The sequence below is a fragment of the Methanosarcina sp. KYL-1 genome (assembly GCF_024372725.1).
In the GTDB taxonomy this organism is placed as follows: domain Archaea; phylum Halobacteriota; class Methanosarcinia; order Methanosarcinales; family Methanosarcinaceae; genus Methanosarcina.
The window spans coordinates 1-57671 of the sequence record NZ_VOUA01000003.1 but is presented as its reverse complement, the minus strand read 5'-3'; the positions used below and the strand labels follow the sequence as shown (position 1 = coordinate 57671).

The 57671-nt window shown below is 45.9% G+C and carries 47 protein-coding genes and 1 pseudogene (1 of these 48 running past the window's edge); 26 read left to right on the top strand and 22 right to left on the bottom strand.

Features of this window, described 5'->3' with window-relative positions:
- Both FTO70_RS03785 and FTO70_RS03780 read right to left on the bottom strand, forming a co-directional pair.
- Positions 1 to 1977, bottom strand: the 5' portion of a protein-coding gene (locus FTO70_RS03785) for an ATP-dependent endonuclease (protein WP_255334374.1). The gene continues 117 nt to the left of window position 1, outside the view; only the first 1977 of its 2094 coding nucleotides appear in the window; the start codon lies at positions 1975 to 1977; its stop codon lies off the left edge, out of view.
- A gap of 537 nt (positions 1978 to 2514) precedes the next feature.
- Positions 2515 to 4260, bottom strand: a complete 1746-nt coding sequence (locus FTO70_RS03780) for a HEAT repeat domain-containing protein (RefSeq protein ID WP_255334373.1) — start codon at positions 4258 to 4260, stop codon at positions 2515 to 2517.
- 211 nt (positions 4261 to 4471) lie between these two features.
- Between FTO70_RS03780 and FTO70_RS03775 the strand changes: the two genes are divergently transcribed.
- Positions 4472 to 4636 carry a hypothetical protein gene (locus tag FTO70_RS03775; protein WP_255334372.1) on the top strand — a complete coding sequence of 55 codons (165 nt, stop codon included), beginning with the start codon at positions 4472 to 4474 and terminating at the stop codon, positions 4634 to 4636.
- A 120-nt stretch (positions 4637 to 4756) separates the two neighbouring features.
- Here FTO70_RS03775 and FTO70_RS03770 read toward each other — a convergent pair whose 3' ends face one another.
- On the bottom strand, positions 4757 to 7057 hold the full coding sequence (locus tag FTO70_RS03770) for a PAS domain S-box protein (protein ID WP_255334371.1): 2301 nt from the start codon (positions 7055 to 7057) through the stop codon (positions 4757 to 4759).
- Between the two features lie 12 nt (positions 7058 to 7069).
- Positions 7070 to 7393, bottom strand: a pseudogene (locus FTO70_RS18005) (PAS domain-containing protein); the annotation flags it as partial.
- 1187 nt (positions 7394 to 8580) lie between these two features.
- On the opposite strand from FTO70_RS18005, the gene FTO70_RS03765 reads away from it, so the two are divergent.
- Positions 8581 to 8763, top strand: coding sequence for a hypothetical protein (locus tag FTO70_RS03765; protein WP_255334370.1), 183 nt, complete (start codon positions 8581 to 8583; stop codon positions 8761 to 8763).
- Between the two features lie 933 nt (positions 8764 to 9696).
- The gene (locus tag FTO70_RS03760) at positions 9697 to 10257 is read left to right on the top strand and encodes a hypothetical protein (RefSeq protein ID WP_255334369.1); all 561 of its coding nucleotides are present in this window, start codon (positions 9697 to 9699) and stop codon (positions 10255 to 10257) included.
- Between the two features lie 483 nt (positions 10258 to 10740).
- Here the strand turns inward: FTO70_RS03760 and FTO70_RS03755 are convergent, their stop codons facing one another.
- Positions 10741 to 12786 (bottom strand): MASE3 domain-containing protein, encoded by a 2046-nt coding sequence (locus FTO70_RS03755; protein WP_369694326.1) that lies wholly within the window; start codon positions 12784 to 12786, stop codon positions 10741 to 10743.
- 757 nt (positions 12787 to 13543) lie between these two features.
- Here FTO70_RS03755 and FTO70_RS03750 point away from each other — a divergent pair.
- From FTO70_RS03750 to FTO70_RS03715, 8 genes are all read left to right on the top strand, one after another.
- Complete coding sequence (locus tag FTO70_RS03750) at positions 13544 to 14767, top strand: peptidase U32 family protein (protein ID WP_255334368.1); 1224 nt, start codon at positions 13544 to 13546, stop codon at positions 14765 to 14767.
- Between the two features lie 380 nt (positions 14768 to 15147).
- Positions 15148 to 16113 (top strand): methenyltetrahydromethanopterin cyclohydrolase, encoded by a 966-nt coding sequence (gene mch / locus FTO70_RS03745; RefSeq protein ID WP_255334367.1) that lies wholly within the window; start codon positions 15148 to 15150, stop codon positions 16111 to 16113.
- Between the two features lie 534 nt (positions 16114 to 16647).
- Positions 16648 to 17115, top strand: coding sequence for a DUF2124 domain-containing protein (locus tag FTO70_RS03740; RefSeq protein WP_255334366.1), 468 nt, complete (start codon positions 16648 to 16650; stop codon positions 17113 to 17115).
- 182 nt (positions 17116 to 17297) lie between these two features.
- Positions 17298 to 17657, top strand: a complete 360-nt coding sequence (locus FTO70_RS03735) for a carboxymuconolactone decarboxylase family protein (protein WP_255334365.1) — start codon at positions 17298 to 17300, stop codon at positions 17655 to 17657.
- A gap of 335 nt (positions 17658 to 17992) precedes the next feature.
- Complete coding sequence (locus FTO70_RS03730) at positions 17993 to 18406, top strand: DUF6141 family protein (RefSeq protein WP_255334565.1); 414 nt, start codon at positions 17993 to 17995, stop codon at positions 18404 to 18406.
- 216 nt (positions 18407 to 18622) lie between these two features.
- Positions 18623 to 19132, top strand: coding sequence for a DUF6141 family protein (locus FTO70_RS03725; protein WP_255334364.1), 510 nt, complete (start codon positions 18623 to 18625; stop codon positions 19130 to 19132).
- Between the two features lie 228 nt (positions 19133 to 19360).
- On the top strand, positions 19361 to 19996 hold the full coding sequence (locus FTO70_RS03720) for a hypothetical protein (RefSeq protein WP_255334363.1): 636 nt from the start codon (positions 19361 to 19363) through the stop codon (positions 19994 to 19996).
- Between the two features lie 169 nt (positions 19997 to 20165).
- Positions 20166 to 20822 carry a hypothetical protein gene (locus FTO70_RS03715; RefSeq protein ID WP_255334362.1) on the top strand — a complete coding sequence of 219 codons (657 nt, stop codon included), beginning with the start codon at positions 20166 to 20168 and terminating at the stop codon, positions 20820 to 20822.
- 99 nt (positions 20823 to 20921) lie between these two features.
- Here the strand turns inward: FTO70_RS03715 and FTO70_RS03710 are convergent, their stop codons facing one another.
- Positions 20922 to 21953: a class I SAM-dependent methyltransferase family protein gene (locus tag FTO70_RS03710; protein WP_255334361.1), complete on the bottom strand. Its 1032-nt coding sequence runs from the start codon at positions 21951 to 21953 to the stop codon at positions 20922 to 20924.
- Positions 21954 to 22359: 406 nt separating this feature from the next.
- Between FTO70_RS03710 and FTO70_RS03705 the strand changes: the two genes are divergently transcribed.
- The 5 genes from FTO70_RS03705 to FTO70_RS03685 all read left to right on the top strand — a co-directional run bounded on the left by FTO70_RS03705 (position 22360) and on the right by FTO70_RS03685 (position 30928).
- Positions 22360 to 24540, top strand: coding sequence for a C25 family cysteine peptidase (locus FTO70_RS03705; RefSeq protein WP_255334360.1), 2181 nt, complete (start codon positions 22360 to 22362; stop codon positions 24538 to 24540).
- 90 nt (positions 24541 to 24630) lie between these two features.
- Complete coding sequence (locus FTO70_RS03700; RefSeq protein ID WP_255334359.1) at positions 24631 to 25626, top strand: endonuclease/exonuclease/phosphatase family protein; 996 nt, start codon at positions 24631 to 24633, stop codon at positions 25624 to 25626.
- 286 nt (positions 25627 to 25912) lie between these two features.
- Positions 25913 to 27862, top strand: a complete 1950-nt coding sequence (locus FTO70_RS03695; protein WP_255334358.1) for a S8 family serine peptidase — start codon at positions 25913 to 25915, stop codon at positions 27860 to 27862.
- A gap of 342 nt (positions 27863 to 28204) precedes the next feature.
- Positions 28205 to 28540, top strand: coding sequence for a hypothetical protein (locus tag FTO70_RS03690; protein WP_255334357.1), 336 nt, complete (start codon positions 28205 to 28207; stop codon positions 28538 to 28540).
- Between the two features lie 117 nt (positions 28541 to 28657).
- Complete coding sequence (locus tag FTO70_RS03685; protein WP_255334356.1) at positions 28658 to 30928, top strand: M4 family metallopeptidase; 2271 nt, start codon at positions 28658 to 28660, stop codon at positions 30926 to 30928.
- A gap of 164 nt (positions 30929 to 31092) precedes the next feature.
- On the opposite strand, the gene FTO70_RS03680 is transcribed toward FTO70_RS03685, so the two are convergent.
- The 3 genes from FTO70_RS03680 to FTO70_RS03670 form a co-directional block, all read right to left on the bottom strand.
- Positions 31093 to 32055: a mechanosensitive ion channel family protein gene (locus tag FTO70_RS03680; protein WP_255334355.1), complete on the bottom strand. Its 963-nt coding sequence runs from the start codon at positions 32053 to 32055 to the stop codon at positions 31093 to 31095.
- Positions 32033 to 32206: a hypothetical protein gene (locus tag FTO70_RS03675; RefSeq protein WP_255334354.1), complete on the bottom strand. Its 174-nt coding sequence runs from the start codon at positions 32204 to 32206 to the stop codon at positions 32033 to 32035. Before FTO70_RS03675 ends, FTO70_RS03680 begins: the two co-directional genes overlap by 23 nt.
- Before the next feature lie 75 nt (positions 32207 to 32281).
- A complete protein-coding gene (locus FTO70_RS03670; RefSeq protein ID WP_255334353.1) occupies positions 32282 to 33337 on the bottom strand; it encodes a cupin domain-containing protein in 1056 nt (351 codons plus the stop codon).
- 336 nt (positions 33338 to 33673) lie between these two features.
- On the opposite strand from FTO70_RS03670, the gene FTO70_RS03665 reads away from it, so the two are divergent.
- Complete coding sequence (locus tag FTO70_RS03665) at positions 33674 to 34456, top strand: exodeoxyribonuclease III (protein ID WP_255334352.1); 783 nt, start codon at positions 33674 to 33676, stop codon at positions 34454 to 34456.
- Positions 34457 to 34522: 66 nt separating this feature from the next.
- On the opposite strand, the gene FTO70_RS03660 is transcribed toward FTO70_RS03665, so the two are convergent.
- Positions 34523 to 35056, bottom strand: a complete 534-nt coding sequence (locus FTO70_RS03660; RefSeq protein ID WP_255334351.1) for a flavodoxin domain-containing protein — start codon at positions 35054 to 35056, stop codon at positions 34523 to 34525.
- A gap of 313 nt (positions 35057 to 35369) precedes the next feature.
- Between FTO70_RS03660 and FTO70_RS03655 the strand changes: the two genes are divergently transcribed.
- The gene (locus FTO70_RS03655) at positions 35370 to 35594 is read left to right on the top strand and encodes a hypothetical protein (RefSeq protein ID WP_255334350.1); all 225 of its coding nucleotides are present in this window, start codon (positions 35370 to 35372) and stop codon (positions 35592 to 35594) included.
- A 564-nt stretch (positions 35595 to 36158) separates the two neighbouring features.
- Positions 36159 to 37106, top strand: coding sequence for a hypothetical protein (locus tag FTO70_RS03650; RefSeq protein WP_255334349.1), 948 nt, complete (start codon positions 36159 to 36161; stop codon positions 37104 to 37106).
- Positions 37107 to 37337: 231 nt separating this feature from the next.
- On the opposite strand, the gene FTO70_RS03645 is transcribed toward FTO70_RS03650, so the two are convergent.
- From FTO70_RS03645 to FTO70_RS03635, 3 genes are all read right to left on the bottom strand, one after another.
- Entirely contained in the window at positions 37338 to 37964 is a 627-nt protein-coding gene (locus tag FTO70_RS03645; RefSeq protein ID WP_255334564.1) for a LysE family translocator, read from the bottom strand.
- A 123-nt stretch (positions 37965 to 38087) separates the two neighbouring features.
- Positions 38088 to 38840: an ABC transporter permease gene (locus tag FTO70_RS03640; RefSeq protein WP_255334348.1), complete on the bottom strand. Its 753-nt coding sequence runs from the start codon at positions 38838 to 38840 to the stop codon at positions 38088 to 38090.
- Positions 38837 to 39640 (bottom strand): ABC transporter ATP-binding protein, encoded by an 804-nt coding sequence (locus FTO70_RS03635; protein ID WP_255334347.1) that lies wholly within the window; start codon positions 39638 to 39640, stop codon positions 38837 to 38839. Before FTO70_RS03635 ends, FTO70_RS03640 begins: the two co-directional genes overlap by 4 nt.
- A gap of 947 nt (positions 39641 to 40587) precedes the next feature.
- Between FTO70_RS03635 and htpX the strand changes: the two genes are divergently transcribed.
- Both htpX and FTO70_RS03625 read left to right on the top strand, forming a co-directional pair.
- Positions 40588 to 41472, top strand: a complete 885-nt coding sequence (gene htpX / locus FTO70_RS03630) for a zinc metalloprotease HtpX (protein WP_255334346.1) — start codon at positions 40588 to 40590, stop codon at positions 41470 to 41472.
- A 69-nt stretch (positions 41473 to 41541) separates the two neighbouring features.
- Entirely contained in the window at positions 41542 to 42159 is a 618-nt protein-coding gene (locus FTO70_RS03625) for a hypothetical protein (protein ID WP_255334345.1), read from the top strand.
- Positions 42160 to 42184: 25 nt separating this feature from the next.
- Here FTO70_RS03625 and FTO70_RS03620 read toward each other — a convergent pair whose 3' ends face one another.
- The 4 genes from FTO70_RS03620 to FTO70_RS03605 all read right to left on the bottom strand — a co-directional run bounded on the left by FTO70_RS03620 (position 42185) and on the right by FTO70_RS03605 (position 47125).
- Positions 42185 to 42901: a GDYXXLXY domain-containing protein gene (locus FTO70_RS03620; protein WP_255334344.1), complete on the bottom strand. Its 717-nt coding sequence runs from the start codon at positions 42899 to 42901 to the stop codon at positions 42185 to 42187.
- A gap of 100 nt (positions 42902 to 43001) precedes the next feature.
- A complete protein-coding gene (locus FTO70_RS03615; protein WP_255334343.1) occupies positions 43002 to 44150 on the bottom strand; it encodes a DUF2157 domain-containing protein in 1149 nt (382 codons plus the stop codon).
- 67 nt (positions 44151 to 44217) lie between these two features.
- Positions 44218 to 45141 (bottom strand): carbohydrate kinase, encoded by a 924-nt coding sequence (locus FTO70_RS03610; protein WP_255334342.1) that lies wholly within the window; start codon positions 45139 to 45141, stop codon positions 44218 to 44220.
- Between the two features lie 157 nt (positions 45142 to 45298).
- Complete coding sequence (locus tag FTO70_RS03605) at positions 45299 to 47125, bottom strand: hypothetical protein (RefSeq protein ID WP_255334341.1); 1827 nt, start codon at positions 47123 to 47125, stop codon at positions 45299 to 45301.
- A gap of 557 nt (positions 47126 to 47682) precedes the next feature.
- Between FTO70_RS03605 and FTO70_RS03600 the strand changes: the two genes are divergently transcribed.
- From FTO70_RS03600 to FTO70_RS03590, 3 genes are all read left to right on the top strand, one after another.
- Positions 47683 to 49080: an MATE family efflux transporter gene (locus tag FTO70_RS03600; protein ID WP_369694332.1), complete on the top strand. Its 1398-nt coding sequence runs from the start codon at positions 47683 to 47685 to the stop codon at positions 49078 to 49080.
- A 562-nt stretch (positions 49081 to 49642) separates the two neighbouring features.
- The gene (locus FTO70_RS03595) at positions 49643 to 49948 is read left to right on the top strand and encodes a DUF3303 domain-containing protein (protein ID WP_255334562.1); all 306 of its coding nucleotides are present in this window, start codon (positions 49643 to 49645) and stop codon (positions 49946 to 49948) included.
- Positions 49949 to 50480: 532 nt separating this feature from the next.
- Entirely contained in the window at positions 50481 to 51104 is a 624-nt protein-coding gene (locus tag FTO70_RS03590; RefSeq protein ID WP_255334340.1) for a superoxide dismutase, read from the top strand.
- A 257-nt stretch (positions 51105 to 51361) separates the two neighbouring features.
- On the opposite strand, the gene FTO70_RS03585 is transcribed toward FTO70_RS03590, so the two are convergent.
- A complete protein-coding gene (locus FTO70_RS03585) occupies positions 51362 to 51946 on the bottom strand; it encodes a hypothetical protein (protein ID WP_255334339.1) in 585 nt (194 codons plus the stop codon).
- Positions 51947 to 52142: 196 nt separating this feature from the next.
- The gene (locus FTO70_RS03580) at positions 52143 to 52949 is read right to left on the bottom strand and encodes an alpha/beta fold hydrolase (RefSeq protein WP_255334338.1); all 807 of its coding nucleotides are present in this window, start codon (positions 52947 to 52949) and stop codon (positions 52143 to 52145) included.
- 512 nt (positions 52950 to 53461) lie between these two features.
- Here FTO70_RS03580 and FTO70_RS03575 point away from each other — a divergent pair.
- Positions 53462 to 54664, top strand: coding sequence for a multidrug effflux MFS transporter (locus FTO70_RS03575; RefSeq protein ID WP_255334337.1), 1203 nt, complete (start codon positions 53462 to 53464; stop codon positions 54662 to 54664).
- 179 nt (positions 54665 to 54843) lie between these two features.
- Here FTO70_RS03575 and FTO70_RS03570 read toward each other — a convergent pair whose 3' ends face one another.
- From FTO70_RS03570 to FTO70_RS03560, 3 genes are all read right to left on the bottom strand, one after another.
- Positions 54844 to 55125, bottom strand: a complete 282-nt coding sequence (locus FTO70_RS03570) for a hypothetical protein (protein WP_255334336.1) — start codon at positions 55123 to 55125, stop codon at positions 54844 to 54846.
- A 63-nt stretch (positions 55126 to 55188) separates the two neighbouring features.
- A complete protein-coding gene (locus FTO70_RS03565; RefSeq protein ID WP_255334335.1) occupies positions 55189 to 55497 on the bottom strand; it encodes a hypothetical protein in 309 nt (102 codons plus the stop codon).
- Between the two features lie 121 nt (positions 55498 to 55618).
- Entirely contained in the window at positions 55619 to 56326 is a 708-nt protein-coding gene (locus tag FTO70_RS03560; protein ID WP_255334334.1) for an MBL fold metallo-hydrolase, read from the bottom strand.
- 523 nt (positions 56327 to 56849) lie between these two features.
- On the opposite strand from FTO70_RS03560, the gene FTO70_RS03555 reads away from it, so the two are divergent.
- Positions 56850 to 57491, top strand: a complete 642-nt coding sequence (locus FTO70_RS03555) for a MarC family protein (protein WP_255334333.1) — start codon at positions 56850 to 56852, stop codon at positions 57489 to 57491.
- Positions 57492 to 57671: the final 180 nt, after the last annotated feature.

Sequence of the window (57671 nt, the reverse complement as noted above, 5' to 3'; positions counted from 1 at the left end):
TATCCCTTTAGTACTTTTAACGGATCGATAGTAAACAGAAGCTATCAAAGCTTTCTTCTTATTATCTTCATCCCAATTCGAATTGTTTATCATTCCTTTAATTTCAGCATTTTTACATGACGATAAAAGATCATCAATCGAACTCCCAGTATCATATTTTTCAAACATAGCTTTAAGGCTTTGGCGGCCATTCTTACCAGTATCCGTCATTTCATCTGTTAGTAAAAGTTTAGAACATGGATTGAATAGAGCCAAGTCATACTCTAAAGTCTTACCTTTGCCTTCTTCAGGATGATAAACTTTGATGTTATTGTAATCTTTTGTTTGATCTATTAATTGTTTGACATGATCTGATAAACTCTTATATTCAAAAAGATCCTCGTTACTTCCCAGTTCAATAGGTAAGCAAGCCTTCCATTTACTTTCTCCTTTCTCTTTCTCTTTCTCTTTCTCTTTCTTAACCGGATCTGCATCAGTGATACATGCCACTTTTTTGTAAATAGCATTCTTATTTTCTTCGGAATGCAGAAATAGTTTCGCAAAATGAGTGAAAGTACGACTATCCACACTGACTATGGCTACATGCTTAGAAATAAGGTCTTCTTCTTTGTTAAGGTAGGCTGATAAGCAAGGAACTAAAAGCTGCTCTGCTAAACCTTCAACGAAGAGTATACGGTCAGCAAAAAGCATGTTTGATTTTGTAGCATCAAGGAATCTTTGTACGTACATTTTAGATTCAGTATCTTCTCCAAATGCTTTCCCAGGATATCCTATGTTTATTTTACCTTTGATGTCTTCATAGAGACAAATTAAATTATCCAAATCAATAGCTGAAGTAATATGAGTTGAATGAGTTGTAATGAAAATTTGTCGAACATGTTGTTTTTTATTAATATTATCTTGCAAAAATTTCAAAAAACTGAATTGCATTGATGGATGAAGATGTGCTTCAGGTTCTTCTATTGCTAAAATTGGGAAAACTTTCGCATTTTCACCCATATAACTTGAACATTCCATCTGTATTTTGGATAAAATTAGCGCTATGAAAAGAAGATTATTATACCCTAATCCATTATTGCTAATTGGTATCTTATATCCATTTCTTTCTACAATTAGACGTAAAGCAAAAAGTAAATCTTCTTCAGATATATCTGAGTCAAAATCAGGTTCTCCACCTTTTCTAGCTCCCGTATCTTTTGAATACTCTATGATTTCACCTTTTTTTATTCGATCAATCAAAGAATTTAGTAAATTTGTTCCTGATGAATGAAAATTATTTTCCCTATCTTTCACTTTTCTTAAGGTCTCTTCGGACAAATTTGCTCTTTTCTTTCCGTTTGTTAAATCATAATCTAAAAAATAACTCAGTATATTTTTCAAAATTGTGTTATTACCATAAAACATTTGTTTTTCAGCATCCCTAATTGCATCTAGAAACTGAAAATCAAATTTATCAAGCCATTCTGAGTCAACCCTTTCTTTTTTTTCTGGATTCCCTCCATAAATCCGAGATACATATTTTGGAAGATAATATTTTGAGATTAATTTCCAGCATTTATCACGATCATAGGTGCCATCATCATTTTTATATTCTTCAATATCTTTTTGGTAAGAACAGTAATCGTCGCCTTCAGGTAAAAAATAGTTAAAAGTAAGCTTTGCTTCATAAGGTGAATCATGTTTTACAAGCCAGTCGTAAACAACATTTTTTTCATCTTCTGAATCATTATGTTCAGTGAGTGTGACAGAAATAATAATCTCCGGTGGGGTAGAAAAATCAGCATACTCTTTGTTAAAATCATCAATAGGTAATCTTGCTCGATTATTTTTATGGTCAAAAATTAACTGTAAAGCATTTATAAGATTAGTCTTACCTGCGTTATTATGCCCAATTATGACATTTATTTTGGGCGTAAATTCAATTACACCAGTTTGAAAATTCCGGAAGTTACTAATTTCCAACTTTGATACATACATGCTACTTTCCCCAAAGTGAGATTATTCTCGGATTAAGTGGATATATTCTCCAGCCTTTTCTCTGTTGATTAACTGTCTATACTTTGTACTACATATTCAATATATATTTTTTGATTTCACTTATTTTTACCATATGTGTCCAACATTATGTGAGAAATTTAAGCTAAAATATCCCTTCTATTTTTCTTTTCATAAAATTGTCTTTACCATGGTAAAGTATACTTATTTTTATTTAGACTCCATTCCAAATAGTACCATTTATCCTGATATCTATATGCTTAACAGTAAATCAGAACACTTTCTTCTATAAATACAATTCAAACTTACCCACGTTATGGTGAGGAGCTACAAAGGCCTAGTCGTGTCCAGAGCTTCGGGCAAGTTAGGTCGAAGGGTTCAGGGGGTTAGAGGGCGGGTTCGGGAAAAGAAAAGGTAGAGAGGGAGAGGAGCAAGGGGGATTTTCAAAAAAAGGCAGATTTGTTATTGAAAACAGCAGGAGAAAGAATAGGTATCTACTTTTAACTGCCTGTACTGCTATTACAGAAGCGCAAGCGAAATTATAAGGCCAATTATTGAAGCAATCCCTGAGGACCCTTGTAGGAACTTATTTAAGTCTGATTGTTTCAATTCGCTCACTAAATTAGTAATTTCAGTGTCTATCTCATTAGGAAGTTTAGTTACTATAACTTTGATTTCCTCCAGGCGTTCTATCAGATCATTCTTTAACTCGTTTAATTTTTCAGCTTGGCTGGTGTTCAATTTATCTATAGAGAATGTGTTAAGATTCACTACTTCATTTAGTTTTTCCAATTCCTTTTTTATTTCAGGAAGGTTTGAGGTTACATTATACGAATTCAGTTTGAGTTTGGATACACCAAAACTTATATTGTCCAGTTTTTGACACATTATGTCTAACTCAACTTTAATGTTTGTGGTGTCTTCTTTGATATCTTTGATGCCCTTATTGAGATTTTCGAATCCTTCCTTAACATGGTCTGCTGGTACCACTTCGACGTTACGGATCAGAGGAATTATTTGAGCTAGAATTTCGTACTGGTTTACAAGGTTTCTTTCGCTTTTCATTTGCTCTATTTTACTAAGAATAAATTGGTTTTTAGGTTGAACGGATATTTTTTCTTCAAGGACATATGCAAGGTTCTCAATCATTTGTGTCATTTCTTCCTGGCTGCCGATTTCCCATTTTTGAACTTCTCTACTGACAGCGCATGCAATTTTTTCTGTAGCAGTTCCTTCAGCTTCCTTGCATACGATCTTTGCTTTATTTTGAATCTCTTCGAGAAGCTCTTTTAATTTTCTGTCAAAAATAGGCAACCCTTTTCTTAGAACTTCTGTAGCATGAGGCGCCGCCTTCTCAGAATCTATCATTAGCTCAGCTGCACGATCACAGTATTGCCTAAAATAATTAAGCTCGCCTTTTTTTGCCTCTAAGTCCAGATTTTCCAGATTCTGGACTTCTTTTAATGCATTTGCAAGGTTTTCAACAGCTTTTAAAAGTGTTCCTTTACTCTTTGAGCCTTTCACTACTCTTTTTGCTTCTGCTAGATATTTATCTACTTCTTCCTTCGTTTCCTGTTTCTTGAAAACTATTGTATAATAAGAACGGTAAAAAGGAAGGCAAAATTGGGATGGGTTACTCAATACATAAAGAGACTCATGTGACGCTTTTTCAAAAAACTCAATTGCTGTTTCCAATTCCTTTTTATAATCATCGTCTTTTTTTGCTTGGGATGCCTTGAGTATGGAAACTTTTCCAAGGGAGTGATTTGCATTTACTCTCACAATCCTGTCTTTATCACTGGTCAGCTTATGTAAGTCATTCCATGCCTGTTCTTTATCAGGCACATGAGCAAATGCAGAGCCAAGGGCAGAGGCGGCCCCAGACCTCACAGAACTGTATTCATCACTGGTCAGCTTATGTAAGTCATTCCATGCCTGTTCTTTATCAGGGACATGAGGAAACGCAGAGCCAAGGGCAGAAGCGGCCCCATACCTCACAAAACTGTATTCATCACTGGTCAGCTGAATTAAATCCTTCCATGCCTGTTCTTTATCAGGGACATGAGGAAACGCAGAGCCAAGGGCAGAGGCGGTCCCAGACCTCACAGAACTGTATTCATCACTGGTCAGCTGAATTAAATCCTTCCATGCCTGTTCTTTATCAGGCACGTGAGAAAAGGCAGAGCCAAGGGCAGAGGTGGCCCCATACCTAACTTGTGGGTCATCGCTAAGACATTGTTGGTGAATCTTCTCCTGGTCTATCAACTGCCCAACACCAGAAATTTATATAAAGACTAATGCTTAAAACAGTTTCGTATTTAGCTTTCTGGATTCTTTGAGGGGGTCAGCCCGGAGACCTTGAGCTTCTTCAGTACCTTCCCTGCCTGGCCTTTCAGCACCCATCTTAAAAAACAGCCTTCAGATTTGCCCTACATTCGCTTTTTTTGAATAGGTGCGTGTGTTTCTTCCTGCTCCCTTGACTAAGCTCTCAGGGGCTTTCGAGAGGAGGACAGCAGCCAGATCGGAGGGGCTGAGCTTCTCCGGTAGCTACAAAGGCCTGGTCCCGGAACTTCGAGCGATCCTTGCAGCTGCGGATCGGTTTACAAAGCGGCTTGTGAAGTCGAAAGGTTCAGGGGCTTAGAGGACTTCGGGAAAGGGAAAGAGGGAGGAGGAGAAGAGCAAGGGGGACAAAAAGAAGAAGGGAGGATAGGGGCCGGAAGTTCGAAATTAAGAAAGAAACTGATATTAAAAAATGCTCCATTCAGTGTTGTTCTTCCCTTTCTTTTTCCTGGTTTTTAGGCAAAGTGAACGTAAAAGCACTCCCTTTTCCAACTTCGGAATCTACCCATATTTCCCCGCCGTGCATCTCTACAAAGCGTTTGACAAGGGCAAGGCCAAGACCGGCCCCCGCCTGTTCCCTCGATTCAAATTTTTCCAGCTGGACGAAAGGTTGAAAGATTCTTTGATATTCTGCTTGCAAAATTCCTTTTCCCTGGTCTGCAACACTGATCTGGAATTTATCCTCCGACGCCTGGATGGAGATCGTAATCATGCTTCCATCAGGTGTAAACTTTAAGGCGTTGCCCACCAGGTTATATAAGATCTGGTTAAACCTGGTCTTATCAGCTACTACGTTAGTTTTTCCTGAGCTGATTAGAGTCACAATTCTGATGTTTTTCTGGGATGAGCGGGGCATAAGCATAGTCCTCACTTCATCGATTGCATTTACCAGGGAAAATTCCTCTAAGTTAAGTTCCGTCATCCCGGATTCAACCTTTGAGAGATCAAGGATGTCATTTATTAATTTCAAGAGATGCTTTCCGCTCTTCAGGATATTGCCTGTGTACCTCAACTGTTTTTCATTTAATTGGCCGAAGTTCTGGCTTAGAAGAATGTCTGAAAAGCCTATAACAGCATTTAACGGTGTCCTCAGTTCGTGGCTCATTGTGGCTAAAAACTCACTCTTGGCACGGTTGGAAGCTTCAGCATTCAACTTTGCTTCAAGCAAAGCAGCTTGTGCTTTTCTCTTTTGGGTCACATCAATAAAAGACCCCATCATCCCTATTTTATGGCCATTTTCATTAAATAGCAGGTTTGCCGAAATGTGGACATCGAATAAAGCGTTATTTTTTTTCCTGGCAACCAGGTTCCCTTCCCAGGCCCCTTCGGAATACAGCCTCCAGAAACCTGCTGAAGCTTTCCTGTGATTTTCCCAGAGGAATTTACAGCTGTTTCCCAGCAGCTCTTGCTTGTCCTCATACCCCCACAACATCAGGAAAGAAGGGTTAACATAAGTCAACCTTCCTTTAAGGTCAGCCATGGCGATGGCATTTATGGAGGACTCTACCGCAGTATTTTTAGTCTTGAGGTCTTTTTCTACCTTTTTGCGCTCGGTTATATCCAGCATCACCCCAATAATTCCCTGTACCTCGCCTGAGACTGTCCCGTATGTTGTCTTACTGAAAGAAAAGTCCCGTATTTTTTTACCCACACACAGGATCTTGCCCTCATACAACTGTGTCCCTCCCGCTTCAAACAGTTCCAGGTCCTTTTTTTTATAAAGAGCAGCCATTCTTTTTGGAATTGAGCACGAAAGTTCGTCAACTGTGTGGCCAACGATATACTCTTCCGGGAGGCCTATGATTTCACTGGCAAAGCGTTCATTACAGCCCTGGTACTTTCCTTCCCTGTTCTTGTAATAAACAGGGGCAGGGATAGCATTGAGCAGAGTTTTCAAGAACTGGACCTGGTTCTGAAGGTCTCTTTCAGCTTGCTTGCGCTCGGTAACATCCAGGATCAGGGTAAGTACGGCTTCTTTCCCGCCATAATCGATAAAACGCATTTTTACTTCAGTGGGGATGAGTTTTCCATCTTTGCCAGTAATAATACTCTCAAAAGTGGCATGATTCTTTTGCCTTAATTCTCTGGTAGCTGTGGAAAACTGCTCTGCGGATTGAGGGGAAATAAGATTTTCAGACTTCATTTGAAGCAGTTCATCTGGAGTATAACCCAGAATATCACACACTTTCGCATTTACTTCTAAAAAACAGCCTCCGGGCTCACTAATAATGATTCCTTCATCGGCATTTTCGAATATAGTTTTCAACTTTTCCCGGGATTCTTTCAGAGCAAGTACTGATTTTTTTTGCTCGTCTATATCTACAATCTGGGAAATAAAATATAGGGGCCTGTACTCATGGTCTCTGAAAAGAAAGGTTGAAACCCTGGCCCAGATAGGGACTCCGTCCTTTCTTATGTAGCGTTTTTCTGTCTGATACACTCCCTGTGGGTTATTTAATATTTCATTGAAAATCCGGAGATTTGGGTTAAGGTCATCAGGGTGGGTGAGGGACTGGAAATCCAGTTCAAGAAGTTCGGCATTGGAATATCCCAGAATCCTGCATAATGCAGAATTTACCTTCAGCCATTTGCCGTCTGTCCCGACGATGGCCATGCCTATCTGGAACTGTTTGAAGACCGGGCAGTTACATAGCTCATCTATTGTTAAGTTCCCGTTTTCACTTTTTTGCAGGCCATGTTCTCTTGCAAAAACTTCTCTCACAAAAACACAATATTTTATCTCTTCACCAAACTTAAATTTTATACAGGTGAAATGAATCCTCTTTTTTGTTTTTTGCCCGGTTAAAAGGCTTGCCTCAAAGCCTTTTCCTAAATCTTGTTTGATCTGAAAAAACAGGTTTGTCTCAGCCTTTTCCCCGTCTAATACCGGCAGTTCATCAAACTGTTTACCGACAAAGCTTTCCCTGTCCCTTTTGATAATATTTAAAAATGGATCATTAACCTCTTCAATCTTCCCGGTAGCGTTAATTATTAAAAGCCCCTCAAGAGAAGTTTCAAGAAGGGTTGTACAAAATTCGTATGTATTTGTAATGTACATCAGTCCGTTTTTTGATGAATTCTCGGCTTTATTTTCAATTACATATAATATATACTTATTTATAATATTTAATAATTGATAATTGTTGTATCCTTAAATGATTTTGCAGATTCAAATCCATAAAGATATTCAATGCCTGACAGAATCGCAGGCGGCGTAAAAGAATAAACATTGAGAATTACAATTATTTTACAGTATTACAAAATGTTTCTTCATGCTCCCTCAGTCCAGGCTCTCAGGGGCTTTCGGGAGGAAGGCAGCAGGCAGATCGGAGGGGCCGAGGGTCTTTAGGGGGGCTGGAGGGGCTGGCCTGGCTGGGGACTGCATAACTTTATCTAGTAGTAAAACCAGTTTATATAGTAACCAGTTTTACAAATATTATTTTTATCCATCCCTTACATAATTAAACGAGTCAACTTTTTTATTTACGTGCATTACATTTAGCAAGACTTGTACTATTTCAAGTCATACCGTTTTCGTTTCAAAAAAGTTCCAGAAAGGTATTATGGAAAAGAGAAGGATTGAGAGGATAAGGGGTTTCCTCTCAATCGGGGAGGGGTGGATCACACTTGTCTATTGTTTTTCTGTTTCTCCAAGTTTTTCCAAACTTGCATTTCTTCATATGGTTACACAATATAAAAGTTTTTTCAGTATTCATAAAATATACCACACTGTCATGAATTGGACATCATTTAAAATGTCGGCGTATGTTACATATGCCAGTTTTAGAATTTTATCACAGGCCTTTACAAGAAAAAGATCATAGAAAAGAGTATGATTGAGAGGATTAAGGGTTTCCTCTCAATCGCCGGGGTTTGATTGTTTTGGGGTTCCGTTTTTTAGTTTTCCCATGTTTATGTAAGAGTTTTTGAATTGGGGTTTCCTCTCAATCGCATGGGTTGGATCATTTTGGTGGCCTTATTTTTCCGTTTTTCTAAGTTCGTAAGAACTTGGGATTGATGAAACAGTTCTAAAATATAAATATGTATGGTTTCTTTAAAAAATGTAAATTTCTATTCGATATATTTCTAAATTTTTAGATTGATTTCGGATTTTAGTCAGATACAACACTCAAAAAATGAAACGGGTTCGCCCACACCCTTAATTTTTATTACTTTCATATCGCTTCACTATTTTTTATATATGTCAGAATGTTTTATCTCCGGTAAATAATGGGGATTTCAAAAATGTTCATTAAAGCACACTGTCCTGTATGCGGTACTGACCTGTATCAAAACATAAGGCTGCACGCCCTGGAGCATCTGCACTTTGAAGGGGAAAAGCAGGCCTACAGGTATGCGATAGAAAACAGTCTGGTCTGGCTGGATACTGAGGCTTCAGGTTTACATTGTCCATGTCAGATGAAATGAACTCTATTTATGAAAATCGGAGAGTCTGTAAATAACTATTTTGATTTATGAAGCTCTAAAAAAAGAAAAGTCTGCGTTCCCATCCAGGAAAACCTGGAATTCTTGAAAAGCATGCAAGAGAGTTTTTCTGGGAATATATACAAAATATTGAATTCAATGTGTGGTTGCTTCTGTCGCTTTTTACGAGTATCTCCCTAATTCCCGGTTTTCATTGTTTCGTGTGGGGAAGTGTTCGCTATGGGGATAAAGGGATGAGAACGCAATGTATACTACGACTTTCCACTATTTAATATTTTTGAACATATATGTAACACATAATGTTACTCGCCGATTCTAATATTGGCACATCTCTCTAACTTTTCATCATTAGTCTAACATGATTCAACCTTTATTATATTGTTATATAGTAATCTCTTCGAATAGTACAACACCTTGTGTGCTTAATATATTGCTCCCCCAAAATTCCGGTGATCTCCACCAATAAGTTGATGTTCCTAACTCTCCGGAAACTGCCCTGCCTGATACGGCTGGATATTGCACAACCGTATTCAGTAGAAAAGTCTAATTATATATATACCAGTTTCATACAGGTTATTCTTTAATATCACCCAAATAACGAAACAGGTTATTTTTATATCTTTAATAAATTACATTTAGCAAAACTCGCAATATTTTATGACACAAAGTGTTTATTTTCAGGAAAAAGCTTCAGAAAGGTCATAGAAAGGAGGAGGATTGAGAGGATAAGGGTTTCCTCTCAATCGGGAGGGGAGTGGATCACGTTGGACTATTGTTTTGCTGTTTTTCAGGTTTTCCCAAACCTGTACTTCTTCATGGAGTTGCATGGAATAAAAGTTTTTTGCAACGTTTCACATTGAAAATCTTTTTAAATATTGTCGACTATTCTCATGAGCCAATTTTAGAATCTTTATGATGCCCTGGAAATACGCTGAGAAATTAGGTTTCAGTTGCCAGGAAGCACAAATACCCGGGTGTCGCAAAGACAAGAAACTAAGAAAAAGTGACATACACTCAATAGACCGTATTGAAAAAGAACCAGTAGAAGTATCAGGATTAGAAGTATCAGGATTAGAAGTATCAGGATTAGAAGTATCAGGGATTAATAAGAACTTTCGTTCAAATCCAGAGTTTGGATCATCTGAAGGTTCCGTTTTTCTGTTTTTCCGTTTTTCTGTTTTTCCGTTTTTCTGTTTTTCCGTTTTTCTGTTTTTCCGTTTTTCTGTTTTTCTGTTTTTCCGTTTTTCTGTTTTTCTGTTTTTCCGTTTTTCTGTTTTTCCGTTTTTCCGTTTTTCCGTTTTTCCGTTTTTAATTGAAAACAGCAAGGAACGAGCAGTGAAGGTTTCCTCTCAATCTCATGGGTTGGATCATTTGAGATTTCCTTTATTCTGTTTTCCCGTTTTTCAAGGTTTCTTTACGAAACTTGCTAATCCCCAAGTGCTTCATAAAATAAAAAGTTTATGGCGAATTCTCTAAATTTCGAAAATGTGGTATATAAAAATATGGGATGTTTTTTTCGGACTACAGACACTACCATATATAAGTTTCGAAATCTGACGCCCTCACAGAGGAAGAACCTTCAGGGATACTTTGCATATCTGCATGAAAATAGGTGGTCCGACATTACATTAAGATTATTTTGAGGACGGAAAGGACGGCTGGCTCGAAATCCCGTATCAGGGCCTACAGGCGGAACTCTTCATCGCTAACAAAACAGAATCAAATATTTCATGAAAATTTTTTAAATAGATGGATATTTTTGTTTGGGAGGCGCAACCAGGCAAGCCGGCGGAGTCCGCTACCCGCCATCATCCGGGTTGTAAACCGGTTTTTGGGAGGCAGGGACGAATCAGGGAAAGTACCCGGACCTTGTGGGGTGAGCCTTGTGGGCGGGCCTCGTGGGGCATTTCTCTGCAGGACTCGGGTTCCCGCCTTATTTAGCAGGCCAGTAAGGAGAATTCACTTTGAGATGTCGCTGAAACTGATCAGGAATTCCGTTCCTGTATTCCTTTTCAGTTCGATGCACCCATCTATCTGTTCCACAAGGATATTTACAAGCTGGAGCCCGAGTGACTCCGTGCTCGTAATATCGATTTCTTCCGGGATGCCTTTCCCGTTATCCGCAACGACCAGTGTGTACTGCAAACCATTTTCGTGCCCTGGGTCCCGGCATGTCCCTGAAGTTCCGGGAGCCGGAGCGGAATTTTCCGCCCTGGAAAGGCTTATGCGGATTTCCCCTGCCTGTACGGCTGCAAAGGCATGTTTCAGGGCATTTGAGACCAGCTCGTTTACAATAATTCCGAGGGGAATTGCGGTGTCCATTCCCAGATAAACCTGCTCGAGATCCAGCTTCAGGCTGATATCCTTATTTTCTACCGTGTACGAACTTATAAGGCCTGCAGTCAGTTTCCGGAGGTAGGCCGCAAAATCGAGGGTATCGATTTCGCCTCCTTTGTAGAGTTCCTCGTGGATGAGGGCCATGGATATAACGCGGTTCTGGCTTTCCCGGAAGGCTTCGAGCACGTCTTCGGCCCCGAAAGTTTCCGCCTGGAGGCTGAGCAGGGAAGAGATTACCTGCAGGTTGTTCTTTATGCGGTGGTGGATCTCTTTTGTACGGACCTGATCTATTTTCTCCAGGGCTTCTTCGGCCCTTTTACGTTCCGTGATATCGTAAATCGAACCCTGGAACCTCCTGGGAGCTTCGGGGCTTTCCGCAAGGTACTGGAGGATTTCCCTGACCCACCTTATTTCCCCGTCTTTCCTGCGGATCCTGTACTCAAGCTCTGTGGATAGTTCGGGAGAGGATTTTGACTTTTCCCTTTTTGCAAGGATCAAAGGCAGGTCTTCCTCTGCTACAAGCCCGTCCCATTTCACGTTTCCGGAGAGGAAGTCATTCTTACTGTAACCCGTTATTTCTTCCACGGCCCCGTGCATGAACACCGGGGCAAAGTTCCTGTCAAACTGAAAGCCGATCCCCTGGAAGTTTTGCATGAACGAACGGTAGCCGTCATCATTTTTCGGAAGGTCTTCAGCTTCAGGCCCGTACTCTGCGTCCATGTCCTGCTTTACCCCGAGCATCCTGTAAATCCGGCCCTGGGAATCCCTCAGGAAAATTGCCTCCTGCCTGAAGGCTTCTTCACTCTGTTTCAGTTCCCTGAAAAGGAGGTTGCAGGGCTCTTCAAAGCCTGTTTCTATTATTGCTTTGTAGATCAGGTAAAACGACAGCAACTTAAGGCAGTGCCCGATGAAGTTGAAAAACCCGTCCGTATTTGTGTAATAGATAAGAGCCAGTTCCGCCAGGATTGTCACGCCTATGGATGCTGCAAGGACCCTGAAAACATGGTTTTCGAACCTGTACCTTTTCCTGTACAGGAGAAACAGCGAACAAAAAAACACAAAGGATATGAGGTATTCGCTTACGATTTTAAAAGGGGTGGGCCCTGAGCCTTCGATATAGCAATCCGGGAAATTCCTTAAAAAGAAAATTGATAGCAGGCAGGCTCCTGAAACCCCGGCGTACACAAAAAGCACTTTTCTGGCCAGCCGGGCATTTTCCACGGGTTCGGATTTTCTCTGTGCGAAGTTTTCCTTGAAGTCCCTTTCGAAAGGATATACTAAAAGCAGCGGGGCCACAAAAAGGGAAATGCTTTCCAGGTACCTTGCGGCGATCCAGAGCTGGGCGGGAAGGTTTCCATCAAATTCGGGAAATACCCCCATCCCTTCATAGGAAAGGGTGCGCAAGAAATCCAGAATTCCTATAAAAAGGTAAGCTATCCCTATGAATAACAGGTATCGGTTTTCCACAAAGCCCTTTGATTTCCACACAATCAGGAAGACCACGTAAGCTATCAGGACGCTGAACAGCTCTACAAGGCAGTGGAAGAGAAGATAGTTGTTGAGGCTGATTATGTAGAGCACTCCCACTACAACTACCCACAATGTTGCCTGACCCGGTGTTATCACGGTTTTTTTGATTCCAGAGTCCAGGATATGCATACCCCTCATTTTAAAGAAGTCCGGACAGAATGAGTAAATTTACACATATGTGAACATATTTTAAGAAGTTGATATATATTAAATCCAAATAACTATATTAACACATTGGTGGAAGATTGAAAATTGGTCACTGTTCCCATATAAAAGAAGGAATGTAAATTCAGGGATAAAATCGGCCAACTGGAAAAGAAAGCTTATTGAAACTGGCATCCAGGTCCTATTTAGCTTCAGCTGCACCTTCAGTAACTTAGACAATTCATGCATCCGGATGGCCTTAACATCAAAGCCTGTGCTCCATAATCAGGTTACGAGAACCAATTAAGAATCAGGTTACGAGAATCGATTAAGAATCGGTTTTTAGAATTAAAATCCGGAAATCCATGGATTACCCGAAAAAAATAAAAAAAATAAAAAAATGTGGTCATTATCAGGATATTGAAAAATTGGATTAAAATTTTCCCCTTTTCTTCAATCTTCTCCCATTTCTCTCCTGAAAGCCAGGTAGTCCACCTCAACTTCTTCAAGTTCGTATTCCATTTATAAATCCCCCTATTGAATTTTTTTTAATCCCCTTATGATTCAATTCATACCCTTAATTATTCAAGGACCGTTTTCTTCATTACATACACGGTTACCTTCATTGTAAAAAAATGTGGTTATAATATAAAAAGCTTTCCGTCAACCAGAGAAGATAACTCGCCGAAAGAAAAAGTTAACATATGAAGATATTATTCACGATGGAGTACCGCAGCAAAGATATTTTTAAATGAAAGTTGCTGCATTTTCCTTTTCCATGCGCAAAAGTTCAAAGCCGGAGCTTATCCTGGGGATCAGGAACCTGGCAGGGCTTGAGGCCTGTTACAGGTATGCAGATGCTGTGTATTTTTCCACCGACCTGCTGAGCCTGCGGGCCCGGGCAAAGGAAATTACCCTTGAAAACCTGGAGGAGTTCGTAAAGGAAGTCCGGGCAAGAGGGCTCAGGGCATACCTGGCAGTAAACTCGACAGTAAAAGAAGAAAGGCTGGGAGAAGCTTCCCGTGTGGTGGAGGCAGCTGCAAAAGCCGGAGTAGACGCGCTTATCGCCTGGGACCCGGCCGTAATCCTCAGGGCCCGGAAGGCAGGGGTGAGGGTCCACATCTCCACCCAGGCAAACGTCACAAATCACGAGACAGCGGAATTCTACCGGGGCCTGGGAGCAGAAAGAATCGTGCTTTCCCGGGAGCTTTCCCTCAAAGAGGTAAAGGAGATCAAAGAGCACACCGAGGTGGAAATCGAAGCCTTTGTCCACGGGGCCATGTGTATGGCAGTTTCCGGCAGGTGCCACCTCTCGGCCTATGTCCTGGGGAGGTCCGGGAACTGCGGAGAATGCACCCAGCCCTGCCGCTGGGAATGGGAACTGCACGGGGAAAACGGGATTGTTGCGGAAAGCCGGGGAAAGTACCTGCTCAGCGCAAAAGACCTTTGTATGGTCGAACATGTCCCGGAACTTATAGAGGCAGGCATTTCCGCCTTCAAGGTGGAAGGAAGGCTGCGGGACCCGGGCTACCTTGAAGTGGTCTCCCGCTGCTACAGGGAAGCAATCGATGCTTATGCAGAGGGGAACTATACTCCCGAAAGAGCCGGGGCCTGGAAAGAAGAACTTGCCTCGGTCTACAACAGGGGTTTTTCCACGGGCTTCTACTTCGGGGTCCCTGGCCTGGAAGGCTTTTCCCCGGAGAGGGACATGAACGCCTCGGAAAAGAAGCGCCGGGCTGCAGGAGTTGTTGAGAACTACTACCCAAGGCAGCAAGCTGCCGCGATCAGGCTCCTTGAGGAAGGAATTGCCGTCGGAGACGAAATTTTGATTGAAGGTAGCACCACCTACCTCAAGCAGCAGGTCAGGTCCCTCAGGAAAGGGGGCTTCGAGCTGGAAAGAGCTGAAATGGGAGATGAAGTGGGGCTTGCCGTGGACGGGGCGGTCCGGAAGAATGACCGGGTATTTATAATTTAATTAAAATTGAGCAAATATATAATTCGATTAAAATAATATAACAGTATCTATATATTGGAGTCTACCTTATCACGGGTAACAAAATTCAGGGAAAATTTTGAAATATCGAAATCAGGGTAATTATTCCCGGAGAAGGGAAGTAAACTCTGCCCTGCTAAATCATCCCTGATTAAAAGCATAAGTCTCTGACCGGAAGGATAAAACTCTGCCTGATTCTCGGAAAGGTCCGCCAAAATTCGGGTCAGTAAGATTTGGGTCAGTAAGATTCGGGTCAGTAAGATTCGGGTCAGTAAGATTCGGGTTTAGTAAGATTCAGGTTTACATTCACCATTAATTTGATGAGATTATAAAGGTGACACAGAGTTAGTAAAGGTGATAATTTGATAAGCGTCAACGAAATGGGATCAGACGTCATAGAAGAAATGCTTGACTGGGCCGAAGACATAAAGACAGAAGTTATAAAGCTCGACAACGGGGCTACCATTATTGACTGTGGAGTCAATGCCGAAGGCGGATACGAGGCAGGAATGTACCTTGCAAGGCTCTGCCTTGCCGACATGGCTGACCTGAGATACAGCACCTTCGACCTTAACGGCCTCAAATGGCCTGCCATCCAGGTGGCAACGGATAACCCCGTAATTGCCTGCATGGCCTCCCAGTACGCCGGCTGGAGGATTTCAGTCGGGGGCTATTTCGGTATGGGATCCGGGCCTGCCCGGGCACTTGGCCTGAAGCCCAAAGAGCTCTATGAAGAGATCGGCTACGAGGACGACTTCGAAGCTGCCGTCCTGGTCCTGGAATCCGACAAGATCCCTGACGAGAAAGTGGTGGAATACATTGCAAAACACTGCAGCGTTGACCCGGAAAACGTGATGATCGCCGTTGCCCCCACAGCCTCGATTGCCGGCTCGGTCCAGATCTCTGCCCGTGTTGTGGAAACCGGGATCCATAAGCTCGAATCCATCGGTTTTGACATCAACTGCATAAAGAGCGGGTACGGAATTGCCCCGATTGCCCCGATCGTTGGCAATGACGTCCAGTGCATGGGCTCTACCAACGACTGTGTGATCTACTGTGGTGAGACAAACTACACCGTCGATTTCGAAGGCGAACTGGCCGAACTTGAGGAATTCGTAAAGAAAACACCCTCAACAACCTCCCGCGACTTTGGAAAGCCCTTCTACAAGACTTTCAAGGAAGCAAACTTTGACTTCTTTAAAGTTGATGCAGGCATGTTTGCCCCCGCCCGCATCACCGTAAACGACCTCAAGAGCACAAAAACCATTTCAAGCGGCGGGCTTTACCCCGAAATCCTTCTCGAGTCTTTCGGGATAAAAAAGGTGTAAGACGGTAGTCTTTCCCCTTTTTCTCTTTATTTTTTCTTTTCGATTCTTTTCTTTTCGATTTCTTTTTTTTTGCAGAAATCTGTTGTTTAGTTGTGATTTTGCCGTGATGCAGCAGGCAAATATGAGTACAGAACTCCACCGCGGTTTATTTTTCAGGCATTTTTTCTCAGTAACCGGGAAAACGCCGCTTGCTTCGAAGGCGGCAAGGTGCCGGAAACATTTGAAGATAACGACTGATTTGAAATTGGGATTTCGACCGGTCACAAACTTGAGCAGATTCAAGCAATATTTAGCACTCATTTGCCAAATAACGCCGTTAACAGCACTTATTTAAAGATGTGTCCCCAATTTCACACTTAGAAATCATACAGAGTATGTAGAAAATTCGTACAATGTTATGAGTATCTCAGGATGAAGGAATTTCGGAATGATGGTGTATCAGAATGATGGTGTATCAGAATGATGGTGTATCAGAATGATGGTATCTCAGGATGTACGGATAATTTCAGTGAGTTATTACAGAGGTGTGTTAAAATGCAGGTGATAAATACAGGCCAGGGTGTCGGCGGCATTCTGAATGGTTTCAAGGGTCTTGTGGAAAATGCGGAAAAAATAACATTTGTAGGGACCCCCGGGTTCTGCACTCCCTTTGCCGAACTCATCGGTTTTGTGGTGCGGGACAGACAGCTTGCTTTCATCCCTAACCTGGACTTTGAAGAGGCAAGAACAATTTCCATGACCAGACATGGAATGCAGTTAGGAGACTCCACGAACGCAAAAGCCGACGCCGTTGTCCTTCTCGGAGGGCTTGCCATGCCGAAGATCGGCGTTAAGGCAGAAGAAGCAAAAGAACTGGCATCCAGGGTCCTCGAAGGAAAGGAAAATGGAAAGGTCATAGGCGTCTGTTTCCAGTCCATGTTCATGCAGCAGAAATGGGAAGAAGTAATCAACTTCGACTACATAATGAATGCCGACCTGGATGTAAAGATCCTGGAAGTCTGAAAGGGAGTCTGAAAAAAGTCACGAAGAAAGTCACGAAGAAGGTCACGAAGAAAGACACGAAGAAAGTCTGAAAAAACGGTTAAAAAGGGGTTAAACAGGCTTTATTTAATTCAGGGACAGGAACCAGATATATATCACGATAAACATTATATCTTATCCGAACAAATGACAGGTTGATAATTATGGGGAAGAATATCGAAGAAATCAAGACGGTAAAGGGCTTTTTGCCCAGAGCCATCAAGTACGCTGGAGACATGAATGAAGACTTTGCCGAAGGGCTCGCAGGCTTTTATAAGGCTGTCTGGGACGAAAGGGAAGGCGGGCTTTCCATGAAGGAAAAGCACCTCCTGGTCTTCACTGTCGCCTGCTCCAACAACAACACGGAAAGCGCAGTCAAGATCCTGGAAAGGCTCAAGAAATTCGGAGCCACCCGGACCGAGATCACGGACGCCATGATGATGGCTGCCTGGACAGGCGGGATCCAGTACTTCACGGATTTCAGCGCTGTTGTGCTCAAAGAAATGGATAAGCTGGGTTTCTGAAAGCCAGCTTCCTAATTTTTTGATTGAAATTTCTGGTTTTTCCACAAAATCCTGTGGATAGATATTTCTGTTGTGCATAGATTTTTGATATTTCTATTGTGCATAGATTTTCCTGTTGTGTATAGATTTTTCTATTATTGAGTTTCCCCTATACAGGGAAGTGATTACCGGAAACAGAAACTGTCCTGAGAGCTGGAAACAAAATGGACACCGCAGATAAGCCGATAAACTCTCACGTCCTTTTCAGGGAAGTGCAGAAAATGGAACAGAAATGGGTCCGAGCTATCATATTATTCATTGCAATTATTACCTGATACGGGGCCTATCAGCAGCTCATACTCGGCAAACCCTTCGGGACCAAAACGGCTCCGGAATGGCTTATGCTGGTTCTGTTTGTGGGTTTTGGAGTCCTCTTCCCTCTATTTTTCCATTCCCTTAAGCTTGTTACCGAGGTCAGGGAAGATGGTCTCTATGTTCGGTTTTACCCCTTACACTCCTCTTTCCGGAACTTTCCCTTCGAGAGCATCTGGAACTTTGAGGCCCTGACCTATTCCCCTATCCGCGACTATGGAGGCTGGGGCATACGCTGCGGGCCAAAAGGAGATGCATACAACACAAGTGGAAACCGTGGGGTTCTTTTCGAGCTGGTTGAAGGAAATAGGACCCGGAGACTTATGATCGGCTCCCAGACCCCTGAAAAACTTGCACTGACTGTCCGGCAGGGTATGGAACTGAAAAGCTCCGTTTAATTGCATGCAGCTTTCTATGCAGCTTTCTTTTACATGCAATTTTCCGCGAGGTGCCGAAAGCTTTTTTAAGTATCTTTCCTGCATTAAAAATATTGTTTGAATTTTTAAAATAAACGAAGTATAAATATGTAACTTTTTTCGGAAAGTTTAATTACTCAGTTTTAGAAAGAGAGATAGAAACATTTCAGCAACAGCACATTTCCAGAAGGGATATATATGGAACAGCCGGAATCAGGTGTAATCTTTCGAGAGGTCCAGAAACTGCGCAGCAGCTTCTTCTGGGCTTTTGTCCTCTATCCTGCGATTCTGCTCTGGTACATCGAACTCCGGTTTATATTCATAGGGAAACCGGACGGAGTCCAGAATATCCCCGACTTCTACCTGACCTTACTCTGGCTTGTCTTCGGAGTTTTTTTTCCCTTTATGCTTTACTGCACAAAGCACATTACCGAGGTCCGGAAGGACGGGATATACATCCGCTTCATTCCCCTTAACCTCTCCTTTAAAAAGATCCCATATTATGTGGTGGAAGAGTGCAGGCTCCGGACCTATGACCCTTTAACTGGAAAAGAAGCCGAAATAAAAGAAGAAATTCCGGAACCTGGCATGCAGAAGGTCAACCCTGTTGTGATCCTGAAGCTCATCTCAGGGAAAAAAATGCTGATAAGTTCCAGGAAACCCGAAGAACTCTGCAGGGCAATAAGGCAGGCTTCTGCACAGTGCTGAAAAAAATATCTTGAAAGCCTGTTTTATAAGACTTTTTTCCCCTAAAAAAACCCTGTTTTTTATATTTTGCATGCTTAATACTCATCAGGACAGCGCATCAAGCTAAAAGCAAAAGGGAAAAACAAAAATGAATTCCTGAAAGCTGAAATATAGGGCAGATAAAAACACAAAACAAAAACTTTTAGAAAAATAATCAGGGGAAGGGGGATTGGAATAGCCTGGAGGAAAATGGCCTGGAAGGCGGGTTTTTCCCCGAAGGGGACTGAAGCCCTCTACAGGAAACATGCAGGAAAAGTAATGATCGAGCTTGAGCTCAACAGCCTCATGCAGATCTTCGACTCTTTTGACCCGGCCCCCTTCCATGAAAAAGAGCTCGATGTGGATGCGGAAGAATACATTTACAACGCTGTGGACGAATTTCCTCTGAAGAAACCGATTGAAATCATGATATACCTCCCTCCTTCCGAAGTCAGCGAAGAAATAGAAATTGCCCTTAAAAAAGCGATCAAAAACCATTTTGCCTACAAAAAGGTCCTCGCAGAAATCGACCTCAGAAGGCTCCTTTATCGGGGAAGGAGGAACCTGGCCATTGCCCTTTTTTTCCTGTTCCTCTGCCTGCTCATGATCCAGCTGCTTTCCACATTCGAAGAGAACTTATTAAATACCCTTATTTCCGAGGGCCTGCTCATCATCGGGTGGGTTGCCATGTGGGAACCTGTACACATTTTCCTCTACGGCTGGTGGCCGATAGTTCATCAGCGGAACATTTACAACAAAATCCTTGGAATGGAAGTATTTATCGGAACCGGATCTCCTTCCCAGGCAAGGGGTTACAGGTATCGTACCCCTTCAAAAAAGGAGTAATGAAAAAAATTCAGGTTTCATTCACTCAATTTAATCAACTCAATTTAATCCTCATTTTAACAACCTCCCCTGAACTTAGAAAAGAAAAGCAAAGCCTTATATGGAAGTGCGGCTGCGTGTAGGGATCACACTAAAGTTTTCAAGCGGATCTCCTTGAGAGGCCGAAAAAATGGTATGGATAACTGAATTTTCGCAGGAAGGAACGGAGTCTCTCTATAGAGAGCGCGCAGGAAAGCTTGTAATCGAACTTGAACTTCGCAGCATGATGCAGATCTTTAACTCTTTTGATCCTGCTCCATTTCACGAAAAGGATCTGGATGCGAGTGCAGAAGTATACCTTTACAACTCCGTAGATGAGTTTCCTCTGAAACAACCACTCGAAATAATGATATATCTTCCTCCTTCCGAAATAAGTGAGGAAACGGCAAACATCCTTAAAGAAGCGATCAGGAACCATTTCACCTATAAAAAAGTCCTCACTGAAATCGACCTGAAAAGGCTACTTATGCGGGGAAGGAGGAACCTTATGATCGCCGTAGTCTTCCTTTTTTTGTGCCTGCTTATGATCCACCTGCTCTCTTCCTTTGAAGGAAACCTGCTGAACTCCCTCTTTTCCGAAGGGCTGCTCATCATCGGCTGGGTTGCCATGTGGGAACCTGTGGATATTTTCCTCTACCGATGGTGGCCGATAGTCCACAAGAAAAAAGTATACGAAAAGATCCTCAGCATGGAAGTAAATCTCGGAAACATAGGAAATATCGGGCCAGCTCCCTTAAAAGATAAGAACTGCAAGCTAGAGCTCAATCTCAATCAGGCGGGTGCTTAACCACTATCATGCAGGCACTTCACCACTATAAGCAAGAACTTAATCTTCGTCAAGAGAGCACTTAATCTTCGTCAAGCGGGCACTTGATCTCCGGAACCTTCACTCAAATATCCTGGCGTCCAGAACCACATGCAGGACCCCGGGAGAATACTTTTTGATCCGCCGGGTACCCAGGACTTCTACCTTTTTCCCGAGAGTTCCGGCAGCTTTTCTGACCCTTTCTTCAGGCCTGGTTCCGGCGAGGTTTTCGGGCACTGTTTCATGGTAGTGCAAAATCCCCCCGCTCTTTTTAAGCGCTTTTATCCCGGGCTCAAGGTAGTGATGCGTGATTCCCACATAGCCCATGAGCACGCGGTCAGCTACCCCTTCGGGAGTGACTTCGGAGCAGTCCCCTAACACCGGAGTGATGATGTCCTCAACGCGGTTCAGCCTAATGTTTTCCCTGAGGTAGGCAAAGGACTCCGGGTTTATTTCTATCGAGAAGATTTTTTTTGGCCTTGCATGGACAGCCATGGGGATTGAAAAGTACCCGATCCCTGCAAACATGTCCACAACGAGTTCTCCCTGCCCGAGTTTGCTCATTCGCTTTCTCTCATCCAGGTTACCCTTGGAGTACATCACTTTCGTTACATCCTGCTTGAAGAGGCAGCCGTGTTCCTTGTGGATGGTTTCGGTTGTTGCCCCGACGAGGAGTTCCCGCTTGGGCTGGCGGAACTGCCCTTCGATTCCTAAATCTCTTACCACGCTTTTACATTTCGGGTACATGGTAAGAAGGGCGTTGGCTATCAGGTCCTTTTTGTCATCGAGGGTTTCGGGGATACTGACGATGATGATGTCTCCCAGGACATGCCAGCCGGAAGGGAGCTGTTCCATTTCGGCTTCTGAGAACGAACCTTTCAGGTATTCTTTGAGAAATTTCGGTTTTTCCAGTAATTCGGGTTTTTCCTGTTCGATTACCGGAAAGTCTCCAACTTTTTCGCCTGTAGTTTCGGTGAGCGGGATTTCGAGAAAAATGCCTCCATCGGTTTGGATTTTTCGGATTTTTCGGGTACTGTCCAGGAAATTTCCTGCTTTTGCCCTTTCCTTCATTTCTTCCCCTCTTTCAGGAGGAACCCGGATTGCTCTGTACATTGGAATTGAAGGATATCCTGCATGAGATTAATGTTTTTTGTTCGTGAAACATTTTCTTGAACCTTTTTTTTCATAAGAATTGATATATAATTGTAAGAATATACATTTGAGTAGCATCCAGAATATTTCTGCCTAAGGATATATTCGGGAGTGAGCAAGGGGGGCAATGACAATTTCCGCAGTCAGTGGTAACTCTAGATTTTAGGCTGAAATTCCAGATTTTTTGTTCTTTTAAGCAAAGAAATGTTCTTCCTAACAGAGCTTAAAATTCGAATCATCCACAATTATATAAGGAGGTATAATCACGAGTGAAAAGAAATGGATTGGATTTCTAGACATATCAGAAGCTAATGAAGCCCCAAAAATTGAGGTTACCAAGTCTTCCAAACATCTTGTCACGCGTGGCATGCGTGACGCAGGTGAACGTACAACCGTAAAGGTCCGATATACGACATCAGGCGCCTGGGAAGGTAACATTAAAGAGTTCCAGAGGGTTGAAATTCCAGAAACAACACTGATCGAGACGGAAGGAGCGCCCGCGGTACCAAAGGACGGCATCTTCGTAGCTGTCCCGATGGACGCGGAAGATGTAGAGATTTCTGTGGCCGACAAGTCCTCCGTCACCGTCGACCACGAGATCCGAATCGCACCTGCTCCCAAGCAATTCATTGAAGAAGAGTTCCGGGAGGTCTATGAGCCCGACCCGGCCATCTACGGATCGGATGACCCATATCCCGGACGCGACTTTGACTTTCTGGGCCTCAAGACCATAGCTGGCTTGAAGGTGGCTCACATACTCGTATATCTAGGCCAGTACCGGCCCTTGTCAGGGAAAATGGAGCTCATTAAATCGCTGGTCCTTGAAGTGTCGTACCACACCCCTCCTGCTACCGACCGTCATCCCGGTCGCAAGCCGCGTGAAATGCCGGAGGCCGACCTGATACTGGGATTGGATCTACTGGAAGACCAGACGGACTATTCCTCAAAAGTTGAGGACTTGGAGGGACTGGATCGAGAGTTTGTCGAAGAGCTGGAGGCAGATGAGGAGCCTTCACCCCTGAGCCGCCAGGGTGTCTCCCTGCTTGAGGAAGTCGAAGAAGGGGTTTCTGACACTGGGGATATAGCTGTAGCGACAACAGCCGTAACCCCACTCGTCACCACCGTTGCAGGCGCTGCGACACTCCTCCGTCCCAAACTGAAAGTGTCCAATCTCATTGCAGAGTACGTGATCGTCACAACTCGGGCGCTCGAAACTGCAGTCGGACCGCTACTTACAGCAAAGACGGGATGGCCATACTATGCGAGGGTGGCACTGACCGACGACATACGGACTGAATTTCCGAGCACCAGCCTGAAAGAGTCGATTAAGGCCTTCATTACGTGGGCAACTAACAACTGGCGTGTTCCCCCTCGTTTTGTTGTGCTGGCTGGTGACAGCGACGTAATCCCCATGCACATTTATGATCGAGGTGGAAATACATACGCTTCCGATCATTATTACGCTGATATTTCAGGAGACCTCGTACCTGAACTGACGGTATCTCGCATCCCAACTTCCGATGCCGCCCAACTTAAGAGCGTCTGTGAGCAACTCTCTCGCTACGGAAACTACAGGGGGGGCGATTGGGGTGGCTGGCAGAACCGCGTAATGTTGTGCGCGTATCAGTCCTCAACATACGAAAACACCTGTGACGAAATCTACGGCAGAATCAATAATCGCTTCTCTGCCATCAGGCGATATGCGAAAGACACGTCGAAGAGCGATGTTGTGAAGACGATGAACGACGGTGTCCTGATAGCCCTCTATCGCGGTCATGGTTCTAAGACAGCTTGGTCTTCAAGCAACGGACTCAACAGCACCGATGTCTCCGGCCTTACCAACTCTTCGCACCCTCCTTTTGTCCTTAATGTGTGTTGCCAGAACGGTTGGGTAGACGACAACAGCTTGGAAACGATCGCTGAAGCATTTGTCCGCAGACGGAAAGCCGTCGCTGTGTTTGCATCATCACGAAATTCGTGGACATACCCCAACAACGACTTCGCCAAGTATATGTTTGATGCTGTCATGACCGGGAAGTGCCAAAGTCCAGCTTCCATTATCCGGTATGCTAAGACCAAAATGGTGCAAAACCATGGCACATCAAGTGCTCACCTGGACAACACCGTCATGTACAACCTGTTTGGAGACCCAACCGCAGACGTTGCGAGCAACGCGGAGTGGCTGAGAGGTGACTGGGCGATGGACCATGATGGTTGGAGAGGTACTTTAAAGGTCACCCGAATCTGGAACTACCGCGTAGAGACATCACATGGGTATGCGGCGCCGGTGTGGAACATCTCAGGGACCTATGTGTCTAGCGGTAACAAGAACTATACATTTTCGGGAACTCTGGGCGGCTTCGACCCCAACCAGTTAGGCGCAGGATCGAAGCGCAGCGATCACAAAATCGAGATCAACATTGCGTTCTCAACCACCAACGTCCAGAAGTTTGTCGGCTATGTCCATACCTGGGTTCCGTTGCGGATATCGGGATTAACTTGGTGGTCTAACCACCCATTTGGATGGACTGCTCAAAAGATTACTTAATTGCGCTTTGGGGTATAATGAAAAGGAGAAGTAAAATCCTGGGCCTGTTCCACAATACAAAAAGGTAGCTTAGCTTCAGGAGGCAACACGTTGAAACTACGCATAGCAACCTTTAACCTGGAAAACCTTGACGATAAGCCCGGCCAGAAGCCGACACTCGAAGAGCGCATCGCCGTGATTCGCCCGCAACTGCTCCGGCTCAATGCCGACATCCTCTGTCTTCAGGAGGTCAATGGACAGGAAGAGGCAGGGCACCCTCGCCGCCTTCTGGCTCTGGACGCCTTTCTTCGGGACACCCCATATGCAGGTTTCCACAGGGTCTCCACCATGACCGGGGACGGGTCACAGGTCTGCGATGAGCGCAATCTTGTAATCCTGAGCCGCTACGAGATCCAGGAGCACCACCAGTACAGGCACTATTATGCTCCTGCCCCGCAGTACAGGATAGTAACAGCAGAGACGACTGAAGGAGAAGAACAAAAAGCCAAAAAAATAACCTGGGAGAGGCCGATCCTTCATGCCAGGATCAGTGTTGGGGACAGGGTACTGGACGTTATCAACCTACATTTGAAATCCCGGCTGCCTTCTGACATTAAAGGCCAGAAATTGGATCAGTATACCTGGAAAACCGCTTCCGGATGGGCAGAGGGCTTTTTCCTCTCCTCCATGAAAAGAGTCGGGCAGGCTCTTGAAGCCCGGATGCTGATTGATAAGCTGTTTGATACAGACGAAGATGCCTGGATCGTGGTCTGCGGGGACTTCAATGCGGACTTCGACGAGGTGCCTGTGGAAGCCATCCGGGGGGAGGTTGAAAATACGGGCAACGGCGGGTTGGCAAGGCGCGTCATGCTGCCCTGTGAGATGAGCATCCCCGAATCAGCCCGGTTTTCGCTTTACCACCGGGGCAGGGGGAGGATGCTTGACCATCTGCTGGTTTCCAGAAGTATGCTGTCACACTATAAGGGTTCCGAAGTGCATAATGAGTTGCTGCATGACGAATCGATCGCTTTTGCGACAGAGACGAAGTTTCCTGAATCAGACCATGCGCCGGTGATTGCGGAATTCGGACTGCCTGACATCGGTTAATTGATCTCTTCAAAGGAAACTTTGAAATATTTTTCCGGTTTTCAGATCCCTCTCTTTTTTATTGAGGTGACCTTTGCTGAACATCCTGAATGCCTGAATCCTTCTGTAGATTTTTTTCATCTGAACTGTTTTTTCGGCTTCCGGAAGTTTTTCGAGGTCTCAGGAGAAATATGTACTCTTTCAAGTTTTACACATATCTTCACAATTATTTAATATAATATTCATCACATATAATTGTGAATTATAAATCCACTTGTGTAAAAATAAAATGAATGGGGGACCAGCAATGGAAGAGCTTACTTTAAAAAGAGGTGGAAAGGACGTAAAGTTCAAAAAGTTGCCAGAAAAATTCGCAGTGCGCTTGAGAGAAGGAGAAGCTTCGGATGAAGCTGCTCTCGAAGCTTGTTGCGGCCGGCCGAAATCGGAAGTGAAGCATCTAAAGTCTCTTGCCATGGAAAAAATGGACGTTTTTACCGTAAAAGAACCCGGCAAACTGGAAGAGACAATGGATGAACTTCGAAAAGCCCCGAAAAGCGATGTTATAACCCACATGTATTCCATAGACGAGACTCCGGAAGGATATGTGATACCGACAGGGGTGCTTACCATCCAGTTTAAGCCTGGGGTCAGTCCAGAAAAAAGGGAAGAGATCCTGAATGAATTTGGCCTGAAAGTTCTGGAAGAACTCGGGTACATCAAAAACGGTTATAGTGTCCGGCTTACGGAAGCTTCGAAGGAAAATCCCCTGAAAATTGCGGCCAAGTTGCAGCAAAGAGAGGAAATAGAAATTGCCGAACCTGACCTGGCTTTTAAGCTTTCTTTAAAATATGTGCCAGGTGACCCTCTCTATCCAAAACAGTGGCATCTGAAAAACAGGGGCAATGAATCAAGGCTGGTTGCCGGCGCGGACGTGAAAGCTGAAGAAGCCTGGGACTATACCCGCGGGTCCAGGGAAATCAGGGTCTGCATAATGGACGATGGTTTTGAACTGGATCACCCGGATTTCAAAGGTGAGGGAAAGGTAGTTGAACCCTGGGATTTTGGAGAGAAGGATTCGAACCCACGGCCAGTTGAAGACATAGACAATCACGGGACTGCCTGTGCAGGGGTGGCAATTGCCGAAGAAAATGGGATAGGTGTTGTGGGTTTGGCTCCAGGCTGTGCTTTTATGCCGATCAGGACATCGATGTGGCTTGACGACCAGTCGCTGGTGGATCTTTTCCAGTATGCGATCGACCACAATGCGGATGTGATCAGTTGCAGCTGGGGGGCTGAATCCTGGAATTTCCCACTCGCAACCAAGGTCCATGCCATCATCCATGAGGCTGCAGCCAGAGGCAGGAGAAACGGCAAAGGTTGTGTTATCCTCTTTGCAGCCGGAAATGAGGACCGCCCTCTTGATGGGGTAAAAGACGGGCGAATTTCCTGCCAGGGCTTTGCCCTGCATCCGGACGTGATTACAGTGGCAGCCTCCAACAGCCGGGATCAGCGTTCCCTTTACAGCAACTACGGCCCGGAAATAGCCATCTGTGCCCCTTCAAATGACTCCACTTTTAGCCGAGGGAAGGGTATCCTAACCACAGACCGGTTTGGAAGTAAAGGCTACTCTCCATTTGAAGAGTATACCTATTCCTTTGGCGGAACTTCCAGTGCCACACCGCTGGCAGCCGGACTTGCCGCTCTCATGCTTTCTCTTAATCATGAACTCACTTCGGCTGAAGTGAAGCAAATCATGATGGACACGGCGGATAGGATTGATACCGAAAACGGTGGATATGTTAACGGTCACTCCCCCCTGTACGGACACGGTCGCATCAATGCTCATAGGGCGCTTGCGCATATAAAAGAAAGTATTGTGCCTCTGCAGGTGCTCTACATGGAACACCGCATTCAGAAGCCAATACCTGACCTGGGGGAAGTGGAAGACAATATCGTGTTCCCGGTTTCCGCTCCAATCAAGGACATTGAAGTAAACCTTGACATTAAACATAACTGGAGAGGAGATCTGAGAGTTATACTCGAAAGTCCTTTAGGAGATAAAATTATTCTGGCAGACAAAACCGGTGGGGGCAAGAAAGATATCATTGAGAGTTTCAGTTTTCATGAAAACCCGGAGCTTTTTAGCTCCCTCATTGGAAGGTCCTGTGAAGGAGACTGGAGCTTAAAGGTAAGTGATACGACTAAAAGGGACACCGGCACTATCAAAAAGTGGGGGCTTGCAATCAGTTACAGGTAAAAGCAACGTCCTTGAAAAAATTCGTACAAAAGATTTGTACATTTGTTGCAAATTACTTTTTAGTTGCTTTATTTACTTTTTTCAGTTTCCAGAATCATTTTTTCAAAAATTCTCCCCCCCAATTGAACCGTTTTTCCCCTTTTTTCAGTCAATCTAAGACCCTTATCTGTACCATTTCTCGGTTTTCATAACACTCTGTGTTTTATTTGCATCTGAGAAGGTTTTCTGCTTTCGTCACTCATTATCACTCAGAGACAGTAAGCGAAATATACGAGTAACCCCTAGAATTCTAGGGGGAGTTTTGTGGTACGAAGGCGGAAAATCAAATCCTTAAAAAAAACTGTGAAGAGCTGGCAGTTTCTTGTTTTTGCTTTTGTGTCGGTTGTTCCTCATCTATTTTATACGGCAGGGGCGGACTTTGCAGGCATGTATACCGTGTATCCCTGTTTTCCTGCGGGGATGGGTTTTCTTGCGTTTGCACAGCTTTACCTCATTTTTTCATTCTTCGGGTGGACTTCTCCTTTTATGTACGTGTCCGCGGTGCTGTTTGCCCTGCTCTGGACGCGCATTTTGCAATGGGTGGAGAGCATTGACAGGTTTGCGGTTGTAATATTCTATATCCTGGTCTTTTTTTCGGTTTGCTGGGGCATCCTGACGAAGGTCATGCCCCCTGAATGACGGGAGAAAACACGAGAAACCGGATCATAGGGTCCGGAAGATTCAGGTGTTTCAAAAGATTCAGATGTTTCAAAAGGCTAAGGGGGTCCGCAAGGACACGGAAGACACGGGGGACACATGGCAGAACTGAGTGAAAAGCAGGCAAAAGCCGTAGTAAAATTGATGGGAATTGACCCGGGCTGTAAAATATTCTGGGATAAGCGGATGAAACTTCCTAAATTTATCAAAGGAAGGCTATCAGGCCCCTCATCCGAAAGCCCGGATAAAATCGCGAAAAATTTTCTTGAAGAGAGCCGGGACCTCCTGGAAATGCAGGAGGGACTTGCCGAAAGGCTTGAAGTGTCCGTTTCCGAGACTGACTTCAGCGGGTTTCATCACGGCATTTATCTCCAGTTTTTGTACGGGATTCCTGTTTTTGAAGGCTCCGTCCAGGTCCACATAAACCCTGCAGGGGAGGTGATAGCGTACAAGGACTTCCGGATAACAGAGCTTGCCGTTTCCCATGAGCCCGGACTTCGGAGGGAAGATGCTATTGATATCGTCACAAATGATATTGGCCCCGGCCATGCTGTGACGTTTCCTGCATCCAGGCTGATGTTTTTCAGGGACAGGGAGGAACGGGTCCGCCTGGTCTGGCAGGTTGAATCCATCTTTGCCGTGGGGTTTGCAGGAAAGTTCCATTTCATTGATGCCCATACCGGGGAGATTCTTTACAAATTTTCCCAGATAAGGGGTGCACTCTGTAGAAAGACATACAGCGCACACAACGAGGAAAACCTGCCCGGGGAACTGCTGCTTGAAAATGACCAGACGGTCCCGGACGAGGTTGCCAGGGCAGCCCATGAGAACATGGCTGCAGTGTACAGGTATTACAAAGACAATTTCGGGAGGGACAGCTACGACAACCGGGGAGCCCCTCTGGTCTCCACAGTCCATTTCATGCGGGATTACAACAACTCTTTCTGGAGCGACTTCCACAAACAGCTCGTTTTCGGGGACGGGGACGGGTACCGTTGGAGCCCTCTCGCTTTTGCCCTTGATATTGTGGCCCATGAGCTGACCCATGCCATTGCTGCCCATACTGCAAAATTTGTATACAGTGAGGAAGCCGGAGCCCTGGACGAGTCCTTTGCAGACGTTTTTGCAGTCCTGATCTCAAACAGGGAGGAAATAACGAACTGGCAAATCGGAGAAGGAGTCTACACCCCCCACCATGCGGGAGACGCCCTCAGGGCCCTTTCCGACCCCCCGAAATACGGGCAGCCTGACCACATGGACAATTTCATGCGCCTTGCCGCCGGGGAAATCCCGGACATCCAAAAAAATGAAAGCGGATATATCCACCACAACAGCGGAATCCCGAACAAGGCTGCCTACCTGACCATTGCAGGAGGGGTGCACTACGGGATAGAGGTCGAGGGGATCTATAGGAAAAAAGCAGAAAAGATTTACTACCTCGCCCTGACCGCTTACCTCTGCAGTGCGACCCTGAGCAGGTGGACCTTTAAAGAAGCCCGCTACGCCCTCCTGAACGCCTGCAGGCAGCTGTACGGGGAAGAAGGACCCGAATACGCTGCAATCAAGAACGCCTGGGCTGCTGTCGGGCTCGGACAGCCCACCGGAGACCTGCTTATAGTTAAAGAAGAAGTTTCCCCAAAAATCCCCATTCCCGACCTCTACCCTGCAGGGGTCCGGAGTTCGATTAAGGTTTCGGAAGACGGGCTGGTAAAGGACATCAGGGTGAGTGTCAATATCGAGCATCCCTATATACGGGACCTCAGGGTCGCTCTTTTAACACCCACGGGGGAAAGCGTCATCCTCCATGACCGGAAAAAGGGCCCGGGCAAAAATATTTCCAGGACATACAACCTGGGTTCGGTCCCGAAACTCAGGGCCTCCATAGGCGAGAGGGTCCATGGGGAATGGAGCCTCGTGGTTGCGGACCATGCAAAAGAACACACAGGATCCCTGCTCAGCTGGGGGCTCAAGTTCCTGGTACAGAAGGCTGAAAAGAAGGTTCTCAAACGGGAAATATTCCCCTTCGTCCAAATCCCGGACAATGACCCAAAAGGCATCGAAAGCCACATAGAAATCGAACTGCCGGGTAAAATCGTAAACCTGGACATCTCCCTTGAAATCACCCACCCCTGGATAGGAGACCTGCGAGTGCTCCTGGTAATGCCGTCCGGGGAGAAACTGGCCCTGCACAGCAGGACAGGTTACAGCAGAAAGGAAATTAAGAAGGTGTGCAGCACAAAATTCGAAGAGGAACTCCAGCTGGCTGTGAGCAAAGAGATGAAAGGGATCTGGACCCTGAAAGTCATGGACCTGGCAAAGAGGGATGTTGGAACCCTGGACAGCTGGGGGCTGTGTATCATTTACGAATAACAGACCATTTACCAACAACAGATCATTTACCAACAACAGATCATTTACCAACAACAGATCATTTACCAACAACAGATTTTACCAACAACAGATCATTTACCAACAACAGATCATTTACCAACAACAGATCATTTACAAATGATGGATCGTTGACGAATGAAAGATCATTTCCGTTCGACGGTTATATGCGAGCTGTCCAGAATATCGATGCTTGATGCGGTCCCCACCATTATGTCTTCTTCCTGTTCAAAAGCCTGCAGCAGGTTAGAGATAAGGAGGTGGCTGACTGCCCTCCTTTTCCTGGGCTCGACCACGTACCTGAGCCGCATTTCGATCCAGTTCTCTTCTATTTTCGTGTAGAGTTTCGTCTGCACATCGTATGTGGTGATGAAATATTTCTCCCCCATGCGCTGGAGTTCCTTTCTTGCCAGGGCTTCGAATTCCCCGATAACGGGCCCTGAGATTTTGAGGGCTATTTCTTCGGCTTTTTTCCAGTTGCTGCCGTAGATCAGCATGATCTTGATTTCGTCCCAGATAAAGGAAAAATCCCTGGTATAATTTTTTATATTTTCACTCAAAACAAAGCTGTTCGGGAGCTGGATGATCCTTCCCGTGTACTGGTCCGCGTCCACCCATTCCCTGATTTCCATGAGTTTGGTGCTGAAGTTCCCAATGTCAAGCACGTCTCCGATGCAGTCCCCCACCTGGATCCTGTCCCCTGCCTTAAAAGGCCTGGACACGAAAATGATGATCCCTCCGGCCACACTTTTAAGCAGGTCCTGAAGCGCTATTGCAACACCTGCACTTAAAATCCCGTAGGCGATAACCAGGGTAGCCGTCTCCTCAAACCAGATAGCAAAGAGGGCGGCAAAAGCAAAGAGGCTCAGGAGGGTGGATACGGTTTTTCTGAAGGTGTAGCGGTCTTTGGTATCCGAGACTTTCCTCCGGATGAAGTCCCCGGCAAGGCTGTTTGCCGTATACGCCAGCAGGATCACGATGAGAGAGTTCAAAAGAGCATCAAGCAGCACCTGGCTTTCAATAAAAAAATCGGTGAAATACCGGGCATATGCGACCAGGAAAATCAAGATTAGAAAAATAAGAGTATTAAGCCCCCGAATTACCCCCATAAATAATAATAAGCCCTTTCCGTATTAAACCACTATTATAGGGTTTTCTATCATAGGGTTTTCTATCATAGGGTTTTCTATCATAGGGTTTTCTATCATAGGGTTTTCTATCATAGGGTTTTCTATCATAGGGTTTTATTTCCTTATTCAAGCCGGAGACTTTTAGAGAGCCAGGACAAAAGCGAGCCTGGCATCTTTATTATCTTTTTTAGAAATCTTTGAGGTTTCAGTCAAAGACCTCTGTGTTTTTCTCTGACCATGCCGGCTGGTTTATAGCCAGGAACTCAAGGGTCGTGTTTCCTGTGTTGTATGTGGCCTGGACCGCACCTGCGGGGATGTACACGAGCTGGTCGGGGCGCAGTTCGACAGGGATGTCGTCAATGTAGAGCAAACCTTCCCCTTCGAGGACATAGTGGACCTCCGGGTTTTTCATCAAATGGGGCTCGATATGTTCTCCCGGTTCTATAATGGAATGGGCAACACTGTAGTCAATGCCAAGGTCCCGGTTGAAGTTTTTAGGGTGTAAGAGTTCGGTAACGTGGATATTTCCGGGGTCGTCAAGGTACTCGCATTCGTCAAGGTTCCTTGAGATTATGTAGTCGTCCGCGTAAAAACTTGTTCCTACAAGGTAGGACCGCCCTTCCACTGAAGCTCTTTTGACAAAGGTGTACTTGCGGGAAAGCTCGGAGCTCTTAGTTTTCTTCCAGCTGTAATCTATCCAGCCCTCGCCTTCTTTGCTCAGGGCTGTTTCTATGAAGAGTTCTCCGATGGGCTTGCCCCCGGCATCCATGAGCCCTTTCATATCCTTGCCTTCACTGGCGCTGTCCGGGGGGTAGACTACCTGAGTCCCGCTGGTATTCCACACAAAAATGTAGAAGTCATCGTGGAACCAGGCAGAGTCTTCCTCCCTTAAATCCGGAAATAACTCCTCTCCCTGGCTTTCAAGCAGCCTGGCCGTAGCCTTTACCTTGTTTTCGATGTCCTGCTGTTTAGTTGCCAGCTCACTTTCCCCCTCAATGTAAGGGGGTTCGGGCAGGCCGGGCTCCTGTACAGCACTAGCCTGCACAGCATTATCTTCTGCTACAGGCATTTCTTCGACGGATTCAGCTGCAGCCAGAGCTGTTCCCACCCCTTCCGGAGCAGCTTTCCCAGCTTCAATTGCAGGTTCTTCCGAACCGGATGTCGGATCGTCCAGACTTTCGGGACCCGGACTCCCACTGGTAAGAATTCCCAGGACAAGGGCGACTGCGAGCATCCCACACATTATTTTTATTAAGTTCATGTAATTTCCCTGTTTTGTCAACTTAACTTTTTGTGCACTCTAAAATACTCTGAGATAAAATTTAGAGTTAAGATAGCTATCAAGCACTATAAATGTTTAAACTCTTTCTGCTTAACTTATTAAAATAATGTCCCCCTTATCTATTAAATTTTATGCAAGTGCTCCCTGAATATTTTCCCTTGAGTTGTTAACTGAAAAATTCCCATGAAAATGTTTACGGAAACTTTTTCAGTAAATTTTTTCCAAATTTTTCTTTCCTGAGAATAACACCTTCTGAATAACCCTAAATATTTCTTTAACCAACATAACATAAAAAACCCAGAAAGAGGTAGAAAAATGCCAGGCCACTACAACATCATCTCCTGGAACGTAAACGGGCTTCGGGCCTCCATGAAAAAAGGCTTCCTGGAGCTCCTGCTGGATCAGAAATTCGACATTATCTGCATCCAGGAAACAAAAGCCTCCCCTGACAAGCTCCCACGGGAAGTCAAGAACATACCCGGCTACCACAATTACTTCGTCTCCGCCGAGCGGAAGGGTTACAGTGGGGTCGGCCTCTTTTCCAAAGAAAAGCCCCTGAATATCGAGACCGGTATGGGGATCGAGGACTTTGATAGTGAAGGCCGCTTTATCAGGGTTGACTACGAGGACTTTACCCTCATGAACATCTACTTCCCGAACGGCAAAGCCTCCCGGGAACGCCTGGACTACAAGATGGCCTTTTACGAAGCCTTCCTGGACTACGCAAACGCCCTGAAAGCCGAAGGCAAAAAACTCGTCATCTGCGGAGACGTAAACACCGCCCACAAAGAAATCGATCTGGCAAGGCCAAAAGAAAACGAAACCACCTCGGGCTTCCTCCCCGAAGAGCGGGCCTGGATGGACAAGTTCCTGGCCGCCGGCTACCTTGATACTTTCCGCATGTTTAACCAGAATGGCGAAAACTATTCCTGGTGGTCCGTGCGGACCCGGGCGAGGGAAAGAAATGTGGGATGGCGGCTTGATTACTTTTTCGTGAGCGAAAATCTGAAAGAGAATGTTAAATCCGCATCGATACTTTCTGAGGTAATGGGGTCAGATCACTGCCCGGTTGGGCTGGAACTTGAGTTTCCTGCTTGACTTAAGGGAACGATAAGTGGATTCAAGTTTCATAGCTTGCTCCCTGCCAGGATGCGAATATGTGAATTATTGTGGCAAAGCAGGCTGAAGCTGCATGGCCAGGTCGTTCGCCCAGGCACGGATCGCCGTCCAATCTCGGATGTCGCTTGCTGGCATCTTGCGTAAAGGGCTTGCCGGCAGAATGGCAATTAAGTTGTCAGGGAAGCGTAGCTTTGCAGGGTCGAACTTGCCGCCAAATATTTCAATAGCGATGGGCGTAAGCCACGGGAACTTCGCAAGCTCTTCATCGAGCTGTTCGCGCGCTTCCTTCCAATCCTCTTCCTCATCATGAAACGGGCCGAGAGCAAAAATAGCCACTGGCCGATCCCTGAGGGCTTCACGGTGCCGAGACAGAAAACCGCGCGCGTCCTTGTGCCAGTGAAGCATGTAGAGTGGAGCACCCATCACGACCGCGGTGTATCCTTCAAGGACCTTTACTTCTCGCATGGGCTCAAGATCTACCACAAGGCCATTTTCACGCAAAGTTATCGCGATTGCTTCAGCCACTTCCTGCGTTGAACCATACCTGGAAGCATAAGCCACAAGAACTTTGATTTGCATCCGGATCAATCCCCCAATTAAATGTTATCTTCAACCTATTACTTGTCAGCTTCGGAAACAGTTCTAAGCCGGAGGTGTTGTCCTGCCTGTAACCTCTCCACGTCAGATGTCTTGTGCTTCCATTCCGATCATCTGCACTCCTCATGCCCCTCAAAGGTAGAAAAATAAGCCTGTTCGGAGCATTAGCCAGCCTCTGCTCCAGCATGTCCATATCCTCAAGCTCCAGAGTTGCCGATAGAAATTATATTTATCCACTAAAACCACTAATTGAAGTGATAAGTTTAAAGTCCAGAAATCACATGGTCTGGTAAAAATGCACAAAACCTTCAGAGAATTTAACGGCAAAACCTACATGCTCGATGAGCTGAGCTATTTCGGGCTTAATAAATCCGATGCCGAGAAAAGAAAAGTCATGATAAAAAAGAGCTGGCTCGGGGCCAGATGCATAAAAAAGGCAAACGGCAAATACGTAGTATACCGCGAATATCCCGGCAACATAAATGAAGAAGATGGCTCTTCGCTGTTTCATGTTGGGTGAAAATACTTGCCTGGTTATAAAATAATGAAGTGGGGCCTGGGATCAGCTGTTTAACTACCCCGCGCTCACACCGGTCGCAGAGGCGACCGATTTTTCCAAAAAACCCTGAGAAAGCACTTAAGCCCGAATGAAGAGTTTTTAAACTTTTTAAGACAAGTTTCTGAGCCTTTTAAGCTTATTTAGTAGCTGCTTTGTGATTAGCTGCTCTCTAGCTCCTTCTCTTCTTCTTTTTTGTCTTTTTGAAAAAGACCGCTCTCCTTCGTCGAGCGTGACAAAAATGGTTTCGTATGCCTAATATGGTTGTACGGGTCAGAATTCAGGATTTCAGATTTCAAACCAGTTTTTTTCTCTTTTTACTCAGAGACATCAACCAGGTAACAGTAGACAACCTAAAAATACAACCTGATTAAATAATCAAAAAATATAAAAGAACAGACTAACTATTAATGAAAGTTAAAAGAGGTTTTTTCACCAAATGCAGGTGAAATTTAACCGTCCTTGAATCAGGAGTCCTGAAGCTTCCTCCTGATATGCCGGATTTTTAAGTAAGGGGTATCTTGCTGAATGGGACGAAATCAGAGCTTTGGAAGATCAGAGGGTTGGAACATGGATAAAACCTTAAAAATTTTACTATATATACTGCTGATCCCTGTGGGTTTGATTATACTTTTTTACGGGGGTTTTGCTGCAATATTAATCCTTTCTGACCAGGCTTCTTATGACGGAAATGAGCTTTACATCGGCTCGATTGATTTTGACTCGGTGCTTGCAAAAGCAGAGGCCTCAGGATATGATACAGACGGCTGGATCAGGCTCAATGAGACAAACCTAATCGAACCCGGGAATGTTGAAGCCCTTGAGGAAAGGTTTCAGAACGGTTACAGGGTGCACAGAGTTGAGCTTTACTACAATGAAAATACTTACCTTGAGTTTTGCAAATATGACGGTCCAGAAACGATTGTCACACTCTTTAATTACAGTCATTCAGATATTTCTACGCCGCTGGAGCCTTCCGAGTTTCCAGATGACTCATGGATGCTTGATATGTTAGAGCTGAGTTTAGGGTTGAACGAAACTGGCTCCCAGGAGTTCCTTGAAAGGCTAAAGCTTGAGGGAGCGGCGCAGCAGTGGCATGCAAACCTCGCGACAAACGGAAGTGTAGATTTTCCGGCAATCTATGCCTACCTGAATCAGAGCAGTACGAAAAATATTATCAACTCCGGAATGTGGAACGATGAAGAATTCTACAGAGATGGAGAGAAGATAGGGTATATAGCTTACATTGTCCCCGAGATTTCCGTCAGCAGTAGCCATAACTTCAACAGATATACTCTTCATGTGAGCAGTTCCGGATTTGTACGTGCAGACATTCTAATGCACAGAGCCAGCGCCGGAAAAAAGATCCCTGAAGAGGAATACAGGGCAGTGTTTAGGGAGATGTTTGAAAAGCTGGGCCTCCCCGTAGAAAAGGTTGATGAGCTCGAGTTTGAGTATAGCCCAAGCGTGTGGTGAAACCTTTATTCTCTCTTCTTTCCTTTTCCTTTCCCTGTTCCCTGTTCCCTTTTTCCTTTCTTCTTTCCCTTTCTCCGTTCCCCTTTCTTCTTTCCCTTTCCCCTTTCCCCTTTCTTCTTTCCCTTTCCCCGTTCCCCTTTCTCTGTTCTCCTTTCTCCGTTCCCCTTTCTCCGTTCCCCATTCTCTGTTCTCCTTTCATAGCTTAAATTGGAAACGTGAACGGTGACCACTTCAAATTACATTCAATGAATTAAGGCCCACTTTAATAAAAGTCAGTCCGAATACAATCTGTGCAATTCCCAGAGTGCGGATAATGGAAAAATAATATTTACTGTTAATGAAAGATTTTGACCTTTCTACAATTAACGCAACAATTACCTTTGACCCTACAAGAAAGATATAGAACCCGGCTACGAATAAGATTGTAGCCCAGACATGCGTGTTTAAACTTTTAAAAATGATTGGCCCGCCTATGGAGAGCCAGAATATATACGGGTGTGGGTTCCCGAAATTGACAATAACTCCTTTTTTAAGGGCATCTTTCTTTTCTAAATTTAATTCCACACTGTCCTTTTTGATTTTCAGCGATTCAATTCCTGAATATATAAGGTATGATGCCCCGAAAAACGCAATAATTCCGATAGTAGAATTATAACCTGTCAAATGGGAGAGAACAAACAGTACGGATAAAATTATTGGCAAGTCTGTAATCAAAGGGGATATTGCAACCTTTATCCCTTCCCATTTGCCGTGCTGCAGAGTTTCAGAGATAGTTATCGCTAATAGTGGACCTGGAGACATTCCTGCAGCTAGGCCCAGAAACGATCCTAAGAATAAAAACTCAATAATATCTGCCATGCCCACGTATTATACCTCAAATTGCACATATATACACTAACGACGTGAATAGGGCAATATTGGTATTTAATTTACGCTATTTACTCCGATCAAGCTCTCATTCTCAAAAGAGAAGAAGGTTGCTTACGCTTCGATCTTCGAAAATAGCAATGTCCCGATCGTGCAGATGAGGGCAGACAGCACAACGATTACTGCCAGGTCGTTATAGATCCCGAACATGTTCATCCCTGTCAGGACTCCCCGGAGGCCGTCCACCCCGTAGGTGAGGGGGTCGATCCTGCTGATGAAGTAGATTGCCGGGGGCAGGTTTTCGAGGGGGAAGAGGGCTCCGGAGAGGAAGAAGATGGGCATGATCAGGAAGTTCATGATCAGTTGAAAGCCGTGCATGTCGTCCATCTTCGAGGCGATGGTAAGGCCCAGGCCCGTGAAGAAGAGGGCTATCAGGAACATGAAAACGAGCCCGAGCGCCAGGCTCCCTAAGCCCGGGACCCGGAACCCCAGCACATAGGTCAGGCTGAGCACGATCAGGCCCTGGATCATGGCAATGGTTGCGCCTCCAAGGGTTTTTCCGATCATGATTTCAGTCCTGGAGATAGGGGCTACGAAGGTCTCTTTCAGGAAACCGAACTGCCGGTCCCAGATGACTTCAAGCCCGGAAAAGACGGCTGTAAAGAGGATCGACATGGAGACTATCCCGGGGGCCAGGTAGTCCATGTAATTTGCCCCGCCGCTGGCTCTGGTGTACATGGGCCCGAACCCGAAGCCGAAGGCGACCATAAAAAGGAGGGGCTGCCCGAGAGAGCCTATCAGCCGGGCTTTTGAGCGCCAGTAGTGCTTGAGCTGCCGCAGCCACAGGATGTAGATTACTTCGATCAATGCCCGTGCCTCCTGCCCATGCTCTTCATAAATCGCATTTTACTTCCTCCATTTCCGTTTTCGTCCCGGATGTCCCTCCCGGTAAGTTTCAGGAAGGACTCTTCTAAGGATTCGGTTTCCGTCCTTTCCATGATCTCTTCCAGGGTCCCGGACTCGATTATTTTACCGTGGTCGATGATTGCTATTTTGTCTGCCATCGCTTCGGCTTCGTCCATGTAGTGCGTGGTCAGGAAAATCGTCATGCCCCTTTCTTCATTCAAAGTCATTATGTGGTTCCAGATGGACTTCCTTGTCTGGGGGTCTAAGCCAACCGTGGGCTCGTCCAGGAAAAGGACCTTCGGGTAGTGGACAAGCGCCCGGGCAATTTCAAGCCTGCGCTTCATCCCGCCGGAGTACTTTTTCACGAAATCGTCCCGCCGGTCCCAGAGCCCGACAATCTGCAGGGCATTTTTGATCCTCTCGTCCCTTTCTGCTTTTGGGACTTTGTAGACCACGGAATGGTATACCATGTTTTCGTAAGCGGTAAGCTCGCTATCCAGGCTGTAGTCCTGAAAGACTATGCCAAAAGAGGAGCGGGCTTTGTCCTGCTCTTTAAGGACATTGAAGCCGTTTATCCGGATTTCCCCGCTTGTGGGCTTGAGGACGGTCGTGAGCATCTTGATGGTCGTGGACTTGCCTGCGCCGTTCGGGCCGAGGAAAGCAAAGATAGAACCGGCTTCGACATCGAAGCTGATGCCGTCCACGGCGGTTAAGTCGTCGAACTTCTTTGTAAGGGACTGGACTGAGAGGATGTTTTGCATTGCTTGGACCTGAAATCTATTTTTTAGTATCAGAAAAACAAAGGTATAATGAATTTTTTGCCTGAATCTGTTGAATCCCTTCCTGATAAAAAAGATATCGGTGTTTTTAATGGATTGAAGGTGGATTTCACAGAATGACCGGGTTCTGGTAATTGCAATTACAGCTTATTTATATACACGCTGATATTGCAATAACAGTTTATTTATATACACGCTGATATTGCGGTTACAGCTTGTTCATCAGGCGGCTGAGAAAGTGTTCTCAGTTTCTGCAATACTCGTAAACGGTTATGTGAAGCTGGAATATGAATTAAAGCTAACGTACATCTCATGTATAATACATCTCATGTATAATACATCTCATGTATAATACATCTCATGTGTGATATTTTCGTGTTTACTCCTGCGCCGATAAAAATCAAATCTGTATTTTTTCTATGGTGCTTCGCTAAGTCATCCGAAGTTTCTTTTTGCAATCAAAATACATTTTATACAGTTATTTGGATATACTTTTTGGTCATTTAACTATACTTTGTCAGTCATCCGAATGAACTATTTAGACATCAAAATATACTTTCCTTTGTCAGTCATCTGAATGAACTTTTTAGGCATCAAAATATACTTTCTGGAAAAGACCGGCTGCTTCGGCAGCCGGTGAGAGCGCCGGCACCTGAAAAATAAATCAAAAAAGGTTTCAATGGATAACTGAATGAGTGAATTACAGCGGTTTTGCACGGATCAAACCCGTTTACTTGTCAGGGGAGCTCACCCGGAGGAAGCAGCGGAAATGATGGGAACCAGGGTAAATGATAAGAAGCAGCGGAAATGAAAGAAGAAATAGGATGAAGGACAAAGAAGTATAACAAATTGGCAGGCATAAACTAACAGGCATAAACTAACAGGCACAAGATCAGAAATGCATAATAAATAATTGGGGGCAGTAATCCATGAAGCGAAAATGGGAACAGGACTGGGGACTTCAGGGCAGGATGCTATTTACGATGTTTCTTCTGGCAGCAGTTTACCTCTTTTTCCTTGCGTTTCTTTCGTACAGCGGGACTCCTCCGGTTTTCATGCTGTTTTTTGTGGGCTTTTTCATGGCAGTCCAGTACTTTTACTCGGACAAAATGGTGCTCTGGACTACCGGAGCCCATATCGTTTCCGAAAGCGAGGCCCCTAAGCTGCATGAGATGATCGCCCGGCTCTGCGCAATAGCCGACATTCCGATACCCAGGGTCGCCATTGTCCAGACCCAGGTCCCGAATGCCTTTGCCACGGGCAGGAGCCCGAATAACGCCGTGGTTGCTGTTACAACGGGGATTATGGACAAACTCAACCCGGCCGAACTGGAAGCCGTGCTTGCCCATGAGCTGAGCCACATAAAGAACCGGGACGTCATGGTCATGACCATTGCCAGTTTCCTCTCAACCGTAGCCTTCTACGTTGTCCGCTACAGCCTCTACTTCGGGGACATGGGAGGGGGGAGAAGAAGGGACGGAGGGGGCATTTTGCTGGTCTGGCTCGTCTCCCTGGGGGTCTGGCTCATAAGTTTCCTGCTTATCCGCGCCCTCTCCCGCTACAGGGAATTTTCCGCAGACAGGGGCTCGGCAGTCATTACAGGGCAGCCCTCAAACCTTGCGTCCGCCCTCATGAAGATAAGCGGGCTCATGCAGAAGGTGCCCACCGAAGACCTCAGGAAAGTCGAGGGGATGAACGCCTTTTTCATAATCCCTGCAATCTCAGGCTCTTCCATCATGGACCTCTTTTCAACCCACCCGTCTGTGGAAAAAAGGATAGCAGAACTTGAAAAGATTCAGAAAGAGCTGGCCTGAAAAAGGAATGGAAATAGCAGACACCGGACAGAAGAGTTTTCAAAGAAGAGTTTTCACAGGAGATAAATAATGGGTTTTCGGGATTTTGTGGACACGGTCCTCGGGAGAAGCAGGCTGCCAGAGGCAAAGTCTGAGAAGCTTTTTGCAATCTCAACAGCAGCCATTACCCTGGAAAGCAACCTGGACCTGAAACCTTCAGGGTCAGCGGGAATCTGCTTCAAGCCCATAGAAGCTTCCGCCTACGCTGATGCCAGAAAAGAGATCGAAGAGCTCCTGGAGTACAGTGCAAAGGAGACCGAGACCGAATTCAGGCTCGAAAAAGACGAATACAACTTCCTCTGGGCCATTTTCAAGGACCCCGACTTCGAAGACCTGGTCGCAAACATCCACCTGGTCAGCCAGACCCTTGAAGACCAAGGCTTCGGCCAGCAGATCCTCTGCGCCATTTACCGCTTTGACAGCGAACCCGAGCCCGGGCTTTCCGGAAGCGGAGGCAGGACTTCAGGCAAAAGAGCGGTCTACTGGATCTACAATTTCAAGCAGGGGACCTATTACCCCTTCATCCCGCTTTCGGGCAGGCAGAGGGACAGCTCCTTCGAATTCAGGCTCAGGACCGGGATGGAGCGGGAGATGCCAATCGAAAAAAATGTGGAGAAATGGTACCCTCTGTGGGGGATTCCTTTTTAAAAGTCCTTGCAGTAACCTCTTTTCATTAAAACTCCACTTTTTCCCCGTCAATTAACAGATTTCTAATTACTGCATTTCCAAACCTGTCAATAACAACTGCCACATCGACCTTTTTTCCTTCCCACCGCTCACTTTCTATTTCAAGTCCCCTGCCTTCCGGCACAAAATAGCTTTCAATGCCGTACTCAACAATGAGTTTATCAACGGTTATTTCCTCTCCTGATATTTCGATTTCTTCCGGTAAGCGTTCTTCGACTACAGTTTCTTCTATAACCGGTTCTTCAGGCATAGCTTCCGATGGCGCAATTTCTGCTGTTTCGGTTTCTGGCTGTACAGCTTCGATAGGTTCAACTTCTTCCGGAATGATTTCTCTTTCGGGCAGTGGTATTTCTTCGTACAATATACCCGTTACTTTGCCTTTGATGTAGAGCTCATCCTCGGGTGGGTTTTTGTATATTTTTTTGGGCACTCCGTAGCCGTCTTTAATTTCCAGGGCCAGGTATATCCGGTCATTGTACCAAAATTGGGTATCTTCAGCCGGGATTTCACTGAGGTCCAGGGTACTGATCTCATAATTAAGGACAACGTAGTCTCCCCGGAAGAGGTCCCTCGGGTCTACGGGCACGGTTTTCAGCACAACTTCCGTGCCGGTCCTCAGGGTGTATTCCTTATAAACTATAATACCTGAAAAGATCAGGAGCCAGAAGACCACGGTGAGGTAAAAGATTTTCTTTGGGCTCATAAGATTCCTCCTGCTCCTGATAGTACCGTGGGTTCCGAAAGAGCCACGGATCCTGAAAGAGCCCCGGCTCCGTTACCCTGAAGTCCGAAAACGCCGATTTTCATTGTTCCCCTCCGGTAAACTGAGCTTTCAGCTCCCTTCTTTTTCTTTCCATAACCACGCTCATTACCAGCAAAACAAGCCCTCCGACAATGAAAAAGAGCGACCTTGGGAGCAGGTCCCAGAAAAAGTCAAAGTACCTGGCAAAGATCAGGAGTATAAACCAGAACATTGCAGTGTTGATGATGGTGATATTTTCGGTGCCATATCCCGCATACAGCAGGAAGGTCAAAATCCCGAGGAAAATGACGTTAAACACGACCATGTAAATATTTTCCGATGCCGGGATGTATATTGTCGTGAGGGTTATTCCTGCCATCAATAAGGCAATTACGGATACGCTAGCATCCGCCTGGAAGCTTGCGAGCCTTTTCCGGAGTGGTGAGAGCAGGACTGCCAGGAAAAGGATTCCCAGGACAGCATAAATTACGGGAACGATTTTTTCAACTGTGTATTCCCCGAGTTCGAAGGTGTGTATGAACAGTGCAAAGAGTGCAGCCTGCAGCCCCATGAACTTAAACGGCACTTCAGCATGTTTTGTTTTATCTGCAAGCCCGTGCAAAGTCCCGATAAAATAGATTCCGATGCCTGATATGAGGTAGAGGTCCCATATGTTAATCAATTCACTGAAGTCAGCCCTCTCCCCGTACAGCAGGCCGATCCAGAGGTAAAAGAGCAGAGAACAAAGCCCCGCAATCGGGGCAGACCGGTACCCGTAGACCAGGGGAAAAACTCCCAGAATCCAGATCAGGACAAGGGTACTGTTGTTTGCGTTGATGTTGTAGATCTGGGCAATTAAAAAGAGGCTGGCTCCGAAGAATAGGGCTGAGAGGAAGATCAGGGCAGAGCCTGCCCGCGGGTATTTCTGTTTCTCGTATTTCAAACGATAACCCGTATAGTGTATGCCCACAGTACTGCCCACAAGCAGCAGCACTTTTACAGTATTTCCGAGTTTCTCCCAGTTGGAAGCCACAAACAGGATAGCACCAATCCCGATTAAAATCGCCCCGATGGTCGAAAAGGCAACGATTTGCTTTTTTGACCTGCGTTCCTTCCTGTATTCCGTAAGGTCAGTCCGCATTTTTTCTGCCTGAGTACGATCAATGGTGCCTTCATCCAGCCATTTCCGGATCAGGTCTTCATCGAGCATATACGTATAATGGCACATTGATCATCATAAACTTTTAGATACATTATTTAAGGAGCCCTTCTCTTTTTCAATCCCTCCACTCCAATCCCCCAACTTTTTTTAGAATCTCCTCCGAATATCCCGGGATTGCTCCGGGTTTCGAAGCCACGTAAGTCCCGAGCTCGCAGGCAAAACCAGCGGCTTTGAGGATGCTGCTCCCTGAGAGGTAAGCGTAAAGGAAGCCTGCGGAAAAGGCATCTCCGGCTCCGACAGTATCAGCAACTTTTACCGGGGTGGTTTCGATTTCCTCGAATATACATCCGCAGGAATCTTTATGATAAACTGCTGCCCCCTCAGGCCCTTTTGTTATGCAGATTATGGAGATTCCAGGGTATTTTTCCACGAGCAAGCGGCAGAAATCTTCACAGGTGCAGCCCCTTGCTGTCCCGAAAAGCAGTCTGTAAATTATTCCGGCCTCTTCGGAGTTCATTTTTACTATATCGGCACAGGCAAGGGAGGCCGCTATCCACTCTTTTTCGTAAAACCCGGGCCTCAGGTTTACATCGTAGAAAATGTGCCTTGCCCTGAGTACCGAAAGCAGCCCCTGAAGTGTTTTCCTGTTTGCTTCCGAGCGCTGGGCAAGGGTCCCAAAACAGAAAACGCCCCATTCTTCAGCAGTAAGGGCTTCTATTTCCCCGTCTTTCAGCGTAATCGCGTCCCAGGCTACGCCTTCATTGATGATGAAGTGAGGAATTCCTTCTCCTTCAAGCTCAACGGTGACGGTTCCAGTAGGTCTCTGTTCATCGGTCAGGATGTATGAGGTGTCAATTCCCATTTCCTCAGCCTTCAAAAGAAGGTTTTTTCCGAGTTCATCTCTTCCGACTGCGGAAATAACTGCCGGTTTTGATCCCAGTTTTGCAAGGTGGGCGGCAAGGTTAAGGGGAGCGCCGCCCAAATGAGCTGAGCCGTTGATGATGTCGAAGAGGGCTTCCCCGAATGTGAGGATTTTCATACCCTTAACTGGTTTTGCAATTTTATTTCTCTTTTGTACGTTCTGTCGGTTACATTCTATCGGTTACTTTCTGCCAATTAATATGTTCCCGGGAAAGACCCGGGCATCAGTATGTGGCTTCAGTATGTGGCTTCAATTGCAACTTCAATCTATGGCTTCAGGCGTCCTTACGATTTAAGGCAAATACTCCCGCAAACAGCGCCAGAACAGAGAGTAAGGTCCCGGGTCCGGGACTTTCGGGGTTCTGGCCTTCAGCCTCCCCTTCCAGGCCGACGGCATCCTGTCCGGCAGCCGGGAACTGCTGTGCCGGGTCCTCAGGGTTTGCCTCCGGATTTACCTGCTGATTCCGGGTAGTTTGCACTGTGCCCTGCTTTGAAATGGAAATGAACCCTGTATCCGGTGCCCTGTCGTAGATCGTCCTTCCAAACTTGTCGGGGTTGATGTGTATTTCCCCGGTCCCGGTCTTTGTCTCTTCTCCTGCCATCCATTCCCTGCCCATTTCGGTGAGCGGGATCTCAGATTTACTTGGCACGAGAGCTGTTTCAACATAGATATCCATATTTCCTTCGTCTTTCAGGAACTCAAGGGGAATGCTCAGGTACATCCTGTTGCCTTTCATGCTGATCAGGTGCCCGGCTTCCCTTACCCCGTATTTCCCGTCCACGTCCCCGAAGATGTCGGCGTCCAGTTTTCCGTTGTAGAGGGAATACACAAGCATGTATTCGGGAAGATTTGAAGCGTCCCTGGCCGTGTCAAAGAATACGGTGGTGATGGCTCCATCGTCAAGTTCGAGTTCTTTGTAGGTAATTGTCAGCAGCATGATATTGCCGGAGTACCCGATCTCAACCGAGGTAAGGTCGTCCCCGTCATACCCGAAACCTGTGGAGTCCCCGGAAGAGTCCCTGAGCTCAGAGGGGTTTTCGGTATATGCAAAAAGGGGATTCAGCCTCCCTGTCCCGGTATCAAGGGCACCTTCCCCAAAATCCGGGACCCGGTCCATCTTCCCTGAAAGGGCTTCATCAACCGTGAAGGAGTCTGCAACAAGGCTCATTTTCCCGTCGTCAGAGCCGAGCATTTCGAGGGGAATCCTGAAAAAGACCTGGTTTTTCGAAACTGCAAACATGGCATCGTTATAGGGCACGCCCAGGGGAATTCCTCCGGTCTGTGTATAGCCCATTTTCGTCAGTTCCGAGTCCTTGTTTTCCGTTACCAGGCTTGCATCCGTCCCGAGCATGGACCCGATAGTGTAGTCAAGGCGGTAGTCAACCCCAAAAGAAGGAGGGGCCTGCTCCGTATTTGTAAAACCGGTTGCGATATTCTGGTCCGAATCGATGAAGACCCAGCCGTTTAAGTCTTCCCCGTAAAAGTTGCCCCCGGAATTGACATTGTTTTTGTACGTGAGCAGGAGCTCAAAGACCCCGTCGTGCACCCAGGTATCGATCCCCGTGATATCCGACCCCTCAGAGTCCCCTGACCTGTCCTGAAAACTTCCCTCCAGGTCCCCCGACTTTACGGGAATGCTGACCTTTCCGGTTTCCGTGTTCAAAACCCCGTAGTCAGGAGCCCGGTCAAAAAAGAGGGCCTTTACAAGTTCCATGTGGCTTGCAACAAAAATGTCCATATCCCCATCATCGTTCCCGAGCATCCTGAGGGGAATTTCAATATAGAGCTGGTTTCCGGAAATAAAAAGCGTGTCTTCGCTTACCGGATCGTCGTTTAATGTCGCTGTGACGATCGGGTCGGAATAGATTATACTCATCACGTTGAAAGCGTAAACGTAGTCTGCCCCGCTTCCCTCATTGTACCCGGTCTTCGGGTCCCTGTCGGTATCGATAAAGACAGCTCCTGCACAGTCCTCCCCTTCAAGGCTTTCTGCAAAATCGATTTCGACATAAAGATACCCGTTCCTGCTCTCAGAGGCAAGCCCTGTAATGTCAGGATAATCAAAATCTCCTGTCGGGTCCGTTACACCTGCGGCCTGCACCGAGGCTGAGCATTGAATAAAAAACAGAAGTGAAACTATAAAAAGTACATATTTTTTTATCCGGCAAGCCCTCATTAATCCGGCCTCCTCATCCCTTAATTCAGATTTCAAGGTTTATTGCTGTTTATTGATGTCTGTAAAATTTAGCTACCCATACTATTTTCAGTTAATATTTATTCAAGACGCTTTAAAAAAGTACCTGTATTGCCACAATAAGAAAGCTTTTTAACCGGGACAAGGACCGGTACAATAACCAGTACAATAACCAGTACAATAACCGGTACACAGCCGGCACAGTAACAATTACACAGCCAGCACAGTAACTGATATGGGAACTCACTTTCTCCTCCACCAGCAAGGAGAACGTGCCTGAACTCCATTTCCCTTTCACGGCAACCGGTACAAGATGTCATCACCAGAAACCGCCATCATTTTTTTGATAAGAAACTGCTTTATACCTTTCACACCTGAAGACCCTGTAAATTTCCCTAGAAATTATCCTGCAAGACCACCATTAAAAATTATCTGTAAAAAACCGCAAGTAGGGGAGAAACAGCATACAAGAACACAGCAGCTTTTTAGGCACGGAAAAAATTGGAAAACTCCTCTTCAGGCTCTCGGCTCCCTCAATCCTCGGGATGCTCGTCTACGCCCTGTACAATATAGTGGATACGATCTTCGTGGGCAGGGCTCTTGGCGAAGAGAGCGTCCAGGGCATCGGCGGGCTTGTGATTGCGTTTCCAATCCAGATGCTGGCCCTGGGGATCGGAATCGGGATAGGGGTAGGAGGCGCATCCGTAACTTCCAGAGCGCTCGGGGCAAAAGAGCTCAATAAAGCCGAAAAGACCCTCGGGACCGCCTTTTCCCTTGCCATTTTCCTGGGGATCGCCTATGCGGCAGTCGGGCTGTACTTCCTTGACCCGCTGCTGGAACTCTTCGGGGCAACCGGGGGGATCATGCCCTATGCCAGGGACTACCTTGAAGTCACCCTGGCAGGTTCGGTCGTTTTTACCCTCGGGATTGCTGCCGAAGACCTGGTGAGGGCTGAGGGAAACGCCCGCTACGCCATGTTTGGAATGCTGCTCGGCGCCGGTTTGAACATCCTGCTTGACCCGGTCTTCATTTTCGGCTTCGGGATGGGAGTCAGGGGGGCTGCGATTGCGACCGTGATAGCCCAGTTTGTATCCATGGCCTTTCTGCTGCGTTATTTCCTTGCAGGCAAAGGCTCCGTGCCCTTCAAAATCGGGATGCTCAAACCCGACCCCGGCATAAGCAGGGAAATGCTTGCCATCGGGATGAGCCCCCTGGTTATCGAAGCCTCCAACAGCTTCATGATGATTTTCGTAAACAACGCCCTTGGGACCTACGGAGGGGACGTCTCGATTGCAGCTTTCGGCATCATCCAGCGCCTGATCATGTTCATCTTCCTGCCCATGCTGGGAATCTCCTTCGGGCTCCAGCCGATCGTGGGCTACAATTACGGGGCAAAACAGTTTCCAAGGGTGATCGAGTCCGTAAAGGTCGCCCTGAAGGTGAGCACCCTCCTTTCCCTGGCAGGTTTCCTTGTCTTCTTCCTTTTCCCGGCCCCGATCATCCACATCTTCAGCCCCGATGCAGAACTTACAGCCGCAGGCACCTCGGCTATGAGGATTATCGTGCTCGTCCTGCCCTTTATGGGCTTCCAGATTGTAGGGACCACCGTGTTCCAGGCACTCGGAAAAGCCAGGCCCGCTTTCATCCTTTCGCTGGCAAGGCAGCTCCTTTTCCTGCTCCCACTTGTGCTGGTACTGCCGAGGTTTTACGGGCTGGACGGGGTATGGGTTTCGTTTCCGATCTCGGATTTTATGGCGTTCGGGCTGGCGGCGGGGCTGTTGTGGAGGGAGTACAGGAGGTTTGGGCATTTTGAGGAGAAGATGGAAGGTAGGGGAGAAGAAGAGGTGGGTGTTTGGGGGTGAAGAGTGGCCATTGAATCTTGTTTTTTCCTCGGTCAACGAGGCTTCCTGAGCAAACAATGTTTTGCATAACCCCAGACTCTCACCGGCCGCGAAGTCGGCCGGCCTTTCCATAAAAAATCATAAGCCAGAACGCAGAAACCTGGCAAGTCTGCCTTTGTTTTTCAGGTGATAGTAACTCCAATGCAACTCGATTTGAGGACTTTAGCAAAGCCCAAAATTGGAGTAAGGGGCTGGTCATTCAATGCGGAGAAAAGCTTAAAACTTGCCTTTTTTCCTTTCATTCAGCTTTTGAACATTCTTTGTCAAACGGCTCTGGCCTCGCTGGCGCTCGGGACAAGAAAGGTGGGATATGCCATTCCGTTTACTCCGGCCAGGTTCACGCAGCTGCCAAAAACCGCCAAAATATAAAGAAGTAAGATTTAAAAATAACTCCGGCCCCCCACTATTCATTTCATCTAAAAAATTCTATCCTTCTTACGAAACGTATATAGCTTCTATATTTTATATTCCATTTTAGATAAAAATTGAATAATTTAAAAAACCAATCGTGGGAGTGGAAAATATGCTGTTGCTGGACATAACAACATTTGAGCCTGAACAGGGCATGGAGTTGTTTAAACGGTGGGAACTGGTGGAAAGCATGGATTTCCCAAATGGGCTGAAAATCATTAACCAGTGGTTTGATGCCGGAGGGGGGCGTGTCATTACCCTTTATGATGTAGAGACCATTGAAGACTATATGGCTTACAATTTCCCATTTACTGATTTATGCACGGTCGAAGTCTTCCCTGTCATGGAAGCCGGAGAGTATAAAAAATTTGCCGCAGAGCAGATGGAAAAATTGAGCCGTCTGTGTGGGATTCCATAAGATACCGCCGTCGACAAAATTTTAATTTTTTTCACTTTTTTTGGTCCCCGCTAAGTGAAAATCAAATGATCAATCTAAATTTCGGTCCCGCCGCTCTGGATATTTCCTCGCATTAAACCCCACATTTTCAACTTTTGAAACCTCCTATTTGCAAATCCCCTCCACAACTTCAGGATTCCCTGAACGAATTATTCTGTCACAGATATATTCGGTCAATTATTTTGACAAATCCATCAGATCGATTTTCTATATAGAGTGCCCAATAAGTTTATATCATTCAGTTTTAATATAAATACCAGCAAAACTACATCCTCATCCGGAACTGCCAGATGGCGATTCAATACATATGAGGAGATGCCTTATCTGAGGAGATACGGCAGCAGAGTAGTTTGATAGATAGATTCTCTGTTAACACAACGCACGGGGGAAACTGGTTAGCAGGATTTGTAAATTAATTTTCCTGGACTGGATAGTACAGACTTTCCGGAACAAATTCTGTGAAACCGGTTGATTCTCATAGGGGAGGATGAATATGGCTAAAGAATTGTATAAATTACCGCCTTTGAAATTTGGTTATGCCGATTTGCAACCTTATATTTCCGAAGAACAGCTGCGGATACACTACGACAAACACCACCAGGGTTATGTGAATAATACGAATTCACTTTTGCAAATGATGGATAAAGCAAGGAAAGAAAACACGGATTTTGATTATAAAACAGCTGCAAAATCCCTGGCTTTCAACCTGGGGGGGCACGTCCTTCACAGCTATTTCTGGTGGGAGATGACTCCTGCAAGCAATGCGAGCAAAGAGCCTGTAGGCGAATTGGCTGAAATGATCAAAGAAGACTTCGGGTCTTTTGAGAGGTTCAAAAAGGAGTTTTCCCAGATCGCATCAAGTGTGGAAGGCTCCGGCTGGGCAGCATTAACCTTCTGCAACGATACAAAAAGGCTCGGGATCATGCAGGTAGAAAAGCATAACGTAAACCTGGTCCCGGACTTCCCGATCCTCATGGATATAGATGTGTGGGAACACGCTTACTACCTGGACTACAAGAATGAAAGGGGCAAATTCATAGATGCGTTCTGGAATATCCTTGACTGGGAGGAAATCGACAAATACTTCAGGAAGGTTCAAAAATACGGCACTGAATAATTCCGGGCTTGTACCGGGAAACTCCTGTTGAATTGATAATAAGGGAAACGGATAGTCAAGGAGTAAAGCGAAAAGAGAGAGCGAAAAGAAAAACGAAATGAAAAGCAAGAGATCATGTAGTGGCTCTTGCTATTCTTTATCTTTTCTATCCCTGATTACTGCCGATAACGACGGGGATATTCCATTACGGTTGCTATTTTTGTAGTTGTTTTCCAATACCCAGTTGCAACTATGTCCGTATTAGGGGAACGGAATAATTATTGAGCACTCCTCAGTTCCAGGGTTTCTATCTGGCCGTCCAGTTCCACTGTGACCTTTACCGTATCATTTTCGAAAATAGCAGCCCCTCCCGAAGCTTCGTGGTGGATATAAACAGTGTTTGGAGAGGTGCAAATCAAGCCTATCGTGTGTTCGAAGATGGGCTTTTGCTCCTTTATCCAGACAGGGTCTATGATATATTCGAGAATGGGCCTCCGCTCACTTATTAATTTTCTTTTGGCGCCACGCTTGAAGACATATTCTTCCTGATTAAAAGAGTCAACTCTCCCGCCTCCCCAGGAACCTGCATCATAAGAAATGTTAATTCGTTTAGGGGAAGGTAAATCCGAGAGGTTACCTTTGTAAGTTACGAAGAGAATATGTTCAAGTTCCCCGTCATAGTGGGTTTTGCGGTTTGCTGTTATGAATACATGGGTTTCGCTCAATTCGTATCTTGCTTTCCAGTTCTCGCTTTCATCCTCGAATGTATCATCATGGTATGTGATCACCTGTTTCTCCGTAATCAGCTCTTTTCCGGAGCAAACTGAAGAGAGGAACAGCATACAGACCAGAATTGATATCATGAACCCTGATATTTTTTTGTTAACTTTGGACACTTCCTCACCCAGTGTGAAAATTAATGAACTTTACATAAATTTGAGTTATACCCTGAAATATCTTTCCAAAAAGAGAGAAAATTATTAGAACAGCAACGGGTAAGAATGGCAGCAACAGTGCACAAAACCACATTAATCTCTTCAGTTTTTGCTATATCTTTGATTAAATTTCACCCTTAAGCACATCATAAAACCTCTCCTTCGCCTGCCTCTCAACCCACGGCCTGTGCCCGCACTTCTCCAACAAAATAAACCTGAAGTCCTTCAGGACCCGGGAAAGGGGCTCTCTTACCCCTTCAAATGGATGCGGGTCATAGTCCCCGTGGATTGCGACCACAGGGCAACTGATTTTCGTTCCAGGTTCCAGAAGCTTCCCGCTGCTTCTAAGTTCACTGGCTTCTTCCCATACGCCTTTGTGGATATCGTACCGGCATTCCAGAACCTCGTCGGGGTGGGGAAGGGGGTCGTATGAGTCGGCCCTGGAGATCAGCTCCCCGAATCTGGCCAGGGAAGCGTTTTTCTTTTCCGGGGAAAGGCCGTCCAGGATTTCCATCAGGGAAAAGACTTCTTCTTTTTCTGCTTTGCTGAGCCTGCTTATCCGGGTTTGCATGATGTTTGCTGCGTATTTTTCTTCGTAGGGGCCGCTTCCGACGAGGATGAGTTTTTTTACGAATTCGGGGCGCCTGGCTGTGAAAATGTAGCTGAGCATTGCCCCCCAGGAAAAACCGATTAATGTGACTGGGAGGATTCCATGCTCTTCCAAAACAGTTTTCAGTTCCCTGACCTGGCCTTCAAGGGTCGTTTCAGTTTGAAGGGGCTCAAGGACGCCACGGGCATAGCTGGAGGAAACACAAGAATCAATAGAAGAGAGTTCCCTGGCTACGGGAGCCATTTCCCCGGGAGCACCGGGGCCGCCGTGGATGACGGCTATATCGAAGGGAGGGGAGCCGTATTTTCTTAAGTGTTTCATGTTTAAATCCTTTTTACGCTTTCCGGGTTAAAAAAAGATGGGGCCTGAAAACGAAGTCGGGATAGCATACAGACATGCAGGCGGGTAAAGTCCCGTATTTTACCTCAGTCAAACAGGAGCCGGGGTTCTGTCAGTTCGTACAACCCCATGCTCTCGCCGGTCGTGCCTGCACGACCGGCTTTTTCATAAAATTCATGGAAAAAATGCAGAAACTTGCCGGCACAATTTCATTTTTCATAAGAAGACAATAAAATGCAGCCTCAATTTTAGAATTAGACGAAGGTTTTAGACAAAGTTTTAGACGAAGTTTTTTAGAAAAAGTTTTTGGGTAAAGTTTTAGGCAACTTTTTTCAAACCATTTTGCGGGAAAGGGCAAGCTTACTTCACACCGGGGATCACTTCCACATTGATAACTCTTATATACTATCCTGGTATCCTGTATCCATCAGATTAGTTTCATATGCAACCATTTACTGATTCGTTAGCCACTAAAAACGCAAAAGGAATTCGCAATGTCTTTCCAGCAAAAAGAAGATAATTTAAACAGGAGACTGAGTGGAAACTTAAAGGGAGCCATACCCCTTCTGGCCCTCCTGACCGCCTTTCCTGCCCTGTCCACGGACATGATTTTACCCGCCATCCCGTCCCTTGCCGAGAACTGGAACCAGCCCCTCTCGGTTATCAACCTCATCCTTGTCTGCTTTTTTGTCACCTACGGATTTTTCCTGCTCTTCTACGGCCCGATTTCCGACCGCTTCGGCCGCCGCCGTCCCCTCCTCACCGGACTTACGGTTTACGTGCTGGCAAGCCTGCTCTGTGCCTTTGCATCCAGCGCCCCCATGTTGATCGGCTTTCGTATCCTGCAGGCTGCAGGAGCTGCTGCCAGTTCCTCCCTGTCTATGGCAATGACAAAGGACATTTTTTCAGGCCCGGAGCGGGAACGGATCCTGGCCTACATAGCGGTTATCATGGCTCTTGCCCCCATGCTTGCCCCCGTCGTTGGCGGCTGGATCCTTGTGGATTTCTCCTGGCCCTGGATTTTCTTTGTGCAGGCAGTTATGGGAGTAATCGGGATGCTGGGTGTCCTCCGCTTCCCGGAAACATTGAAAGTGATGTCCGATATACCTATTTCCCAGGTAATGGACGCTTACGGCCGGCTGCTGCTCAACCCCTCCTATATTATCATGGTCCTGGTCATGTCAGTCAGCCTTTTTCCCCTGTACAGCTTCATCGCGGGTTCTTCTGCCATTTACGTAAACGAGTTCGGCCTGAATGAACAGAAATACAGTTACTTCTTTGCCTTCAACGCCCTTGCCCTGATGGTCGGCTCCTTCTCCTGCCTCCGCTTGACAAGAAGCATCAACTCCAGGCACCTGATGACCGTCGGTTTTGCAGGCATTTTCCTGGGAGGTGTTTTTCTCCTCATCGCCGGACAGCAAGGCCCCTGGAGCTTTGCTCTCCCTATGTTCCTGATAACTTTTTCGATGGGCCTGAGCCGGCCGCCGAGCAACAACCTTGTGCTTGAGCAGGTCGACAGGGATGCAGGGTCTGCTTCCTCCCTTTTGATTTTCACATATTTCACGCTGGGCGCTGTCGGGATGTGGTTCATTTCCCTGGACTGGGCCGATAAGATTCCGGTTTTGGGAGGAATTGCTCTCGGCTGTGGGACCCTGGTTCTTGGTGCATGGCTTGTTTTGCAGAAGCGGGGCATTTGAACTAAAAGGGACATTGAACTAAGAGAAACATTTTAACTAAGAGGGGAATATTGAGCTGCCTGAACGCCGGTCCAGACGAAGGGCCTGATTTCTGTGTATGCATACACATATGCATACACAAGGTACAAAGGCAATCTTAATACAGGACGACACACACGACCTGTAAAAATGGAATGCGGTTAAAGCCAGGTTACATTGCAGCCCTTGTAGCTGGAGCAGTCCCCACAGGTTTTTACTTCCGTATAGTCTCCGCCTGTGATTTTGAACGTGGATTCCGATATCCTGTACTCGTTTGCGCTGCTGCCGTCATCAACAGTTACGGTATCATCGCCAAAGTGCAACTTAATCGGCACTTTTTCGTAGTCTTCCATTGGGCCCGGTTTCAGCTTCGAGAAAGTGATCTTCGTCTCACCGCTGCTTTTTTTGGCCGTAATGATATCGAAGGTGGCAAGGGAAGCCAATTTGCCGTTCCTGTCAAAGCCAAGGGAGTTTTTATCCGCATCGATGCCTATTGCGCTTGCATCCTACGCATTTATTGAGCCGAGAGGGGTTTTGACGGGAACCGGCTCTTCCGGCTCTACGGATTCTATGCTCCCATCTTCATAAAGCTTGAATCCTGTTCGGACCGGCATTTTACCTGCAGGCGTATCAATCGTAATCCTTTCGCTCAGTCCAAGAGACGTCTCAGGAGTTTTCCGTTTACCTATCGGTTGGATTTTTGGTTCAGCTTTCAGTAAAGACCCCCCGGAAGAAGCTGTTGAACTCAAATCTGTAATAATTATAATTACCTGATTATACAAAAAAGAATCCCGATAATGCTCGATAATGCTCAATAATACTCCAGATTAGTACTCTCCGGGATACAAAACTGAATTAAGCCAGGCTATTTACGAAAAACGCAACGTTTTCGGAAAACGTAAGCTATTGCTGAAAATGGTATAGGGATGATTGGGATTAGACCCTTTTGCTCAGTTTTCTATATGAATCCGCCAGCTTTTCAATCGAGAGCGCACCTCCATGTCCGGGGTAGAAGGTCGCACAGCTTGTTTCGGCCAGTTTTTCCCAGCTTCTAAAAAGCTGTTTTTCGTCGTTTGCAAAGGGGGGAAAAACAGTCTTAGGGAAGTCGTTAAATAGCGTATCTCCCACGACTACCTCTTCATTTCCGAGGACTACGGAGACCGAACCTTCGGTGTGCCCCGGCGTGGGGATGACACGGGCTTTTGTCCCTGGCAGGTAGTACCCAAGGTCATACTCTTTATTAATTACAATGTCAGGTTTTACAGGTACGTACTTTGCTCTGAAAGCAAACAGGCTGTTTGCCAGCCCTGAAATGATTCTGGAAAACCACATGGTGCCTTTAGGAAACGGAGTATAGCCCTTTTCCAAGCAGCCTGCCTCTGCTTCATGCACCAGGACCTTTGCCCCGCTGCGCTCCTTGATTTCGGCAAGGCACCCTGCGTGGTCATAGTGGGTGTGGGTAAGGATGACCAGGCCGAGGTCAGGAAAATCCAGGCCGTTTTCCCGGAGAGCGGATTCGAGCTTGTTGATTTTACCGGGGCAACCGGTATCTACCAGAACTGCGGAACCACCGGCCGTAAGGAGGTAAGCATTGGAGTGGCCCATGGGGACGGCAGTCAGTGAATAAGATTTTTTTGATATCATGGTTCCGAATTCCTGAAATGTTTTAGATTCCCAATAAGTTCCAAATGAGTTCCAAATGAGTTCCAAATGAGTTCCAAATGAGTTCCAGATGAGTTCCAAATGAGTTCCAAATGAGTTCCAAATGAGTTCCAAATGAGTTCCAGATTCCTGAAAAGCTCTAAATAAGTTCCAGGTTCTCTAAAGTTCTAAATTCCTGAAAGAAATTCTACGCAACAAAATCTGCGGGCTCAATTTTTAATAGAATTTCGATCTTTAAACGCCTATTTAATATCCTTTTACTTATTTTAAAACCCTTGCGGCGAACCAGAGGTGGAAAACATCCAGGTAGTTCCCGGATACATCCAGATACTTCCCGGATGTCAGGGTATGGTGGTCAGATATGAAGGTCTTGCATTTACAGATGACCCTACAGATGACCTACCTCAAAGATAAATTTACTGAGAAAGAGATATTCCAATAAATAAATATAGTAGTACCGTGCCAAATGCTAAACTAACTAAACTTCAGGGGTAGTTGGCGCAAAATGGATGGTTTTAGCTTTTTTATCTATGCATTCCTCTCGATCTTTGTGATCGTGAGTCCTTTAAGCGGAGTCGTGACTTTCATCTCGCTGACAAGCAACATGACCCTGCATGAAAAAAACGAAATCGCAAAGAAAGCCGTTATCCTGGCCTGCATAATAGCCGTCTTTTTTGCGGTCCTGGGAAACAAGCTCCTCGGCGTTTTCGGCATCAATGTTGACTCCCTGCGGATTGCAGGAGGCATCCTGCTCTTTACCATTGCATTCGATATGATGCACGCAAAGATCTCGGCAGAGAGCATCACGGAAGAAGAAATCAACCGTTCGCAGGAAAGAGAGGACATCTGGATCTTTCCAATCGCACTTCCGCTCCTGACCGGCCCCGGTACCATCAGTGCAGTAATCGTCCTTATGGGAACTGCCCCGGGATTTCAGGAAAAAATCATGATTTTAGCTGCAATCGTGCTTACTTTTGCAATCTCCCTGTTAATGTTCCTCTTCTCAAGGAGGATCCACAGGTTCATAGGGTACAATGGCATGCTGGTCTTCACGAGGCTCATGGGGCTTTTCCTTGCAGCCCTTGCAGTGGACCTGGTCGCAACTGGAATAAAAAATATTTTTCCAATGCTCGGAAAACTTGTTTAAGCAGGATTTCACAGAGCCGGGGTTTTACAAAGCCGGGATTTCCAGAACCTGAGTTCCAGAACCTGAGTTCCAGAACCTGAGTTCCAGAACCTGAGTTCCAGAACCTGAGTTCCAGAACCTGAGTTCCAGAACCTGAGTTCCAGAACCTGAGTTCCAGAACCTGAGTTCCAGAACCTGAGT

Excerpts from the sequence above, each read along its gene's own strand:
- FTO70_RS03555 (WP_255334333.1), top strand. The coding sequence starts at position 56,850 with ATGGATGGTTTTAGCTTTTTTATCTATGCATTCCTCTCGATCTTTGTG.
- FTO70_RS03720 (WP_255334363.1), top strand. The coding sequence starts at position 19,361 with ATGGCCTGGAAGGCGGGTTTTTCCCCGAAGGGGACTGAAGCCCTCTAC.
- FTO70_RS03725 (WP_255334364.1), top strand. The coding sequence starts at position 18,623 with ATGGAACAGCCGGAATCAGGTGTAATCTTTCGAGAGGTCCAGAAACTG.
- htpX (WP_255334346.1), top strand. The coding sequence starts at position 40,588 with ATGAAGCGAAAATGGGAACAGGACTGGGGACTTCAGGGCAGGATGCTA.
- FTO70_RS03575 (WP_255334337.1), top strand. The coding sequence starts at position 53,462 with ATGTCTTTCCAGCAAAAAGAAGATAATTTAAACAGGAGACTGAGTGGA.
- FTO70_RS03650 (WP_255334349.1), top strand. The coding sequence starts at position 36,159 with ATGGGACGAAATCAGAGCTTTGGAAGATCAGAGGGTTGGAACATGGAT.
- FTO70_RS03635 (WP_255334347.1), bottom strand. The coding sequence starts at position 39,640 with ATGCAAAACATCCTCTCAGTCCAGTCCCTTACAAAGAAGTTCGACGAC.
- FTO70_RS03715 (WP_255334362.1), top strand. The coding sequence starts at position 20,166 with ATGGTATGGATAACTGAATTTTCGCAGGAAGGAACGGAGTCTCTCTAT.
- FTO70_RS03670 (WP_255334353.1), bottom strand. The coding sequence starts at position 33,337 with ATGAACTTAATAAAAATAATGTGTGGGATGCTCGCAGTCGCCCTTGTC.
- FTO70_RS03580 (WP_255334338.1), bottom strand. The coding sequence starts at position 52,949 with ATGAAACACTTAAGAAAATACGGCTCCCCTCCCTTCGATATAGCCGTC.
- FTO70_RS03645 (WP_255334564.1), bottom strand. The coding sequence starts at position 37,964 with ATGGCAGATATTATTGAGTTTTTATTCTTAGGATCGTTTCTGGGCCTA.
- FTO70_RS03750 (WP_255334368.1), top strand. The coding sequence starts at position 13,544 with ATGAAAGTTGCTGCATTTTCCTTTTCCATGCGCAAAAGTTCAAAGCCG.
- FTO70_RS03735 (WP_255334365.1), top strand. The coding sequence starts at position 17,298 with ATGGGGAAGAATATCGAAGAAATCAAGACGGTAAAGGGCTTTTTGCCC.
- FTO70_RS03660 (WP_255334351.1), bottom strand. The coding sequence starts at position 35,056 with ATGCAAATCAAAGTTCTTGTGGCTTATGCTTCCAGGTATGGTTCAACG.
- FTO70_RS03585 (WP_255334339.1), bottom strand. The coding sequence starts at position 51,946 with ATGATATCAATTCTGGTCTGTATGCTGTTCCTCTCTTCAGTTTGCTCC.
- FTO70_RS03625 (WP_255334345.1), top strand. The coding sequence starts at position 41,542 with ATGGGTTTTCGGGATTTTGTGGACACGGTCCTCGGGAGAAGCAGGCTG.
- FTO70_RS03765 (WP_255334370.1), top strand. The coding sequence starts at position 8,581 with ATGTTCATTAAAGCACACTGTCCTGTATGCGGTACTGACCTGTATCAA.
- FTO70_RS03610 (WP_255334342.1), bottom strand. The coding sequence starts at position 45,141 with ATGAAAATCCTCACATTCGGGGAAGCCCTCTTCGACATCATCAACGGC.
- FTO70_RS03755 (WP_369694326.1), bottom strand. The coding sequence starts at position 12,786 with ATGAGGGGTATGCATATCCTGGACTCTGGAATCAAAAAAACCGTGATA.
- FTO70_RS03595 (WP_255334562.1), top strand. The coding sequence starts at position 49,643 with ATGCTGTTGCTGGACATAACAACATTTGAGCCTGAACAGGGCATGGAG.
- FTO70_RS03620 (WP_255334344.1), bottom strand. The coding sequence starts at position 42,901 with ATGAGCCCAAAGAAAATCTTTTACCTCACCGTGGTCTTCTGGCTCCTG.
- FTO70_RS03710 (WP_255334361.1), bottom strand. The coding sequence starts at position 21,953 with ATGTACAGAGCAATCCGGGTTCCTCCTGAAAGAGGGGAAGAAATGAAG.
- FTO70_RS03695 (WP_255334358.1), top strand. The coding sequence starts at position 25,913 with ATGGAAGAGCTTACTTTAAAAAGAGGTGGAAAGGACGTAAAGTTCAAA.
- FTO70_RS03740 (WP_255334366.1), top strand. The coding sequence starts at position 16,648 with ATGCAGGTGATAAATACAGGCCAGGGTGTCGGCGGCATTCTGAATGGT.
- FTO70_RS03705 (WP_255334360.1), top strand. The coding sequence starts at position 22,360 with ATGCGTGACGCAGGTGAACGTACAACCGTAAAGGTCCGATATACGACA.
- FTO70_RS03665 (WP_255334352.1), top strand. The coding sequence starts at position 33,674 with ATGCCAGGCCACTACAACATCATCTCCTGGAACGTAAACGGGCTTCGG.
- FTO70_RS03560 (WP_255334334.1), bottom strand. The coding sequence starts at position 56,326 with ATGATATCAAAAAAATCTTATTCACTGACTGCCGTCCCCATGGGCCAC.
- FTO70_RS03680 (WP_255334355.1), bottom strand. The coding sequence starts at position 32,055 with ATGGGGGTAATTCGGGGGCTTAATACTCTTATTTTTCTAATCTTGATT.
- FTO70_RS03590 (WP_255334340.1), top strand. The coding sequence starts at position 50,481 with ATGGCTAAAGAATTGTATAAATTACCGCCTTTGAAATTTGGTTATGCC.
- FTO70_RS03615 (WP_255334343.1), bottom strand. The coding sequence starts at position 44,150 with ATGCTCGATGAAGACCTGATCCGGAAATGGCTGGATGAAGGCACCATT.
- FTO70_RS03685 (WP_255334356.1), top strand. The coding sequence starts at position 28,658 with ATGGCAGAACTGAGTGAAAAGCAGGCAAAAGCCGTAGTAAAATTGATG.
- FTO70_RS03760 (WP_255334369.1), top strand. The coding sequence starts at position 9,697 with ATGCCCTGGAAATACGCTGAGAAATTAGGTTTCAGTTGCCAGGAAGCA.
- FTO70_RS03655 (WP_255334350.1), top strand. The coding sequence starts at position 35,370 with ATGCACAAAACCTTCAGAGAATTTAACGGCAAAACCTACATGCTCGAT.